Annotated in this window: 48 protein-coding genes and 1 pseudogene (1 of these 49 cut by a window edge); 26 read left to right on the plus strand and 23 right to left on the minus strand. The window is 73.9% G+C overall.

The genetic code is table 11. The features are described 5' to 3' along the window. Window positions 1–352: divalent metal cation transporter (locus ABTY56_RS26760; protein ID WP_502893194.1), on the minus strand; the 352-nt coding region annotated here is incomplete at its 3' end. A 729-nt stretch (window positions 353–1,081) separates the two neighbouring features. On the opposite strand from ABTY56_RS26760, the gene ABTY56_RS26765 reads away from it, so the two are divergent. Then, a complete protein-coding gene (locus tag ABTY56_RS26765) occupies window positions 1,082–2,383 on the plus strand; it encodes a YhgE/Pip domain-containing protein (protein WP_350631730.1) in 1,302 nt (433 codons plus the stop codon). 76 nt (window positions 2,384–2,459) lie between these two features. Here the strand turns inward: ABTY56_RS26765 and ABTY56_RS26770 are convergent, their stop codons facing one another. From ABTY56_RS26770 to ABTY56_RS26800, 7 genes and pseudogenes are all read right to left on the minus strand, one after another. Next, entirely contained in the window at window positions 2,460–4,784 is a 2,325-nt protein-coding gene (locus tag ABTY56_RS26770; protein WP_350631731.1) for an FdhF/YdeP family oxidoreductase, read from the minus strand. A 342-nt stretch (window positions 4,785–5,126) separates the two neighbouring features. Then, window positions 5,127–6,041: pseudogene (locus ABTY56_RS26775) on the minus strand (LysR family transcriptional regulator); the annotation flags it as partial. Window position 6,042: 1 nt separating this feature from the next. Then, window positions 6,043–6,945, minus strand: coding sequence for a formate dehydrogenase accessory sulfurtransferase FdhD (gene fdhD / locus ABTY56_RS26780; RefSeq protein WP_350631732.1), 903 nt, complete (start codon window positions 6,943–6,945; stop codon window positions 6,043–6,045). A gap of 103 nt (window positions 6,946–7,048) precedes the next feature. After that, window positions 7,049–8,458, minus strand: coding sequence for an MFS transporter (locus ABTY56_RS26785; protein WP_350631733.1), 1,410 nt, complete (start codon window positions 8,456–8,458; stop codon window positions 7,049–7,051). A gap of 226 nt (window positions 8,459–8,684) precedes the next feature. Next, window positions 8,685–9,158 carry a GreA/GreB family elongation factor gene (locus tag ABTY56_RS26790; protein ID WP_350631734.1) on the minus strand — a complete coding sequence of 158 codons (474 nt, stop codon included), beginning with the start codon at window positions 9,156–9,158 and terminating at the stop codon, window positions 8,685–8,687. 140 nt (window positions 9,159–9,298) lie between these two features. Next, the gene (locus tag ABTY56_RS26795) at window positions 9,299–11,473 is read right to left on the minus strand and encodes a UvrD-helicase domain-containing protein (protein WP_502893195.1); all 2,175 of its coding nucleotides are present in this window, start codon (window positions 11,471–11,473) and stop codon (window positions 9,299–9,301) included. 491 nt (window positions 11,474–11,964) lie between these two features. Then, the gene (locus tag ABTY56_RS26800) at window positions 11,965–12,165 is read right to left on the minus strand and encodes a hypothetical protein (RefSeq protein ID WP_350631790.1); all 201 of its coding nucleotides are present in this window, start codon (window positions 12,163–12,165) and stop codon (window positions 11,965–11,967) included. A gap of 264 nt (window positions 12,166–12,429) precedes the next feature. Between ABTY56_RS26800 and ABTY56_RS26805 the strand changes: the two genes are divergently transcribed. Both ABTY56_RS26805 and ABTY56_RS26810 read left to right on the plus strand, forming a co-directional pair. Beyond that, entirely contained in the window at window positions 12,430–13,872 is a 1,443-nt protein-coding gene (locus ABTY56_RS26805) for a glyceraldehyde-3-phosphate dehydrogenase (RefSeq protein WP_350631735.1), read from the plus strand. Window positions 13,873–13,982: 110 nt separating this feature from the next. After that, window positions 13,983–14,483, plus strand: a complete 501-nt coding sequence (locus tag ABTY56_RS26810; RefSeq protein WP_350631736.1) for a hypothetical protein — start codon at window positions 13,983–13,985, stop codon at window positions 14,481–14,483. Here ABTY56_RS26810 and ABTY56_RS26815 read toward each other — a convergent pair. Beyond that, window positions 14,457–15,416 carry an alpha/beta fold hydrolase gene (locus ABTY56_RS26815; RefSeq protein WP_350631737.1) on the minus strand — a complete coding sequence of 320 codons (960 nt, stop codon included), beginning with the start codon at window positions 15,414–15,416 and terminating at the stop codon, window positions 14,457–14,459. The two genes, ABTY56_RS26810 and ABTY56_RS26815, sit on opposite strands and share 27 nt — an antisense overlap. A gap of 120 nt (window positions 15,417–15,536) precedes the next feature. Then, window positions 15,537–16,085 carry an RNA polymerase sigma factor gene (locus tag ABTY56_RS26820; RefSeq protein WP_350631738.1) on the minus strand — a complete coding sequence of 183 codons (549 nt, stop codon included), beginning with the start codon at window positions 16,083–16,085 and terminating at the stop codon, window positions 15,537–15,539. Window positions 16,086–16,267: 182 nt separating this feature from the next. Here ABTY56_RS26820 and ABTY56_RS26825 point away from each other — a divergent pair, with 182 nt between their 5' ends. Continuing rightward, window positions 16,268–17,068: a hypothetical protein gene (locus tag ABTY56_RS26825; RefSeq protein ID WP_350631739.1), complete on the plus strand. Its 801-nt coding sequence runs from the start codon at window positions 16,268–16,270 to the stop codon at window positions 17,066–17,068. Between the two features lie 162 nt (window positions 17,069–17,230). Here the strand turns inward: ABTY56_RS26825 and ABTY56_RS26830 are convergent, their stop codons facing one another. Next, window positions 17,231–17,554, minus strand: coding sequence for a hypothetical protein (locus ABTY56_RS26830; protein ID WP_350631740.1), 324 nt, complete (start codon window positions 17,552–17,554; stop codon window positions 17,231–17,233). 327 nt (window positions 17,555–17,881) lie between these two features. Here ABTY56_RS26830 and ABTY56_RS26835 point away from each other — a divergent pair, with 327 nt between their 5' ends. The 3 genes from ABTY56_RS26835 to ABTY56_RS26845 all read left to right on the plus strand — a co-directional run bounded on the left by ABTY56_RS26835 (window position 17,882) and on the right by ABTY56_RS26845 (window position 24,074). After that, window positions 17,882–18,919 carry a hypothetical protein gene (locus ABTY56_RS26835; RefSeq protein ID WP_350631741.1) on the plus strand — a complete coding sequence of 346 codons (1,038 nt, stop codon included), beginning with the start codon at window positions 17,882–17,884 and terminating at the stop codon, window positions 18,917–18,919. A gap of 251 nt (window positions 18,920–19,170) precedes the next feature. Further along, complete coding sequence (locus ABTY56_RS26840) at window positions 19,171–21,063, plus strand: HSP90 family protein (protein ID WP_350631742.1); 1,893 nt, start codon at window positions 19,171–19,173, stop codon at window positions 21,061–21,063. Continuing rightward, window positions 21,063–24,074, plus strand: coding sequence for a hypothetical protein (locus ABTY56_RS26845; RefSeq protein WP_350631743.1), 3,012 nt, complete (start codon window positions 21,063–21,065; stop codon window positions 24,072–24,074). Before ABTY56_RS26840 ends, ABTY56_RS26845 begins: the two co-directional genes overlap by 1 nt. A gap of 189 nt (window positions 24,075–24,263) precedes the next feature. Here ABTY56_RS26845 and ABTY56_RS26850 read toward each other — a convergent pair whose 3' ends face one another. Next, window positions 24,264–25,640: a carbohydrate-binding protein gene (locus ABTY56_RS26850; protein ID WP_350631744.1), complete on the minus strand. Its 1,377-nt coding sequence runs from the start codon at window positions 25,638–25,640 to the stop codon at window positions 24,264–24,266. 333 nt (window positions 25,641–25,973) lie between these two features. Here ABTY56_RS26850 and ABTY56_RS26855 point away from each other — a divergent pair, with 333 nt between their 5' ends. The 5 genes from ABTY56_RS26855 (at window position 25,974) to ABTY56_RS26875 (ending at window position 30,169) form a co-directional block, all read left to right on the plus strand. Continuing rightward, window positions 25,974–26,174 carry a hypothetical protein gene (locus ABTY56_RS26855; RefSeq protein ID WP_350631745.1) on the plus strand — a complete coding sequence of 67 codons (201 nt, stop codon included), beginning with the start codon at window positions 25,974–25,976 and terminating at the stop codon, window positions 26,172–26,174. Window positions 26,175–26,267: 93 nt separating this feature from the next. After that, a complete protein-coding gene (locus tag ABTY56_RS26860; RefSeq protein ID WP_350631746.1) occupies window positions 26,268–26,792 on the plus strand; it encodes a MauE/DoxX family redox-associated membrane protein in 525 nt (174 codons plus the stop codon). 123 nt (window positions 26,793–26,915) lie between these two features. Continuing rightward, window positions 26,916–27,482 (plus strand): TlpA family protein disulfide reductase, encoded by a 567-nt coding sequence (locus ABTY56_RS26865; protein ID WP_350631747.1) that lies wholly within the window; start codon window positions 26,916–26,918, stop codon window positions 27,480–27,482. 245 nt (window positions 27,483–27,727) lie between these two features. Beyond that, entirely contained in the window at window positions 27,728–29,539 is a 1,812-nt protein-coding gene (locus ABTY56_RS26870) for an ABC transporter ATP-binding protein (RefSeq protein ID WP_350631788.1), read from the plus strand. Window positions 29,540–29,668: 129 nt separating this feature from the next. Beyond that, entirely contained in the window at window positions 29,669–30,169 is a 501-nt protein-coding gene (locus ABTY56_RS26875; protein ID WP_350631748.1) for a S26 family signal peptidase, read from the plus strand. 300 nt (window positions 30,170–30,469) lie between these two features. Here ABTY56_RS26875 and ABTY56_RS26880 read toward each other — a convergent pair whose 3' ends face one another. From ABTY56_RS26880 to ABTY56_RS26890, 3 genes are all read right to left on the minus strand, one after another. Next, window positions 30,470–31,444 carry an Lrp/AsnC family transcriptional regulator gene (locus ABTY56_RS26880; protein WP_350631749.1) on the minus strand — a complete coding sequence of 325 codons (975 nt, stop codon included), beginning with the start codon at window positions 31,442–31,444 and terminating at the stop codon, window positions 30,470–30,472. Next, the gene (locus ABTY56_RS26885; RefSeq protein WP_350631750.1) at window positions 31,434–32,951 is read right to left on the minus strand and encodes an MFS transporter; all 1,518 of its coding nucleotides are present in this window, start codon (window positions 32,949–32,951) and stop codon (window positions 31,434–31,436) included. Before ABTY56_RS26885 ends, ABTY56_RS26880 begins: the two co-directional genes overlap by 11 nt. 129 nt (window positions 32,952–33,080) lie before the next feature. Continuing rightward, window positions 33,081–33,983, minus strand: coding sequence for a LysR family transcriptional regulator (locus tag ABTY56_RS26890; protein ID WP_350631751.1), 903 nt, complete (start codon window positions 33,981–33,983; stop codon window positions 33,081–33,083). A 153-nt stretch (window positions 33,984–34,136) separates the two neighbouring features. Between ABTY56_RS26890 and ABTY56_RS26895 the strand changes: the two genes are divergently transcribed. The 6 genes from ABTY56_RS26895 to ABTY56_RS26920 all read left to right on the plus strand — a co-directional run bounded on the left by ABTY56_RS26895 (window position 34,137) and on the right by ABTY56_RS26920 (window position 41,042). Beyond that, complete coding sequence (locus ABTY56_RS26895; protein WP_350631752.1) at window positions 34,137–35,051, plus strand: DMT family transporter; 915 nt, start codon at window positions 34,137–34,139, stop codon at window positions 35,049–35,051. A gap of 184 nt (window positions 35,052–35,235) precedes the next feature. Then, window positions 35,236–36,252, plus strand: a complete 1,017-nt coding sequence (locus ABTY56_RS26900) for a GNAT family N-acetyltransferase (RefSeq protein ID WP_350631753.1) — start codon at window positions 35,236–35,238, stop codon at window positions 36,250–36,252. Between the two features lie 52 nt (window positions 36,253–36,304). Continuing rightward, window positions 36,305–37,090, plus strand: a complete 786-nt coding sequence (locus ABTY56_RS26905; protein WP_350631754.1) for an aminotransferase class IV — start codon at window positions 36,305–36,307, stop codon at window positions 37,088–37,090. Between the two features lie 384 nt (window positions 37,091–37,474). Next, complete coding sequence (locus ABTY56_RS26910) at window positions 37,475–37,948, plus strand: hypothetical protein (RefSeq protein ID WP_350631755.1); 474 nt, start codon at window positions 37,475–37,477, stop codon at window positions 37,946–37,948. Continuing rightward, a complete protein-coding gene (locus ABTY56_RS26915) occupies window positions 37,945–39,528 on the plus strand; it encodes a multicopper oxidase family protein (protein ID WP_350631756.1) in 1,584 nt (527 codons plus the stop codon). The genes ABTY56_RS26910 and ABTY56_RS26915 overlap by 4 nt, the downstream gene beginning before the upstream one ends. 155 nt (window positions 39,529–39,683) lie before the next feature. After that, a complete protein-coding gene (locus ABTY56_RS26920; protein WP_350631757.1) occupies window positions 39,684–41,042 on the plus strand; it encodes a DUF2252 domain-containing protein in 1,359 nt (452 codons plus the stop codon). On the opposite strand, the gene ABTY56_RS26925 is transcribed toward ABTY56_RS26920, so the two are convergent. Then, window positions 41,020–41,961, minus strand: coding sequence for an LLM class flavin-dependent oxidoreductase (locus ABTY56_RS26925; RefSeq protein ID WP_350631758.1), 942 nt, complete (start codon window positions 41,959–41,961; stop codon window positions 41,020–41,022). The genes ABTY56_RS26920 and ABTY56_RS26925 overlap by 23 nt on opposite strands. Before the next feature lie 85 nt (window positions 41,962–42,046). On the opposite strand from ABTY56_RS26925, the gene ABTY56_RS26930 reads away from it, so the two are divergent. Next, entirely contained in the window at window positions 42,047–42,802 is a 756-nt protein-coding gene (locus ABTY56_RS26930; RefSeq protein WP_350631789.1) for a helix-turn-helix domain-containing protein, read from the plus strand. Here ABTY56_RS26930 and ABTY56_RS26935 read toward each other — a convergent pair. Beyond that, on the minus strand, window positions 42,781–43,215 hold the full coding sequence (locus ABTY56_RS26935; protein ID WP_350631759.1) for a hypothetical protein: 435 nt from the start codon (window positions 43,213–43,215) through the stop codon (window positions 42,781–42,783). The two genes, ABTY56_RS26930 and ABTY56_RS26935, sit on opposite strands and share 22 nt — an antisense overlap. Before the next feature lie 222 nt (window positions 43,216–43,437). On the opposite strand from ABTY56_RS26935, the gene ABTY56_RS26940 reads away from it, so the two are divergent. Further along, on the plus strand, window positions 43,438–44,064 hold the full coding sequence (locus ABTY56_RS26940) for a GNAT family N-acetyltransferase (RefSeq protein ID WP_350631760.1): 627 nt from the start codon (window positions 43,438–43,440) through the stop codon (window positions 44,062–44,064). Between the two features lie 293 nt (window positions 44,065–44,357). After that, window positions 44,358–45,278 carry a DUF6891 domain-containing protein gene (locus tag ABTY56_RS26945; RefSeq protein ID WP_350631761.1) on the plus strand — a complete coding sequence of 307 codons (921 nt, stop codon included), beginning with the start codon at window positions 44,358–44,360 and terminating at the stop codon, window positions 45,276–45,278. A gap of 145 nt (window positions 45,279–45,423) precedes the next feature. Here the strand turns inward: ABTY56_RS26945 and ABTY56_RS26950 are convergent, their stop codons facing one another. Both ABTY56_RS26950 and ABTY56_RS26955 read right to left on the minus strand, forming a co-directional pair. Beyond that, complete coding sequence (locus tag ABTY56_RS26950; protein WP_350631762.1) at window positions 45,424–46,350, minus strand: diacylglycerol kinase; 927 nt, start codon at window positions 46,348–46,350, stop codon at window positions 45,424–45,426. Window positions 46,351–46,364: 14 nt separating this feature from the next. Then, entirely contained in the window at window positions 46,365–47,933 is a 1,569-nt protein-coding gene (locus ABTY56_RS26955; protein ID WP_350631763.1) for an FAD-binding oxidoreductase, read from the minus strand. 74 nt (window positions 47,934–48,007) lie between these two features. On the opposite strand from ABTY56_RS26955, the gene ABTY56_RS26960 reads away from it, so the two are divergent. Beyond that, window positions 48,008–48,706 carry a TetR/AcrR family transcriptional regulator gene (locus ABTY56_RS26960; protein ID WP_350631764.1) on the plus strand — a complete coding sequence of 233 codons (699 nt, stop codon included), beginning with the start codon at window positions 48,008–48,010 and terminating at the stop codon, window positions 48,704–48,706. Beyond that, window positions 48,703–50,259, plus strand: coding sequence for a glycerol-3-phosphate dehydrogenase/oxidase (locus tag ABTY56_RS26965; RefSeq protein WP_350631765.1), 1,557 nt, complete (start codon window positions 48,703–48,705; stop codon window positions 50,257–50,259). The genes ABTY56_RS26960 and ABTY56_RS26965 overlap by 4 nt, the downstream gene beginning before the upstream one ends. Here the strand turns inward: ABTY56_RS26965 and ABTY56_RS26970 are convergent. The 3 genes from ABTY56_RS26970 to ABTY56_RS26980 all read right to left on the minus strand — a co-directional run bounded on the left by ABTY56_RS26970 (window position 50,247) and on the right by ABTY56_RS26980 (window position 51,610). Next, entirely contained in the window at window positions 50,247–50,741 is a 495-nt protein-coding gene (locus ABTY56_RS26970; protein ID WP_350631766.1) for a hypothetical protein, read from the minus strand. The two genes, ABTY56_RS26965 and ABTY56_RS26970, sit on opposite strands and share 13 nt — an antisense overlap. Next, window positions 50,738–51,175, minus strand: a complete 438-nt coding sequence (locus tag ABTY56_RS26975) for a MarR family winged helix-turn-helix transcriptional regulator (RefSeq protein WP_350631767.1) — start codon at window positions 51,173–51,175, stop codon at window positions 50,738–50,740. Before ABTY56_RS26975 ends, ABTY56_RS26970 begins: the two co-directional genes overlap by 4 nt. A gap of 141 nt (window positions 51,176–51,316) precedes the next feature. Next, window positions 51,317–51,610, minus strand: coding sequence for a hypothetical protein (locus ABTY56_RS26980; RefSeq protein WP_350631768.1), 294 nt, complete (start codon window positions 51,608–51,610; stop codon window positions 51,317–51,319). A gap of 261 nt (window positions 51,611–51,871) precedes the next feature. Here ABTY56_RS26980 and ABTY56_RS26985 point away from each other — a divergent pair, with 261 nt between their 5' ends. Beyond that, window positions 51,872–52,267 (plus strand): hypothetical protein, encoded by a 396-nt coding sequence (locus ABTY56_RS26985; protein WP_350631769.1) that lies wholly within the window; start codon window positions 51,872–51,874, stop codon window positions 52,265–52,267. 154 nt (window positions 52,268–52,421) lie between these two features. Continuing rightward, window positions 52,422–52,997 (plus strand): TerD family protein, encoded by a 576-nt coding sequence (locus tag ABTY56_RS26990; RefSeq protein ID WP_350519172.1) that lies wholly within the window; start codon window positions 52,422–52,424, stop codon window positions 52,995–52,997. A gap of 117 nt (window positions 52,998–53,114) precedes the next feature. Here the strand turns inward: ABTY56_RS26990 and ABTY56_RS26995 are convergent, their stop codons facing one another. Further along, entirely contained in the window at window positions 53,115–54,350 is a 1,236-nt protein-coding gene (locus tag ABTY56_RS26995; RefSeq protein WP_350631770.1) for an FAD binding domain-containing protein, read from the minus strand. A 222-nt stretch (window positions 54,351–54,572) separates the two neighbouring features. Here ABTY56_RS26995 and ABTY56_RS27000 point away from each other — a divergent pair, with 222 nt between their 5' ends. Continuing rightward, window positions 54,573–56,521 carry the 5' portion of an oxidoreductase gene (locus ABTY56_RS27000; protein ID WP_350631771.1) on the plus strand. It continues 94 nt past the right edge of the window, so the window shows 1,949 of its 2,043 coding nt (coding positions 1–1,949); its start codon is at window positions 54,573–54,575; its stop codon lies off the right edge, out of view.

Here is a 56,521-nt window from a genome sequence, read left to right on the forward strand (position 1 = left end):
CCATCTCCTGGTTCACGTACAGCACCGGGACCAGCATCAGCAGCGTCCACAGCAGCTTGGTGCCGTAGTTCTGCCCCGCCTGGCCGTATGTCGAGAACGCGCCGGCGTCGTTGTCGCCGACCATGACGATCAGCCCTGGGCCGACGATCGCGAGCAGGGTCTTCAACCGGGCCGAGAGTCCCTGACGGGGGGCTGCGTCATCGAGGCGGATGGTGCCGAACGCGCCCTTGATGTCGCCGACGTGGGCGTCGTCCAGGACGGCCGAGCTCGGTGCGGGCACCGTGGCCGTGGCGCCGGGGTCGTCGTGGCCGAGGGTGTCGTGGCCGGTCGTGGTGTGGGTGGTCGTGGTCATTTGTTCCTCCTGTGGGCCCCGCGCGGGCGGGGCGGGCCGGAGGCGCGCGGCGGTGATTCCCTGCGGGCGGGCGCGGCACATCGGCGCGCGGCGGTGCGGGTCCATGAGGCAGGCTCATGGACAGGCGGGCCCATGAAGAAGGTTCATGAGCGGGCCCGTGAGGCGGTTCATGAGGCAGGCTCATGAGCTCGCCCATGAGCGCACCTCATGGGCGAACCCATGAGGAGGTCTCATGGGCCGCAGCCATGAGCGCGCCTCATGAGCCGGGCCATGAGGAGGTCTCATGGGCCGTCCCATGAGCGCACCTCATGGCGCATCCGGGCATGGCGAAGCCGCGTGCTGAGTGATGTGTCGTCAGAGCGACGGGCAGGGATGGTCGTTACCGCGTGCCGGAGGTGTACGAGGGCAAGCGAGGGCAGGGGCAACTGTGGCCCGGACTACTGCATTCCATGTCTCTCGCCTCCTCCCGGCCGGCGCACCCCGTGGTGCGAATCATCGACGCGGCAAGGAGTTCACCGGTCCGCGCGACGCGACCACCGGTTCACCCCAACTCGTCAGAGCTTATCCCCGGCGGAGGCCGATACTTGCGCACTTGGTAGAACCTTTACCTTCTCGGCTCGGTTGCGCCCATCCGGGTGGCCGGGGTTTGGCCGTCCGGTCGCCACGGAACGACTTCCCGCCGTACTGGCAGCGGCACCAGGTCGTGCCCGGAACCGAGGGGTGGCAGGCATGGCGACCGCAGGCTCCGAGGAGGCCCCCCGGCAGGCCCGGGCGCTGGCACTCGCCCGGCACCCGAAGCTGTGGCTCTTCCCCAGCGTCCTGTGCGGCCTGCTCGCCGTCGTCCTCTCGCTGCTCTACATGGGCGGCATCGTGAACCCGACCGGACACCTGCACCGCCTGCCCATCGCCCTGGTGAACGCGGACCGGGGCGCGCCGCCGCCCGGACAGCAGGAGAACCTCGGCACCCGGATGGCCAAGGCGATCGTGGCCGGCACGCCCGACAGCACCGTCGAATGGCGGCAGGTGGACGAGGCCGGGATGCGCGAGCAGCTCGCCTCCGGCAAGGTCTACGGCGCGCTGGTCGTCCCCGAGGACTTCACCGCCACCGTCACCGCGCTGGTCACCGGCGGCGCCACGAAGCGGCCGACGGTGACCGTGCTGACCAACCCCGGCATGGGCAGCCTCGGCTCCTCGATCGCCGCGCAGATCTCCCAGAACGCCGTCCACCAGGCCTCCCAGGTGGCCGGCCGGGACCTGCTCGCCGCCGTCCCGCCCGAGCCCGCCCCCGGCCCGGACACCGGCGCCACCGCGCGCCTGCTGCTCGCCGACCCGATCGCCGTCGCCACCCAGGTCGGCCACCCGATCGGCGGCCACAGCGGACTCGGCCTCAGCGCCTTCTACTACACCCTGCTGGCCGTCCTGACCGGTTTCATCGGCGGCAACATCATCCACAACGGCGTCGACGGCGCGCTCGGCTACAGCGACAGCGAGATCGGCCCCTGGCACACCCGCCGCCCGACCGTCCCGATCGACCGCACCCAGACCCTGCTGCTCAAGATGGTCATGACGGCCGGGATCATGCTGCTCACCACCTCGCTGGTGCTGCTCTGCACGGTCGGCATCCTCGGCATGGACGCCCCGCACCAGCCGATGCTCTGGCTCTTCGCCTACTGCGCCAGCCTCGCGGTCGGCCTCGGGGTGCAGGCGATCAACGCCGCGTTCGGCGGCATCGGGCAGCTGGTGTCGATGTTCGTCTTCATCGCGCTGGCCCTGCCCTCCTCCGGCGCGACCGTCCCGCTGCAGGCGGTGCCCGGCTTCTACCGCTTCCTGGGCGTCTTCGAGCCGATGCGCCAGCTGAGCGACGGCATCCGGGCGATCCTGTTCTTCGACGCCCGGGGCGACGCGGGCCTGACCCGCGGCTGGATCATGATCGCGGTCGGCGTGGTGCTGGCGCTGGCGTTCGGCTTCGGGATGACCCGCTACTACGACCGCAAGGGCCTGCACCGCTGGACGCCCCAGCCGACCGACTGAGCGGCCCCGACCCGGGGCCGCAGGCCCCGGGCCCCGGGGAGCTCGGGGCCCGGGGCCGGGCAACGGGAGCGCGCGGTCAGGACTTCGCCACCGTCACCCTGAGGTGCTTCATGATCGGCTGGTCGCTCTGCGTGCTGTGGTCGCCGATCGCGCAGAGCACGTTCATCTCCGGCATGTACCCGGCCGCGCAGCCGCGCGGGATGTCGTACGGGACGGCCAGGTAGCCGGTCACCGAACGGGTGCTGCCGTCCCGGGCGGTGCTGGTGACGTCCACCCGGTCGAACTCGGTGATGCCGCGCTCGCGCATGTCGTCCCTGTTGAGGAAGACCAGGGTGCGCAGGTTCCGGACGCCCCGGTAGCGGTCGTTGTCCGAGTAGATGGTGGTGTTCCACTGGTCGTGCGAGCGCATCGTGCCGAGCGCCAGGGTGCCGGGTTCGGGCACGACGTCGGGCAGCGGGGCGGTGGAGAACTCGGCCTTGCCGGAGGGGGTCAGGAAGACGAGTTCGCGGGCGGGCTGCTTGATCCGGAAGCCCAGCGGCAGCCGCACCCGGCGGTTGAAGTCCTCGAAGCCGTCCAGGACCTGCGCCATGGTGTCGCGGACCCGGTCGTAGTCCTCGATGTACCACTCCCACGGGGTGGGGCTGTCCGGCAGTGCCGCGCGGGCCATCCCGGCGATGATCGCGGGCTCGGACAGCAGGTGCGATGAGGCGGGTTTCTTCATGCCCACCGAGAGATGAACCATGCTCATGGAGTCCTCGACCGAGGTGGACTGCACCCCGCCGCGCTGGTGGTCCTTCTCGGTGCGGCCCAGGCAGGGCAGGATCAGCGCCGCCCGGCCGTGCACCAGGTGGCTGCGGTTCAGCTTGGTGCTCACCTGGACGGTCAGTTCGCACCTGCCCAGGGCCTCGTAGGTGTAGGGGGTGTCCGGTGCGGCGAGCGCGAAGTTCCCGCCCATGCCGACGAAGACCGTGACCGCGCCGCGCTGCATCGCCTCGATGGTGCCGACGGTGTCCAGGCCGTGCGCGCGCGGTGGCTCGATCCCGCACACCTCGGCGAGCCGGTCCAGGAACTCCCCGGCCGGCCGGTGGTCGATGCCGCAGGTGCGGTTGCCCTGGACGTTGCTGTGCCCGCGCACGGGGGAGGGGCCGGCGCCCTCGCGGCCCAGATTGCCGCGCAGCAGCAGCAGGTTGACGATCTCCCGGACGGTGTCCACGCCGTGCTCGTGCTGGGTGACGCCCAGGCACCAGCTGAAGATCGAGCGGTCGGCGTCGCGGTAGATCCGCGCGGCCTTGAGGATCTCGGCCCGGTCCAGCCCGCTCTGCCGCTCGATCTCCTCCCACGGCGTGGACTCGCAGACCTGCCGGTAGGCCTCGAAGCCGCTGGTGTGGCGGTCGATGAACAGCCGGTCCAGTGCCTTGTCGTCGGTCGCGGACTGCTCCAGGACGGCCTTCGCCATGCCGCGCAGCAGCGCCATGTCGCCGCCGATGCGCGGCTGGAGGTTCAGCGTGCTGGTGCGGGTGGACTTGTTCAGCGCCATGTCCGTGAAGTCGTGCGGGATGATCGTCCGGGTCGCCGCCGCCTCGACCAGCGGGTTGACGTGCACGATCTGCGCGCCGCGAGCGTACGCCTCGGCCAGCGCGGTGAGCATCCGGGGCGCGTTGGAGGCGGCGTTGACGCCCAGGATGAACAGCGCGTCGGTGACCTCCCAGTCCTTGAGGTCGACCGTGCCCTTCCCGGTGCCGAGCGCGGCCTGCATGGCCCGTCCGCTGGCCTCGTGGCACATGTTGGAGCAGTCGGGCAGGTTGTTGGTGCCCAGCTCGCGGGCCATCAGCTGGTAGAGGAAGGTCGCCTCGTTGCCGAGCCGGCCGGAGGTGTAGAACGCGGCCCGGTTCGGGTCGTCCAGCCCGCGCAGCGTCCGGCCGACGAGCTCGAAGGCGTCCTTCCAGCTGATCGGTACGTAGTGGTCGGTGGCGGCGTCGTAGACCATCGGCTCGGTGAGCCGGCCCTGGTCCTCCAGCGCGAAGTCGCTCCACCCGGACAGCTCGGTCACCGAGTGGGCGGCGAAGAAGTCGCGGCCGACCCGCTTGCGGGTCATCTCCCAGGTGACGTGCTTGATGCCGTTCTCGCAGATGTCCAGGTGCAGGCCCTTGGTGTCGTCGGGCCAGGCGCAGCCCGGACAGTCGAAGCCGCCGCTCTCGTGGTTCATCCGCATGACCGCCCGCGGCCCGTCCAGGTAGGCGCCCTCGCGCGCCAGGAAGCGGGTCACGCTCTTGGCCGCGCCCCAGCCCGCGGCGGGGTGGTGGTACGGCGCGAACCGCGGCGGCCCGGCGGGGGAGGGGCCGACGTCGGGTTCCCGCTCGGGCTCGCCGGTGGACGTCACGGCGTCGTCGGAGGTGGTCACGGCACTGGCCTTCCGTCGCTCGGGTCGGGGTTCGCGGCTCGGCGGACGCCCGGCGTTCGGGTCGGGGGCCGCGACGCGGGGGACGCCCGGCGCTCGGCTAGGGGCCCGCGGCTCGGCGGACGCCCGGCGTCGGGGGCTGGGCCGGAGCTCGGCGGACACCCGTCGCTCGGGTCGAGGCTACGCCGGGTGGTCGGGGCCGGCGAGCGGAGCGGGACCGGGGCCGCCCGTGCCGCCGCCTGTGCTTTCGCCCGTGCCGCCGGCCGCGTCGCCGCCCGTGCCGCCGCCTGTGCTTTCGCCCGTGCCGCCGGCCGCGTCGCCGCCCGTGCCGTCGGGTGGGCGCCACGCCGCCGGGAGGCTGCCCAGGACGGCTGCGATCCCGGTGCGCCGGGCGACCTCCACCAGCGCGCGGGCCATCACCGAACCGGGCTCCCGGGCGGCGATCACCAGGCCGATCGGGGCGCTGTGCACCGGCTCCACCAGCGGGACGGCCCGCATGCCGTACGGCACGCCGAACACGTGCAGCCAGGCGTACGGCACGATGCTCGCCCACTGGCCGGTCCGCACGTGAGCGAAGAGCGAGGCCACCGAGTCCGTCTCGATCCGCGGGGTCGGCGCCAGCCCGAGTACCGCGAAGACCTCGTCGAGCACCCGCCGGCCCTGCATGCCCGCGTGCAACAGGCACAGCGGCAACCCGGCGGCCTCCGCCCAGGTCGCCCTCGGGTGGCGGGCCAGCTCGTCGGCCGGGCCGGTCAGCAGGACGTACCGCTCCTCGTACAGGGGCAGCGCGCGCAGGCCGTCGGAGTCCGGCCCGGGCAGGTAGGTGATGCCCGCATCGATCTCGAAGTTCCGCACCTGGCGCAGGAGTTCCTCCGCCCGCAGGTCGGTGGAGAGCTGCACGGCGGCCAGCGGATGGGCGGCGCAGAACGGCCCGGTGAGCAGGGAGACGGCGCCCGAGGCGGTCGGCACCGAGCCGATCCGCAGCCGTCCGCTCAGCCCGGTGCGCAGCGCGTCCACCTCGTCCCGCAGGGCGGCCCGGTCGGCCAGGATCCGCTGCGCCCAGAGCACGATCCGCTCGCCCTCGGGGGTCAGGCCCTCGTAGGCGCGGCCGCGCCGGACCAGCAGCACCTTCAGCTCGTCCTCCAGCTTGCGGACGGCTTCGGAGAGCGCGGGCTGGGAGACGTGGCAGGCCTGGGCGGCGCGGGCGAAGTGGCGCTCCCGGGCGAGGGCGACGAGGTATTCGAGCTGGCGGAAGAGCATCCTAGTCGGCCTCCCGGGCGGAGCCGCGGTCGGTCTCCCGGGCCGACTCGTGGCCGGCCTCCCGGGCGGAGCCGACCGGTTCCGTGTCGATCCGGTCGGTGCGGGTGTAGACGTTCATCGAGTCGCCGCGCAGGAAGCCGACCAGGGTCAGGCCGGTCTCCTCGGCGAGGTCCACGGCCAGCGAGGACGGGGCGGAGACCGCCGCCAGCATCGGGATGCCCGCCATCACGGCCTTCTGGACCAGCTCGAAGGACGCCCGGCCGCTGACCATCAGCACCGTGCCGCGGGCCGGCAGCAGGCCCTCGCGCAGGGCGTGACCGACCACCTTGTCCACGGCGTTGTGCCGGCCGACGTCCTCGCGCAGGCACAGCAGCTGCCCGTCGGCGTCGAACAGGCCTGCCGCGTGCAGGCCGCCGGTGCTGTCGAAGACCTTCTGGGCGGCGCGCAGCCGGTCGGGCAGCGCGGACAGCAGCGCGGGGGTGACGCGCAGCGCGTCCTCGGCCACGCTCCAGGGCGCGGTGGTGCGCACCGCGTCCAGGCTGGCCTTGCCGCACAGGCCGCAGGAGGACGTGGTGTAGAAGTTGCGCTCCAACGAGGCGTCGGGGGCGGGCACGCCGGGGGCGAGGACGACGTCCACGACGTTGTAGGTGTTGCCGCCGTCGGCGGTGGCGCCGGCGCAGTAGCGGATGCCGGCCACCTGGTGGGCGGCGTGCAGCGCACCCTCGCTGACCAGGAAGCCGGCCGCCAGGTCGAAGTCGCTGCCGGGGGTGCGCATGGTCACCGTCAGCGGGCGCCCGCCGACCCGGATCTCCATCGGCTCCTCGGCGGCCAGGGTGTCGGGGCGGTGCGTGGGCGTGCCCTGGCGCAGGCGCAGCACTCTGCGCGGGACGGTCACTCGGCCCATGGTCGTCGGCTCCTCGGATCGGTCGGTGCGGGCTGCGCCGCGGACGGTGTCGCGGACCGGCCGTGGATCACGTCGTGAATCACGTCATGAATCACGTCGTGAATCACGTCGTGGGCCGGGTCGTGGACGCCGTCGTGGCGGACGCTACGGATGAATCCTCGCTCGTCCGGTGGCCGAGGTGCGCCGCGCGGTCCGGTTCGGGCAGGTGACGGCGGCTGTGCGCGGCCGTCACGGCCAGGCAGAGCAGGCCCACCGCGGCCATGGCGATCAGCAGGGCCGGGTAGGAGGCGTGGCCGACCGTTCCGGCGAGCAGCAGCGGCGTGAGGAAGCCGCTGGAGGTGGTGCTCTGGTAGAGCGAGGCGGCGCTTGGAGCGGCCGGGCCGGTCGGGCCGACGGGGTCGACGGGGTCGACGGGGTGGGTGGGCTTGGGCCGCTCGGCGGTCCTCGGCGTCAGCCGTTCCACCTCGTGCAGCCCCGCGCCGAGCGTCAGCCCGTACCCGGTGCCCAGCACGACGGCGGCCGCGACCACCAGCCCCACCGAGTCGTGCCCGGCGGCGAGGGCGCCGATCAGCAGCCCGGCGATGACGGTACCCATCGCGGCGAGGGTGGCCCGCGCGCTGCCGCGGTCGTCCAGCCGGGCCGCGAAGGGCTGGGCGAGCACGCCCATGGCGAGCGTCAGTGCCGCCACCAGGCCGCCGAACAGCGGCGCGTAGCCGGGGACGCGGTCGGCGACCAGCGGGGGCAGCACGACGTACGCCACGGTGGCGGAGCCGAGCACGGCCGGGCTGGCCGGGAGGACGACGTAGCGGAAGCGGGGGTGCCGGACGGCCGTGCGGTGCTGGTCGCCGCGGTCGCCGCGGTCGCCGTGTTCGGCGCCGGGTTCCGCCCGCGGCCCCGGGCAGCGGCCCGGTGCGGTCTCCGGCAGTCGGCGGGTCGCGCGCAGCACCAGCAGACAGCCGAGGGCGTGGGCGAGCGCGGGCAGCAGCATCGGGCCGGGCAGCCACTCGGCGAGCACCCCGGAGGCCAGTGCGCCCACCGAGAACCCGGCTCCGGTGGCGTACATCGCACGGCGGGCCGAGACGGCCGGCGGTACGGACGGACCGGAGAGCTCCCGGAGCCAGGCCGTCCCGGCAACGAAGACCAGCCCGGCGGCGAAGCCGGTGGCCGATCGGGCGGCGTACACGGCCGGTTCGTCCGCCGCGGCCAGGACGACGCTCGCGGCGGCGGACAGGACCAGCGCGCCGCGCACCACCCGCCGACGGCCGTACCGCCCGGCCGCGGCGCGGCCCAGCAGCAGGCCGGGGACCAGCCCGACCAGATAGACCGAGAACATCGCGGCCAGCGACAGCGCCGACCAGTCGGTGCGCTCCCGGTACACGGTGGCCAGGGCGGTGAACTGGTTCGCGCCCCAGGCCGCGACGGCCACGGCTGCCGCCGCCGGGACCCAACGGGCGGAAAGGCGTCCGGACGGACCGGCGGGGATTTCGTCGACCGGGTCGTCGATGGTCCTCATGTTCCGCCGTTTCGCCTTTTCCGGGTTTCCTGGAATTCTCGATCCCAGTGTGTTGTCCGAGGCGGGCAGGCGTCAAAGAGGCCATTCCTGTGGCGTGATAGGCGGCGCTTGTCGAGGTATTCCGCGGGGGCTCACGGATATCGCCGTCCGCGCGATCGGGAATCGATCCGCACTATTCGACCGCGGGATTTCCGCGGACGGGGGCGACGCCTCGGGTCCGCCCGGCTCAGTCCGCGTTGCGCCCCACCGACAGCACGACCGCGCTGGTCGCGCCGCCGCCCGGCGTCTCGTAGTGCACCGTGTCCCCGGCGTGGCGTCCGATCAGCGCCTTCCCGAGCGGGCTGTCGAAGGTCACCAGGGTTTGTTCCCGCTCCTCGGCGAGCTCCGAGACCTCGACGGTCTCCTCCGCCCCGTCGGCGAACCGCACGGTCACGGTGGACCCCACCCCGACCACTTCCGTCGACGGCGCCCCGGCGACGGACGCCTCGCGCAGCCGCTCCTCCAGCTCGGCGATCCGCCGGTCCAGCCGCGTCACCTCCGACGCCCGCTGCAATTCGTCCGCCGCATCCGCCCGGTCCCCGACCGGCTCCACCCCGCGCAGCGTCGCGGCCACCTCCCCCCGCTCCGCCCGCAGTTGCGCCAATTCCTCCTGCACCGCACGCAGGCCCTCGGCACTGATGGGTTCGGGACCACCGGTCATACCTGCTCCCGGGTCTCTCGCGAAACGCTCAAACACCGGCCGCCTCCCATTACCCCACCCCACCGGGCCCCGGGCAACTCCGCCCCCGGGGGCGCTACTCGGCGTCGTCGGAGCGGACCTGGCCGGATCCGACCTGACCGTCACCGGGTGAGGGCGTCCACCGGCCGGTCGCCCGTTCCCTGCCGCGGCACGACCGGCCGGAGGAACCCGCTCGGCGTCCCGTGCCAGGAGACGGAGAGTGCCTCCCGCGCCCGCGTGCACGCCACGAAGAGGAGGCTCAGTTCGCCGTTCAGATCCTCCCGGTGCTGCTGCGGGTCCGTGTCCTCCGGGGTGATCGCGCTGCGCATCGGCATGACGCCGTCGCTCACGCCCGCGACGGCGACGCAGCGGAACTCCAGTCCCTTCATCCGGTGCATGGTCCCGATCCGCACGCCGGGGGACGGCGCGTTGCCGAGCAGGTAGGCGGGTGTCCCGGCCTGCTCCAGTGCCTGGGCGATGTCGCGGCCGAGCTGGACGGTCCGGGTGGCGACACCGACGTCCTCCGGGCTCACACCGGAGGCGGTCCACTCCCCGATGCGGGCGACGAGTGCCCGGATCTCCTCGGCCTTGTCGACGTGACCGTGCGTCTCGGGGTGCGCGCCGTGCAGGGTCGAGTGGTAGCCGACGAGGGATTCCTCCCCGCCGTCCATGTCGTCCGGGCGTTCGCCGGTGAGCAGGGACGCGGACCAGCTGAGGATCTCGTGCGTGGTCCGGTAGTTGATCCGCAGCCGGGCGGACCGCCCGACCACCTGGATCCCGAGCGAGCGCAGCGAGACCTTGTTCCCGTAGATCCGCTGGTGCGGGTCACCGGCGAGGAACAGGTCGTCCGGCCCGGGTGCGACGAGTGCGCGCAGGAACCGCCACTGCGCGGGGTGCAGGTCCTGGGCCTCGTCGATCACCACGTGCCGGAACGGGCGGTCGCCCTGTTCGTCGAGCACCCGTGCGGCCTGCGCGCAGACCTGCAGGAAGGTCCACTCCCCGGCCTGCCGCAGCTCCTCCTCGAACGCGGCCACCGCGCGCCACAGTTGGGCCTTCTTCAGCGGTCCGAGGGCCGTGCCCCGGCCGGACCGCGATGCCCTCAGGTACTGCTCCGGGCCCTCGATCGCCTGGGCCAGGACGACCTGTCGCCACTCCTGGTCGAGGAAGACGTCGGTGAAGTCGAGTCCGAGCCGCTGGGCGATCCGTCCCCAGCGGGCGAGGACCGCGCGCTGGTTGAAGACGATCTTCAGCGGCGCGCCGCCCCGGGAACGGCGGAGGACCTCGTTGGCCAACGCGTCGACGGTGACCACCCGGACCTTCGCCCTGATCCGCTCGTCCGTGACGAGCAGGGCCAGGCAGCGTTCCAGCTCCGCGGCGAGGTCCTTGGTGTAGGTGGTGAGCAGCACCGATCCGTCGGGGGCGTCCGGGGGCAGCCGGCGCGCCAGGTGGTAGGTCCGGTGCAGGGCCACCACGGTCTTGCCGGTACCCGGGCCGCCGGTGACACGGGCGGGCCCGTTGTACGAGTCCCGGTAGGCGATCCGGTACTGGGCCGGGTGCAGGAAGATCCGCCACGCGTCGAACGGGCGCTCCAGGATCTCCAGCAGTTCTTCGGGGCAGGACACCAGGGCGACCCGGCCGCGTGCGTGCGCCATCGCCGAGACCAGCCCGTCCCCGGGCTGTGCGGTGCTCACCGGAGCCGCCGCCCGCGCGTACGCCTGGACGATCTCACGGTCGATGTCGGCGGGCTCCATGCCGCTGGCGAGGCCGATCAGTACGTCGAACTGCTGCTCCGGCAGGACCCGGTGGAGCGCTTCCAGGTGGGCTTCGTCGGGCAGCAGCCGGATGATCGGCAGGATCTCCTCGTCGATGCCCAGGCTGCGCAGGACCTTGTCGGAACGGTCGGCGAAGAGCCGCCGGGGTTCGTCGGTGGCCCGGGTCCGCAGTGACGCGGTGGCGTGTTCCAAGGCGACGTCGTTGCGGATCTCGACGCCCTGGGTGGCGGCGTTGACCGAGGCCCGGTGCTTGACCGCCCAGTCGTTGGCCTTGTCGTGCGGGAGGACCTTCAGCAGCAGGTAGCCGTCGCCCCGGTCGGCCTTGAGGACGACGCCGCGCCAGAAGTCGGTGATCCGTATGGTCCGGATCCTGGGGTCCCGCTGATGGGTGAGCTTCTCCAGGTGCGCGCCGGCGTGCGTCGCCCCGGTGAACTTCTCGAAGGTCTCGAAGACCCTCCGCTGCACCGACTTCTCCAAGCCCGCGAACTCCATCAGGAAGTCCCGGTGCATACCCAGCGTCGCCACGCAGGCCCCCTCACGCCTTGTCCGGTCGGGCAGTGCGATCACTGTACTGGCCCGATGATCACTCGGGGCGCGTACGGACGACCGCGGGGCGTGCCCACCGGGGAAGCGGCGCGCAGTCGGGCCGGGGAGCCGGCGCAGCAGCTCCCGCCGCGCCTCGGTGTCGTCGAACGGGCGCGGTCCTTGAGGTACTGGAACGCCAATTCCGCCGTCCCCGACACGGGGCAGGGCGCGAGCGGCCACAGCAGCTGCGGTTGCGGGTCCGTCCCGGTGTCGGGCATCGGGAAGCAGCTGGTCTCGTCGCAGCGGCCGTGGCCGACGTGGCCGCCCTGGAGCTCCCAGAAGCGCAGCGTCCCCAGCACTCCGCACCACCGACTCGCTCTGGTTCTCGGCCAGTTGAGTGCCGAACCGCTCTGCCGCCGCCGCGTTCTCGGCGTCGGGCAGCGGGTCGTGCAACGGGTGGTCGGAGCGCTTGGGGTTGTCGTCGGACAGCGTCAGGTCGCCGAGGGTGTGCACCAGCAGTGCGCGGCCGGCGAGCCGCCGCCGGTGTGCTGCTCCACGAGCTCGGACACGTCGTCCCAGAGCTGCTGCAGCTGCGCACGCTCCCGGCTGTAGGTCCGCTGGTACAGCGGAACCTGGAACTGCTTCTCCCCCCCCCGGACCAGCTTGAGGAACGTGATCTCCTGCGCCCGCATGGCCCCCCTTCATCCGGATCGTGCACGGAGCTTCGTGTCCGGCACCGGCCGACAGGCTACGGGTGCGGGCGCCGGGCGCGGGCGACGGCGGCGGGGTGCGCGGGCGGGTCCCGAGGGTGGCGGTGATCACCTTCTGGGGTGGGGTGGCGCGGGAAAGCGCAGGTCGGGGGCTCGGGGGAAACGGGGGGACGTGGGACCGGCCGCTGGGCCGCGGGCGGGCGAAGCTACCATGTGGGCAACACCCTCAGCTCGAAAGATGGACTTGTGACTGTCAACGACGACGTGTTCACGGACTGGAAGAACCGCGAGGAGATCGCGGAGTCGATGATCCCGATCATCGGGCGGCTGCACCGGGAGCGGGACGTCACCGTCCTGCTCCACAGCCGTTCCCTGGTGAACAAGTCGGTGGTCAGCATCCTCAAGACGCACCGTTTCGCCCGGCAGATCGCGGGCGAGGAGCTCTCGGTCACCGAGACGATGCCGTTCCTGAGCGCACTGACCGCCCTGGACCTCGGCCCCTCGCAGATCGACCTCGGGATGCTCGCCTCGACCTACCGGGCGGACGACCGCGGCCTGTCGGTGGAGGAGTTCACCGCCCAGGCCGTCGCCGGTGCCACCGGTGAGAACAAGCTGGAGCGCCGGTCCGCCCAGGACGTCGTGCTGTACGGGTTCGGCCGCATCGGCCGGCTGGTCGCCCGCCTGCTGATCGAGAAGGCCTCGGGCAACGGCCTGCGGCTGAAGGCCATCGTCGTGCGCAACGGCGGCGGCGACGACCTGGTCAAGCGCGCCTCGCTGCTGCGCCGGGACTCGATCCACGGCCAGTTCCAGGGCACCATCACCGTCGACGAGGCGAACAACAAGATCGTCGTCAACGGCAACGAGATCACGGTGATCTACTCCGACGACCCGACCAAGGTCGACTACACGGAGTACGGGATCAAGGACGCGATCCTGATCGACAACACCGGCAAGTGGCGTGACCGCGAGGGCCTGTCGAAGCACCTGCGCCCCGGTATCGCCAAGGTCGTGCTGACCGCCCCGGGCAAGGGCGACGTCCCGAACATCGTGCACGGCGTCAACCACGACATGATCAAGCCGGACGAGCAGATCATCTCCTGCGCCTCCTGCACCACCAACGCGATCGTCCCGCCGCTGAAGGCGATGGAGGACGAGTACGGCGTGGTCCGCGGACACGTGGAGACCGTCCACTCGTTCACCAATGACCAGAACCTGCTGGACAACTACCACAAGGCCGACCGTCGTGGCCGTTCGGCGCCGCTGAACATGGTGATCACCGAGACCGGTGCCGCCTCGGCCGTCGCCAAGGCCCTGCCGGACCTCAAGGCGAAGATCACCGGCAGCTCGATCCGCGTCCCGGTGCCGGACGTCTCCATCGCGATCCTCAACCTGCAGCTGAAGCGGGAGACCAACCGCGAGGACGTCCTGGAGTACCTGCGCAACGTCTCGCTGACCTCGCCGCTGAAGCGCCAGATCGACTTCACCGACTCGCCCGACGCGGTCTCCAGTGACTTCATCGGCTCGCGCCACGCCTCGATCGTGGACGCCGGCGCGACCAAGGTCGAGGGCGACAACGCGATCCTGTACCTGTGGTACGACAACGAGTTCGGCTACTCGTGCCAGGTCGTCCGGGTCGTGCAGTACATCTCGGGTGTCGAGTACCCGACGTACCCGGCTCCGGCGGTCTGACCGGGCTGCGGGGATTCCTCGGCGGGGCGGTGACCGGTTGGTCGCCGCCCCGCCGGCGTTTTCCGGGCGGTACCGTGCTCGGTGGGCCGCGGGCGGTGGGAGGGACGGGGATGGCGGACGGATGGCCGACGGTCGAGTTGGATCCGGTGCGACGGCTGCGGGTGCTGGCGGCGGCCGGAGCCGGGCGTCCGCTGTTCGCCGAGCGGCGGTTCGCGGCCGGCTTCGACGCGGTGTGGTCGGTCGCCGGTGACCTGTCCGGTGAACTGCCCGGGTTGATCAGCGGGTTGCGCTCCTTCGAGGTCGGTCCCGGAGCCGGCGGGCGGGGCGGGCGGCTGGAGGGGGTCGCGGTGAGCGTCGTCGGTCACCGTGAACGGTTCGAGATCGTGCTGCGCGACGGCTGGTGCCTGATGCAGAGCCGGGTGCTGCTCGGTGGGATGGCCGCCGTACCGGACGGCGACGGGACACGCTTCGCCCTGCTCGCGGCCCTGCGGGTGCCCGGTGCCGGGCCCGTGCAGCGGTTCTTCGGCGGGCTGGTGGACCGGCGGGGCGAGGTCCTGCTGGACCGGCTGGAACGAAGGGTCGGGTCACGGGCGGACTCCGGCGGCGAATAGCCGACGGGCGGCGCGGGCCACCTCCTCGGGGCGCTCGTGCGGCAGGAAGTGCCCGCAGCCGGGGAGCACTTCGGCCGTCAGGTCGTCCGCGGGCGCGCCGGTGGTGGAGAGCAGCGCGGGGCGGATCACCGGGTCCAGCACGCCGCCGAGCAGACGGGTGGGAACGGTCAGTCGGCGGTGCCGGTACCGGCCGAGGGCCAGGCGCGGGATGTCCCGGACGACGAAGCCCCAGTGCAGCCGTTCGGCGGCGTAGGCGGCGTCGGGCGTGCTGCCGGCGGTCACGTACTCGGCCGACTCGGCTTCGCTCCACGGGGTTGCGGCGGTCACGCCGCGCCGGAGGAGGTGGGCGAGCAGGCCCGGGTGGCGGCGGACCACCCGGCGGCCGACGCCCGGGTACTCCAGCAGCGCGGTGTACCAGAACCGCCAGGCCGTCCCGAGCAGGGCGCGCTGCCGCGGCCACGGGTGGGTCATGTTGAGTGCGAGCAGGCCGGTGAACCGCTCGGGTGCGCGCAGCGCCAACTCGAAGCCGGTCCAGGCGCCCCAGTCGTGGCCGACCAGGCCGACGCGCTCCAGGCCGAGCCGGTCGAGTGCGGAGAGGACGAGGCGGGCGCGGTCGTCGGTCGTGTAGCCGGTCCGGCGCGGGGCCTGCGACCAGCCGAAGCCGGGGAGGTCGAGGCAGAGCAGGCGGAACTCCCCGTCGAGGAGGGGCAGGAGGTGCCGCCAGGCGTACCAGTGCTGCGGGAAGCCGTGGAGGAGCAGGAGGGGTATGCCGGCCCCGGCCCCGGTCGCGGGCCCGGCTTCGGCGAGGTGCAGTCGGACGCCGTCCGCGCCCTCGATGAAGTGGTGCCGCACGCCAAGGAGTTCGGGGAGCGGGCGGGGGTCGGTGTGGCGGGTCGTCGCGGTCGTAACGGTGGTCTCGGTGGTCTCGGCCATCTCGGTCCCTCGTTCCGGCTGCCGGGTGGTGTTCCCGGGAGGGGACGGGTGGTCCCCTCGGGAGAAGAGAGGGCGGAAAGCGACCGGACAATCCCCGCGGGTGGCGGAATTCTCGTCGGACTACCGGTCCTCGACGGTCCAGGCCGTGCGAAAGCCCCGGCGGGCGCGGAAGAGTCGTGAACGGACCGTTCCCAGCGGGAGATCGAGGATCTCGGCCACCGACTGTTCGTCCAGGCCCTCGACATGACGGAGCGTCAGAACAGCCCGGTGGTCGGGCGGCAGGCGTTCCAGGACGTCGCGGATGTCGGCGGCCAACTCGCCGTCGCGCACCTCGGGTTGCTCGTCGGCGGCGGCGCCGGGCGCCGCTCGGGAAGGACGGCTCAACTCCCCCGAGGCGCGGCTCGCGAACCGGACCGCCTCGCGGGCGGCGATGGCCCGGGCCCAGCCGAACAGCGCCTCGGGGGAGTTGAGTCGGCGCAGGTTCCGGACGATCGCGATCATCGCCTCCTGGGCGGCGTCGGGAGCGTCCTGCAGGGCGATCGGCGCGCAGACCCGGCCGACGTACGGCATGAGCAGGCTCACCACCTCGTCCAGCGCGAGCGCGTCGCCCTGCTGGGCGGCCCGGACCAGCGGGGCCAGGTCCGGTCGTCGGCCGTCCGCGTCCGTCATGTCGTCCCCCCGTCGATGGTCATCGTCCCGTCGATCGTCGCCGCCCCGGGTGGACGGTACTGGACGGGGCCGGGAGCCGGAGCGGCGGGCGGGGTGGCGGGCGGCGCGGGGGCGACGGTGGACGGGGGTGGAGCTGCGGCTATGTTGAGGGGTCACGGACAGACAGCCGGAGGGAGCGGGCAATGGGGATGGGTGGTCGGCGGGTGGCCGCAGGGGTGGCGGCCGGGGTGCTGGCGGCGGTGCTGGCCGGATGCTCGTCCGGAGGGTCGAAGGGCGCCGCCGGGACGGCGTCGGGAGCGCCGGGTGCGGCGGCGAGCACGGCCGCCGGTACGGCAGCGGCATCCGCGCCCGCGGACCCGGGCGCACCCTCGGCGGCGCCGACGGCGGCCGCGTCCGGGGCGGCTCCGGCCCCGGGGAGCGCACCGGCGGCCGCGCCCACGTCGGCCGCCGCGGCGGCGCCCGCCGCAGACCTGGAGACGACCCTGCTGGACGACAAGCTGGTCGGTCAGGTGCTGCCGGACGCCAAGGTGATGGCCGGGTGGGAGGAGGAGAAGCGCCAGGTCGACACCGCCGACCACACCGTCACCTGCACCGCCGCCAAGCCCTGCACGGGCAAGCCGCTGAGCGCGTCGGTCCGGTTCTCCTCGGGCGACGTGGTCACCCGCTTCATCGTGGAGACCCTGCCCGGCCGCGACGCGGCGAAGAACCGGCTGAACGAGACGTACGCCTCGTACGCGGCCGGGCCGTTCAAGAAGATCGACACCCCGGCGCTGGGCAGCGAGAGCCAGGCCTTCCAGGGGCCGCTGGCCCAGGGCGAGGGCGTCGGCATCGTGGTGCGCTCGGGCACCGTGGTGGCCAGCGTGACCACCGAGGGCGGTCCGGTCGACGTGGCCGCGACGCGGCGGTTCGCGGTGATGCTGGTCAAGCGGATCGAGCAGGCGCAGTCGGGCAAGACGCCGGACGCCGGGCCCGGACTGGCCTGACAGGGCGGACGCGGCGGAGCGGGGGGCGGACGCGGGGAAGCGGGTGCGGCGGGGCGGACGCGGGGGCCGCGTGCGGTGAGCCGGACGCGCGGATCGGGGCCGCTGCTTGCTCGGCCGCTCGGCCCTCGGTCGGCCGGTGGTAGGCCGTGTGGTGCCCGTCCGTCAGTGATGGCTGGGTTCGTGCAGGCCGAGCGTGACCCAGCTGTCCAGCGCGCAGTGCGCCATCCGCCACCCGCGCAGCGGGCCGTCCGCGCCGGTCAGCTCCGCGCAGGCGACGACCAGGGCGGCCTCGGCGGTGAGCGGGTGGTCGGCGAGGGTGAAGACCACCGCGTCCACGGTGCCCGGTCCGGCCAGGATCCGGGCGTGTTCGATCCGGACCGGACCGAGCAGCCCGCGCTCCAGCCCCTCCCGTACGGCCTCGGGGGTCGGCTGGTCCGAGCTGCGGGGGCCGCCGGGAGCGCGCAGGTGGAAGCGGATGACGTGCACGGTCCAAGACTGACGGATCGTCGACTCGTGCGGCGGCGGTGGGCCGTGGCAGATCTCTGTCAGGCAGATAGATGTCACCCCTGATGCCCGTTCGTGCCGCTTCGGTGCGGTTCCCGGGTCACTCCCGTGCCGTTTCCGGGCCACTCCCGGGTCACTGCCGGGGCACTCGCTGGTCGCTCCCGTGCCACGCCCCGGCCCGTCGCGGAGTCGGCAGGGCGCTGGGCTGGGGAAACGGATGTCAGTCGCGCGTGATATGTACTCATCTCGGGTGGCCGCCGTGCGGCCGGCCGTGCGATAGATGCCGATGACGTTCGAGGGGGCCAACACATGCCGCTGTTCCGACGCCGCTCCGGCGAGGAGGGCGCGCAGGACCGGACCGGGCGGCGAGGGTTCGGGTTCGGCCGGCGCGCCGCCGGGGCGAAGGCGGCCGCCCGCGCGGGCGAGCCACGGCTCGACCCGACCTTCGGGGACGAGTCCGTGCGCCTGGTGCTCGCGCAGGCCGCGGCCGGGGACTGGGCCGCGCTGCGCCCCGCGCTCGCGGCCGTCGAGGACGACACCGAGCTGACTCACCTCGCCGGGGCGATCGCCGACGTGCCCGGGGTCGAGGAGTGGACGGGCCGGGTCCTCGCCGACACCCCGGACGACACGGTGGCGCTGCTGCTCTCCGGCGCCCGGCAGGTCACCTGGGCGTGGGAGGCGCGGACCCGCGCCCGGGCCAAGCACGTCACCGAGGACCAGTGGAAGCTGTTCCACCAGCGGCTGGACACCGCCGAGGAACAGCTGCTGGAGGCGGCCGAGCGCGAGCCCGGCTGGCTCGCCCCCTGGTACTTCCTGCAGATCAGCGCCCGCGGCGCCTCGCTCGGTCCGGAGATCGCCACCTGCCGCTTCGAGGCCGCCGTGCGCCGCGCACCCGGACACGCGGGCTCGCACCGGCAGCGGCTGCAGCAGCTGTGCGCCAAGTGGGGCGGCTCGCACGAGGAGATGCACGCGTTCGCCCGTTCGGCGATGCTGGCCGCGCCCGAGGGCAGCCACCTCGGCGAGCTGGTGGTGCTCGCGCATCTGGAGCACTGGCTGGACCTCCCGGACGGTGAAGACCACGCCTACCTCACCAGCCCGACGGTGCTGGCCGAGCTGCAGGAGGCCGCCTTCCGGTCCGTCCTGCACCCGGACTTCAAGCCGGTGCACGGCTGGCAGGGCACCTTCAACACCTTCGCGATGGCCTTCTCGCTCGCCGACCAGCGCAAGACCGCCCGGCTGCTGTTCGACGCGCTGGACGGGGCCGTCACCGAGTCGCCCTGGCACTACCTCTCGGGGAACCCGGTCAAGGCCTTCCGCGCCCACCGCGACCGCTGCGCCGCGTACTGAGGCCGGCCGTGCACCCACCACGGCCGACCGTGTCCGACACCGCCGGTGTCCTGATGCAGAGCCGCATCGCGACGCCGTAGCGCGTGCCGGCGCCGGACGCCGACCGTCTGCCGGTGCCGACGACCGCCGGCACCGACCGTCTGCCGACACCGACAGCCCGCCGATGCCGGCCGCCCGACGACGCCGACCGTGTCCCGGCGGCCAGTCGCGCCCCCTGAAACGTCACCCACCCGCGATCGAAAGAGCCTCCGGTGTCCCCAACCGACAACCCGACGAGTGCGCAGCACACCTTCCAGGTTGACCTGCGCGGCCTGGTGGACCTGCTCTCCCACCACCTCTACTCCAGCCCGCGCGTCTACCTGCGCGAGCTGCTGCAGAACGCGGTGGACGCGATCTCCGCCCGCCGCGCCCTCGACCCCGAGGCGCCGGCCCGGATCACCGTCCGCGCCGACGACGAGCTGTCCGTCACCGACACCGGCGTCGGCCTGACCGAGAAGGACGTCCACACCTTCCTCGCCACCATCGGCCGCAGCTCCAAGCGCGACGCCGACGGCCGCCTCGACGGCGCCGGACTGGCCAAGGCCCGGGGCGACTTCATCGGCCAGTTCGGCATCGGCCTGCTCGCCTGCTTCGTGGTCGCCGACGAGATCACCGTGGTCACCCGCTCCGCCGCCGCCCCGGACGCCCCGGTGATCGAGTGGCGCGGCAGCTCCGACGGCAGCTACACCATCCGCACCCTGCCCGCCGAGGCCAAGCCCGAGCCGGGCACCACCGTCACCCTGGCCCCGCGCGCCGACGCCGCCGAGTGGACCCGCCCCGCCCGGGTGCTCACCCTCGCCCGGGACTTCGGCAGCCTGCTGCGCCACGACGTCACCGTGATCGACGCGGGCGGCACCGAGCACCGGGTGAACCGCACCCCGCCGTGGGCCGAGCGGTACGCCTCGCCGCTGGCCAAGCGCGACGCGCTCGGCGAGTACTGCCGCGCCACCTTCGACTTCACCCCGCTCGACACCATCGAGCTGGACCTGCCGCTGGTCGGCCTGCGCGGCGTCGCGTACGTGCTGCCGGACGCCGCCCCGCCCTCGCGCCGCAACGGACACCGGGTGCACCTCAAGGGCATGCTGCTCTCCGATCAGGCCGACGAGCTGCTGCCGGACTGGGCGTTCTTCGTCCGCTGCGTCGTCGACACCGACGGCCTGCGCCCGACCGCCTCCCGCGAGGGCCTGTACGCCGACGAGACGCTGGCCGCCGTCCGCGACGCGCTCGGCGCCAGGATCCGCGACTGGCTGACCGGCCTGTCCGCGAGCGACCCGGCGCTGCTGCACCGCTTCCTGTCCGTGCACCACCTGGCGGTCAAGGAACTCGCGCGCTACGACGACGAGTTGCTGCGGATGATGCTGCCCTGGCTGCCGTTCGAGACCACCGACGGCAACGTCACCCTGGACGAGTTCGCCCGCAGCCACCCGGTGGTGCTGGTGACCCGCACGGTCGAGGAGTTCCGCCAGGTCGCCCCGATCGCCGGCGCGGCCGGCCTCGGCGTGGTCAACGGCGGCTACACCTACGACCGCGACCTGGTGCACCGGCTGCCGGAGATCCGCCCCGGCGTCTCGGTCTCCGACCTCGACCCGGGCACCGTCACCGCGCACCTGGACACCGTCGACCCGGCCGCCGAACTGGCCGCGAACGCGTTCCTGGCGATCGCCCGCGAGGTGGTCGGTCGGTTCGACTGCGACGTCGCCCTGCGCAGCTTCCACCCGACCAACGCGCCCGCCCTGCTGCTCGACAACCGGGAGGCCCGGCACGAGCGCACCCGCGCCCAACTCGCCGACGAGGCCGACGGGTTGTGGGCGGACATCCTCGGCTCGCTGCGCGCCGAGGTGCCCCGCGCCCAGCTGGTGCTCAACCACCTCAACCCGCTGGTGCGCCGCGCCGCGACGGTGACCAACCGCGAGCTGGCCGTCACCGCCGTCGAGGCGCTGTACGGGCAGGCCGTGCTGATGACCCGCCGCCCGCTCAAGGCCAGCGAGTCCGCCCTGCTCAACCGCTCGTTCATCAGCCTGCTCGACCACGCCATGCTCGGCCACGAGGCCGGCGGGCCGGGCGAGGCCGGCGGCCGCAACCGCGACGACGAGAAGGAGGCGTGATGCTGGACACCCCCGACGCGGTGATGGCCGCGCTGCACGAGAACGACGCCCGCCCGTACGGTCGCACCCGGACCGTCACCGCCGAGGAACTCGTCGACGCCGCCGAGCAGTTCGACGACACCAAGGTCCGCTCGATGGCCCTGCTTGAGCTGATGGAGGCCTACGAGTACGACGGCGAGCGCAACAAGACCCCGGTCGTCTTCGCCCGCGTGCTCAAGCTGTGGGACACGGACCCGGACGGCTTCGGCGAGTGGGCCCGCCACCAGGTGTTCTGGCGCTTCAAGTGGGTGGCCGGTGCGCTGCGGGACAACCCGGACGTGCCGCTGGCAGCCGTCGAACGCTGGCTCACCGAACTGCGCGACCGCTACCGCGCGGCCGGCTTCGGCCTCCAGCCCTACTACGCCGAGCGCTACCACCTGGCCGACGTCACCGGTGTCGGCGTCCAGGAGGCCTACGAGCTGTGGGCGGCCCGCCCGCGCTCCGAGATGAGCGACTGCCCGGCCTGCGAGACCCGGTCCCGCGCCCGGCACTTCCTCGACCTCGGCGACGACGCGCGGGCACTGGAGGTGCTGGCCCCGGTGCTGAGCGGCCGCAGCACCTGCGAGCTGGAGCCCTACCTCAGCCAGTCCGTCGCCCTGCTGCCGCTGCTGCGCCGCGACCGGCTGGACGAGGCCCGCTCCGCACACCTCACCGGCTACCGCTTCGCGCGCGGCAAGTCCTCGATGCTGGGCTCCGTCGCCCGGCACATCGAGTTCTGCGCGCTGTCCGGCAACGAGCCGCGCGGCCTCGAACTGCTCGCCGAGAACCGCGACCTGTTCGCCGTCACCGGCGAGGCCGCCTCCCGGCTGGACTTCCTGACCGGCGTGGAGGTCCTGATCGCCGCCCTGGCCCGGGCCGGCCACGGCGACCTCACGGTCAGCGGCCCGGCCGGCACCGCGTGGACGGTGGACACCCTGCTCGCCCACCTGCGCGCCGAGGCGGACGCGCTGGCGGCCCGCTTCGACGCGCGCAACGGTACCGATGCGGTCGGCGCCGCGCGGCGGGCCCGGCTGGCCGTCGAACCGCTGCTGGCCGAGCCGCTGGCCCTGGGCGTGCGCGCCGCCGCCGCGCCCGGGCTGTCCGCGGCCGCCCCGGCCGTCGCGCCCACGCCGCGCCGGGCCGTCGAGGCGGAGCCGGAGGACTTCGTCGCCCTGGTGGTGCGGGCCCGGGAGCTGGACGTGCTCGGGCACCCGGACTCCGACCGGCTCTGGAAGCGGATCGCCGAGCGTGTCGCCGCCGCGGACTTCGTCCACCCCGAGGGCACGGAGGTGGGCAGCCCCGAGCGGCTGCGCGCCGAACTCGCCGAACAGCACGCCCACGAAGCGCTGCAGCGCGACGAGCACGCCGAGGGCAGGGTCGGACTGCTTGCCGCCGCCGAGTTGTTCGAGCAGGCGGGGATGCCCGGAGCGGCGCTGATGGTCCGCACCCGCTCGCTGATCGTCGAGCTCGACGAGCCGTCCGACGGTGACTCGTCCGGCGGTGACGCGTCCGGCGGTGACGCGTCCGACGGTGACTCGTCCGGCGAGGGCGTCGACTCCGGCTCCGGTGGTGGCACGGGCAAGGCGGCCGACTGGGCGGCGCTCGATGCGGCGCTGGCCCGGGCCGAGGAGTTGCGGGCGACGGGCGGGCTGACCGACGACGACTACCTGATCGTGCTGCAGACCCGCGCCTACGCCGCCCACCACGACCTGGTCGAGTCGCTGTCCGAACCCTCCGCCGAGACCGCCGCGCGCTTCGAGGCGGCGGTCGGCGGCTACCACCGGACCGCCGTCGAGCTGGGCTCGGCCCGGCGGGCCGCCACTTCCCGGCAGTACACCGCCGACGCCGCCGCCCGGCAGGGCCGGTTCGCCGAGGCGGCCGCCGAACTACGCGAGGTGCTGGCCCAGTTGGACGGCGCCGACCTGCCGTGGCACACCCCGCGGGTGCTCGGCCTGCTGGGCCAGGTGCTGCTGCAGAGCCGCGAGCCGGCCCAGGCCGTGGAGGTGTTCCACCGGGCCCTGGCCGAGGCCGCCCGCTGGGGTGACGACTCCTACCCGTACGCGCCGACGTACATGATGCTCGGCCACTCCTGCATGCAGGTGGGGGACCTCGGCGGCGCGGTCCGCGCGCTGTCGGAGGCCGCCGCGCGCTACGACCGCAAGGGTGCGGAGGCCGCCGAGGAGGCCGCCCAGGTGCGGCTGCAACTGGCCGACGTGCTGCGCGACACCGGTCGGGCGGCGGACGCGGTCGCCGTCCTGGAGTCGGTGCTGCTCGACGCGTCGGCGGCGCGGCTGGACGTCAGGATGCTCGCCCAGACCCGGCTGGACCTCGCCCGGGGCCTGGCCGAACTGGAGGAGTACCGGGACGCCGCCGAGGAGTACCTCCGGCTGGCCGATCTGGTGGCCGACTGGGAGGACCAGGAGACCCACACCATGGTCGCCTGCGAGGCCACCCTGGCACTTGCCCAGGCGGACCGCTGGGACGCCGCCGAAGCGGCGCTCGGGCGGGCCCGCGAGGCCCACGGCAAAGCCCCGCAGGTCGACCAATTTGCCGCCACGCTGCGCGAGTTGGCGCGGATCACGATGCGCGCGCAGGGCGCCGACGGGCTGGACCGCGGGCTGGCGCTGCTGACCGAGGCGGACGCGGCCGGCGCCACCGCCGAGGAGCGCGGCCTGGAGTACAACGCCTGGTACCTGCGCGGCGGTTCGCACTACGAGCGGGCGCGCTGCCTGGCCGTCGCCGAGCGGTACGAGGAGGCGCTGGCGGAGGTCGAGCGCGCCGTCGCGGTGTACGAGCACGGCGGCGAGCGGGCCGAGGCACCGCGGGCGGAGTCCGTCCGGCTGGCCGCGCTGATCGAGGGCAGCGACCTCGGCCGCACCACGGCGGCGGTGGCCCGGCTGACCGCCGGCATCGCGCGCTGCGAGGCGGCCGGGCTGCCGGAGGCGGCGGAGGTGCTGGCGGAGCTGCGGGAGCGGTTCGCGGCGTCGGACTGACGCAGGCGTCGACGTAGCGCAGGCGCCGAGGCAGCGGCGGGCGCCGAGGTGGCGCGGGTGCCCGGGTGGTGCAGGCGTCGGGCCGGCGAGGGGCGTCGGGCCTGCGCGGGCGTCGAAGTGACGTGAGGGGCCCCGGGGTTGTGGATCCCGGGGCCCTTTGCGTGTGCGGTTCCGCGTTCCGCCGTTCGGTCAGCAGGGGCCGTCGTCGGCCCAGACGCCCCACTGGCCGCTGGCGCTCGGCACCTCGTTCAGTGTCCACCACTTGGCGTGGTAGTTGTGCCCGTTGTAGGAGACCTTGGCGCCGCCGGTGTACGTGGTGCTCGCGCTCCAGGCGGGGGCGGTGCAGGTGCCGGGGCCGGTCGGCGGTGTGGTCGGGGGAGTGGTGGGCGGGGTGGTGGGTGGGGTCGCGCCGGCGAACTTCACCGTGTACTTGGTGAAGTCCCAGTCGTTCTGCGCCACGCTGGAGCAGGAGCCGGACAGCCCCGGGTCCACCGGGCCCTGACACTGCCGGTCCCGGTTGACCGACCAGTAGGTGTACCGGGCCAGGCCGTGCGCGGTGGCGAAGTCCAGCACGGTCTGGAAGTCGGCCTGGCGGAAGTACTCGGCGGCATCGGTGCGGCCGTTCATCATCGACACGCCCTCGTGGGCGTACGCGGTGGCCTCGCTCCAGCCGAACGTGGTCTGCAGGATTTGGTTGAACTTCACCAGTGCGTCGGTCTGCGCCGCCGCGCCGTTGAAGCCGCCGTCGAACGGCATGATGGAGTAGTTGTTCGGCGTGAAGCCCTGGGACTTGGCCTCGTTGAGCATCTGGGTGCCGAACCAACCGGTGCCCGCATTGGTGCCAGCGGTGGTGATCGAGACGTACAGGCCCGGGTTGTTCTGCTGGAGGATCCTCGCCGCGCCGATCTCGTTGTGGATGGCCGCGGTGTTCTCGTACTCCGGCTCCTCCAGGTCGAAGTCGATGGCCTTGAGCTGGTACTTGGTGATCACCTTCTGGTACCCGGCGGCGGTTGCTTCCGGCGTGCCGCAGACCTGGCCCAGCTTGGTGCCGCCGTACCCGCCGACGGACACCGAGACGTCCCCGCCCTTGTTGCGGACGGCCTGGATGACGTTCGGCATGGTGGTGTCGGTGTCGATCGAGGAGGTGCCGCCCCAGGCGGGGGAGCAACTGTTGCCCTGGGCCAGGATGAACGCCAGTTGGAAGGCCTTCTGGCCGGTGGCGTCCATGACGGCGGCGGCGTCCGGCGGGTTGTTGTCCTCGGGCATCAGGTACGGGGCCGAGGCGTACCAGTTGCTGCCCAGGCCGGTCGCGGCGGTCGCGACGGTGGTGTCCGCGGAGGCGGAACCGGTGCCGGCCAGGGCGGCGAGGCCCCCGGCGACCAGGCCGAGCACGGCGGTCGCGGCGAGGGCGGCCCGCCCGGAGTGGCGCCGGTGTCCGGGGGTGGCCGGTGCGTTTCCCGGCCCGGAGGGAGCCTTCCGGGCGGTCGGGTGGTGCGGGACGGCAGGGTGCTGGGGACCGGTGGGGTGCTGCGGGCTGGTGGGGCGTGGGGGAAGAGCGCGTTCCATCGGATGCCTTCCAGGAAACGGCGGTGGGGGAAGCGCCCGTTCGCGCCGGAGGTGGGGGTGGCGCGGCGGCAGGCCGAACGGCCCAGGGGCGTGGGGTGGTTGCCGCGGGCTCTCACTGGTATAGACCTGTCTTGGAGGGTGGGTCAAGACCCGGTGGAGAGGGAGTCCGAATGTCAGGGAAGGGGAGCCCATCATTCCGGATGCCTGTGCGTTGACGGCCTTCGAACTTGGTCTAGACAAGCTCTCGAACGGTCGGTTAGCTTTTCGACCCGCGAGATCTCGTGAGTAAGTGCACAGCCTCTCCAATCCACCTTCCCGAGCGGAGGAACACAAATGGTTCAGGCGGTTCTCAACCTGGTCGACCGCGTGGTTTCCGGCGGCCGCAGCACGAATGTCGCGGACGCTTACTGCGCCTGCCCGGCCGGCACCACCACCCACTGCAGCGGCGAAAACCTGTACGTCACGGAGTGCTGCTCCTGGAACTGTGCGGTGAAGCCGTCCTGTGTCACCTACGTCATCGTCGGCGGCTGCTGACCCGTCCCGGTTCGCCGACTGAACCGGCCGGCTGACACACGGCCGTCGGTGCCCCCGCCCTGCGTCGGCGGGGGCACCGACGGAGGGGGAGTCATGACCGCATACCTGTTGCTCGGCTGCCGCGCCGTGATCGCGGTGGTGTTCGCCACGTCTGCGATCGCCAAGCTCCGCGCGCGCCGCGACTTCGCCTCCGCGCTGCGTGTGATGGCGGTCGTGCCGCCCCGGCTGACCGGCGTGGCGGCGGTCGGCGTGCCGGTCGCCGAAGCCGTCCTCGCCCTCCTGGTGTGGGCACCCGCACCCATCGCGACCTGGGCCTTCGCCGCGACCGGCGGGCTGATCGCGCTGTTCGCCGCCGTCCTCGTCCGGCTGCTGCGGCAGGGCGCCGACGTCTCCTGCCCCTGCTTCGGTGCCTCCGGAGTGCCCGTGAGCAAGGCTCATGTGGCGCGCAACCTGGTGCTGTTCGCCGTCGCCGCGGCCGGCCTGGTGGCGAGCGCCGCTCCCGGCCCCGGCGGCCTCGGCCCGGCCGGGGTGGCGGTGGTGCTGCTCGCGGCCGGCTTCGCGAGCGCGTTGATCATCGCCACCGACACGCTGGTCGAGCTCTTCTCGGCGCCGCGCTGAGCCGTACCCGCTCCCGCCCGTCCGGGCTCCCCCGCGCCGCCGGCGCGGGCCGCCCCCGCCCGGTTCGCACCGGGAATTCCTCCCTGTACCCCGCCTGATCCCGGAACGAGGCCAGGAATCATTATGACCATGCTTTTCGTCGTCATCATCGGCTGTCTCTCGCTGTTCAATCTGATGTTGACGCTCGCACTCGCGCGGAAATTCAACACGCACGGCTCCGCGCACGGCTCGCCGACCGCTTTCGGAAACGTCACCATGGGCGTTTCGGTGCCCGACAACCGAATTCCGGACGGTGCCCCGATGCCGGAATTCAGGGCGCAGACCGCGTCGGAGAGCACGGTCACCCGGGCGGACCTGGTCGGAGCCCCGGCGGTGGTCGGCTTCTTCTCCGGTACCTGCGGGCCGTGTCTGGAGCAGGCGCCCGACTTCGTCAAGGCCGTCACCGGCTACCCCGGCGGACGCGAGCGGGTCCTCGCGGTCGTCAAGGGCAGCGGCCCGGTGGTCGCAGAACTGCGCACGCTGCTCGAACCGGTGGCCCGGGTGTCGGTGGAGGCCTCCGGCGCCGACAGCGAGTCCACGGCCGAGGCGTTCGGGATCGTGCGCTGGCCCAGCTACGTCTCCGTCTCCGCCGACGGCCGGATCACCAACCACCTGGTCCCGGGCGAGCTCGTCATCCCGACCGCCGCGTGATGAGCGCTGCTGATGACGCCGCCACGGCGGCCGCCAGTGCCGCCGTCGCTGCCGTGGAGGTCGTCGGCGCCGGCCCCGCGTCGGAGCGGACGTCCGGTCACGGGCCGGGCGGTGAGCCGGGTAGCGGGCTGGGAGGTGGGCCGGGGCGTGCGCCTGGCCATGGGCCCGGTCATGGGCCCGGTCACGGACCGGGAGGTGGGCCGGATCGTGGGGCCGGGCCTGGGCCGGTCGGGGTCGGGCGGGCGCTGCGTTCGGCGGGCGCCGCCTGCGCGCTCGCCTGGCGGGCCGGCCGGACCGTACTCCTGCTCTCGCTGCTCTGCGGGCTGGTCGCCGGTCTGCTGCCCGCCGCCACCGCGCTGCTGGTGAGCCGTCTGTTCGACGCGCTCACCGGCGCCGCAACCGGCCCCACCACCGGCACCTGCGTCCTGCTGGTCGCGGCGAGCCTCGCCCTGGCCCTGGCCCCCGCGCTCGGCGAGTACACCCGGGCCCGCTCCAGCCGGGCGATCCGGCAGCGGGTGCAGGAGGAGCTGTTCGACGCGGTCAACCGCCTACCCGGCCTTCGGCCCTTCGAGGACCCCCGGTTCCAGGACCGGCTCCGCCTCGCCCAGCAGGCCGGCGGCGTCGCCCCGGACATCCTGGTCGGCGCGGCCTTCGGCAGCCTGCAGGCACTGTTCACCGTGGTCGGTTTCCTCGGCACGATCTTCGTCGTCAACCCGCTGCTCGGCGCTCTCACCCTGCTGCTGACGCTCCCCCTGGTCCGGGCGCAGCTGACCGCGGGCCGCCGCCGGGCCGCCGTCCTGAGCGAGACCATGTCCCGCAACCGGCGCCAGTCCTTCTACAGCAGCCTGGTCTCCGACGTCGACGCGGTGAAGGAGATCCGGCTCTTCGGCCTGCAGGACTTCCTGCGCGGACGCGCCCGGCACGAACTGCAGGCGGTCTGCGGGGCGGAGGAACGGACCGACCGGCAGAACCTCGCCCGCCGACTGCCCGCCTCGCTGCTCGGCGTCGCCGTCTACGCGCTCGGCCTGGTGTGGGCGATCCGGGCCGCCCGGCACGGCGACCTCTCCCTCGGCCAGGTCTCGGTCTGCCTGGCCGCGGTGGCCGGCATCCAGAGCGGCGTGGGCCAGCTCGCGGCCGGCGGCGCCTCCGCCTACCAGGCCGCACTCACCTTCGACCACTACCGCGCCCTCGGCGGGGCCCCGCCCGACCTCGCCCCGGCCACCGACCCGCGCCGGGCCACCGCGCTGCGCGGCACCATCGAGTTCCAGGACGTCTGGTTCCGCTACCACCCCGACGCGCCGTGGATCCTGCGCGGCGTCGACCTCACCCTGCGGGCCGACTCCGTCACCGCCCTGGTCGGCCTCAACGGCGCGGGCAAGAGCACCCTGGTCAAGCTGCTCTGCCGGCTCTACGACCCGGACCGCGGCCGGGTGCTCTGGGACGGCGTCGACATCCGGGAGTTCCCGCCCGACGAGTATCGGCAGCGGATCGGCGTGGTCTTCCAGGACTACTGCCGCTACGACCTGACCGCCGGGGAGAACATCGGCCTCGGCCGCCTCGCCCACCTCGACGACCCGGCCCGCATCGTCGACGCGGCCCGCGCGGCCGGCATCCACGAGCGGGTCCGGCGGCTGGACGGCGGATACGGGGCCCTGCTCAGCCGGATCTTCCTGCCGGAGGGCGTGACGGAGACGGGGTGGGGCCACTCGCTGTCCGGCGGCGAGTGGCAACGCCTCGCCGTGGCGCGGGCGTTCATGCGCGGCGACGCCGACCTGATGATCCTGGACGAACCCAGTTCGGGTCTCGACGCCGAGGCCGAACACGAACTCCACGAGCGGGTACGGGAGTTGCGCCGGGGAGCCACCAGCCTGGTCATCTCGCACCGGCTCAGCGCGGTCCGGGACGCCGACCGGATCGTCGTCCTCGGCGCCGGCCGGGTCGTCGAAGAGGGCACCCACGACGCACTGATGGCCCTCGGCGGGCGCTACGCCGAACTGTTCACCCTGCAGGCCTCCGGCTACCAGGACGCGGTGGTGTCGGGCCGGGCGGGCCGGTGACCGGGGCGTGCGGGACGTGCGGGAGGCGGGTACGGCGGGGCGGCCGGCTGTTGCTCTCCCCGGTGGTCGGGGTGTCGTTGTGGGTCGGGTGTCGGGCCGGTCGGTCCGCTGATCGGTGGAGGTGTGGGGATGGGGCTGTTGCCGGTGGTCGGTGGTGCGGCGCTGGTGGCTCTCGTGGCCCTCGCCGTCCTGCTACGGGCGGTGTTGTCGGTGGTCGTGGTCTCGGGGCCGAGCATGAGCCCCGCCCTGCGGCCAGGCCAGCGCGTCCTGGTGCTGCGCCGAGGCCCGGCCCGGCTGCGTGCGGGCCGGATCGTGGTGGTCGCCCCGGACGGCCTCGGGGCGCCCGGCTTCGGCACGCCCCGCCTCGGGACGCCCGGCCTTGCTGCGCCCGGCGGCGGGCGGGCCCGGCGGCAGCCGGACCGCCTGCTGGTGAAGCGCCTGGTAGCGCTGCCCGGTGACCCGGTCCCGCAGCCCGTCCGCCCGGTCGTGCCCGGCGGGACGGTGCCGGGCGGGCACGTGGTGCTGCTCGGCGACAACCCGGGGTTCAGCACGGACTCCCGGATGTGGGGCGCCATCCCGGCGCGGAGCGTGGTGGGCGTGGTGCTCGACGGCGTCCGGCTGTGGAGCTGAGCGGGAGGCGGGCCACGGCGAGGGGCGACGGTGCCGGCCGATGGCCCGGGGGCGCGCCCTCGTCGTGTGTCGGGCCGGGATGATGCCCCGGCCTCATCGTGGCCTGGTCGTGGGCTCGGTTGGCGTCGGGGCGGTGACCTCGGTGGGCGGGACGGTCCGCCCCCAGTCGGCAGGGCGGGGCCGCCACTCTCGGTTGGGCCACCGGATCTGCCGGACCCGCCGGGCATTGTGTCGTTGACGCTCCGGGCGGGGCCCCGCTCCGGGGCCTCCGCCACCTCCTGAACCTTCCGGACGGCCAGGTCAGGCCCGGCCGTGTCCCGGTGGCGCCGGGATCGGCCCGGCGGCCTTGAGGGTGCGCAGGACGGGGGAGGACTCCAGGGCGGTGATCTCCTTGACCGCGCCCAACTGCCGTGTCACGTAGCGGTGGAGGTCGGCGGGGTCGGTGCACAGGGCGAGGGCGACGAGGTTGCTGGGGCCGGTGGTGGCGGCGACGAAGGCGAGCTCGCGATGGGCGGCGAGAGTGTGGCCGACCCCGTCGAGGTGGGTGGGGGCGATGCTCAGCCAGAGCAGTGCCTGCATGTTCGCGCCCAGCAGCCGGGGGTCGAGTTCCACGTCGAGGAAGACCGTGCCGTCCGCCCGGAGTTCGGCGAGCCGGCGGGCGACGGTGGCCGGCGTGCGGCCGGTGGCAGCGGCGAGGTCGCCGAGGGGTGTGCGGCCGTCCTGGTGGAGCGCGCCGAGCAGGGCGTGGTCGGCCTCGTCCAGGCGGCCGACCGGCAGGCTCACGGCGGCCGGGCGCAGACGGGCCTGCTGTTCCTCGTCGAGCGCCTCGGTGCTGACCGGCCAGGCGGACGGGCCGCCCCGGTAGGTGTGCAGCAGGCAGTGGGCGGAGACGTCGGTGACGGCGGCGGTGCGGGGGATGTCGCGCAGCAGCAGGCCGTGTCCGTCGGGGCCGGGACCGGTGTTGACGATGGCGGTGATCTCGGTGCCGCCGGAGGCGAGTTTCACCCAGGCGGTGTCGTTGCGGCGGACCAGCGCCCGGGCGAGGTTCTGGGCGGTGTGCGGTCCGGCGGTGAGGCGCAGCAGCCACTGGGCCCGTCCGGCCCGGTGCGGGTCGCCGAGCCCGACCACCCGCAGTCCGGCCTCGGCGCGCAGCCGCCGGTAGCGGCGGGCGACGGTCTGCGGGGAGACGTCGAGCACGGCGGCGATCCGGTTGAACGGGGCGCGCCCGTCGACGCGCAGGGCGTGGACGAGCGCGCGGTCGAGGTCATCGAGCATGCGTGGGTTCCCGGTGGTCGGACACACCGTCCGATTCTGCCGCGCGAATGGCGGCGCGGGTGCCATGAGAGTCGCTCATCAGCCGCCCCGCCACGCCGGCGGCGGCCAGCACTCCCACCGCCACCCAGCAGGCGCGCTGCGCCCCGGCCGCGTCCGGGGCGGCGAGGTAGATCCGTCCGAGCACGGCGACGCCGAGCGTGGAACCGAGTTGCTGCACGGCGTTGAGCAGTCCGGCCGCCGAGCCGGTCTCCTGCGGTCGCAGCGGCTTCAGTGCGGTGGCGAAGAAGGCGGGTGTGAACAGTCCCTGCCCGAGCCCGACCACGGCGAGTGCGTACGGTAGCGCCTCCGGCTGTTGGCCGGTGCGGTAGGTGCCGACGGCGGCCAGTACCCCGAGCGCCAGCACGGCCAGGCCGGCCGGCATGACCCGCGCCCCGTACCGCCGGACCAGCGAGGCGCCCGCCCACAGGGAACCGGCCGCCAACCCGGCCGACATCGGCAGCAGGGTCAGCCCGGCGGCCAAGGGGTCGGCGCTGCTGCCGAATTGGAGCTGCAGGACGACGACCAGGCTGAGCCCCGTGGTGGCGGCGAAGGCAAGCGAGAGGGCGACCAGCGCGGCCGGGAACCGTACGGAGGTGAACAGGCTCGGCTCGACCAGGGTGTCGGTGCCGTGCCGGGCCCCGCGCCGCTGGTGCACGACGAAGGCCACGGCGGCGGCCGCCCCGACCGTCGTCCACGGCAGCGGTGCGGGCCCGGTGACCAGCAGCGGCAGCACGACCAGTCCGGTGGCGAGTGCCGCCAGTGCGCTGCCGGCCGGGTCGAGGCCGGGGCGGCGAGGGGCGCGGTCCTCGGTGAGCAGCGGGGCGAGGGCGAGGACGGCGAGTGCGAGCGGCAGGTTGACCAGGAAGACCGCACGCCAGGAGGAGCCGAGGAGGTCGGCGTGGGTGAGCACGCCGCCGAGCACCGGGCCGGTGACTGCCGCGAGGCCCATCACCGGGCCGATCGTGCCGAGCGCCCGGGCCGTCTCCGGACCCCGGAACATGGCCTTGATCAGGCCGATGGTCTGCGGCACGATCACGGCCGCCGCTGCGCCCTGGACGGCTCGGAAGGCGAGCAGCGCGCCGAGTGTGGGCGCGCACGCGCAGGCCAGCGAGGCGAGCAGGAAGCCCGCGACGCCGATCCGGAACACCCGCCGCCGCCCGGCCCGGTCGCCGAGCCGTCCGCCGGTGAGCAGCAGGACGGCGAACGGGAGCGTGTACGCGGCGGTGAGCCAGGGCACGGCGGCGGCCGGCCCGCCGAGGTCGGCGCGCATGCGAGGCGCGGCGACCTGGACGATCGTCGCGTCCAGCAGGTTCATCGCCTCGGCGGTGAGCAGCGCGCAGAGCGCCCACCAGCGGCGCGGGTGCGAGGCCGACGACTGCCCGGCCACCGCGTGCCGGGTGGTGGGGTGCGTGGACGGCGTGGACGGCGTGGACGGCGTGGATGGCGGGGGCAGCGGGTGTGCGGACAACGGGTCTCCCTCGGGGATGCGGCCGGAATGACGTCAACACTCCGGCCGCATGCCCGCGCCGACCAGCCACTGCCGCCCGGATTGACGGGAAGTTCCACCGGCCCCGCCCCCGGGGCCGAAAAACTCCACTCAGGCCGGTGCCCCGGCCAGGGCCCGGCCCTTGGTCATCGCCCCCACTCCCGCGAGCAAACCGCTGACCACCGGGGACCACGGCCGGCCCGCCGGGCCGGTGAGCGTCAGCGTCCGGTGGACGGCCGGCCGGATCGGCACCAGCACGCAGTCGGCCGGGAGCATGGTCAGCGCCAGTGCGGGCATCACCGAGACCCCGACGCCCGCGTGCACCATGCCGATCAGCGTGTTGAGGTCACGGATCCGGTGGCGGGGTGCGAAGCGGGCGCCGGCCCGCCGGTAGGCCTCGCGGATGTGGCGCTCGCAGCCGCCTTCGGAGAGCAGGAAGTCGTCGTCCTCCAACTCGCCGACGTGGATGGTCTCCTGACCGGCGAGCGGGTGGTCGCGGCGCAGCAGCGCGTGCATCGAGTCGGCGCCGAGCGCGACCGCCCCGGGTTGTAGCGGCCCGGCGTCCACCAGGACGGCGGCGTCCACCGTGCCGGCCTCCAGCCAGGCGGGCAGCTCGGCGTCCTCGCCCTCGAAGACCCGGACGGTGACCTCCGGGTACGCCGCCTTCCAGTCCCGCAGCAGCCCGGGCAGCAGCGCCTGGCACACGGTGGTCGGCGCGGCGAGCCGGACGGTGCCGGTCAGGCCGCCGGTGAGTTGGGCGGCGACGGTGCGTACGGCGGCGGCGGACGCGACGGCCGTTCGGGCGTGCGGCAGGACCTGCTCGCCCAGCGGCGTCGGCCGGCAGGGGGTGCCGCGCATCACGACGGGTGCGCCGAGGGCCCGCTCCAGCGCGCCCACCGCGTGGGAGACCGCGGACTGGCTGATGCCCAGTTCGTCGGCGGCCGCGCCGAAGCCGCCGGTGTCGGCGACCGCGACCAGCGCCCTGAGCTGGGCCAGGTTGATCTCGGTCGTCATCGGCCGTCCCGGGGCGTGTGACCTGGGGCCATGAGACTTCCTCATCCATGTAGGACTGCCACTTGTTGGACTCATGGTCGGTCGCCCGGCCACCCTCTGTCCAGGTGAAGGGAACAACGGAGGAATACGGGGGTGTTTGCGGTGCGGCGCTGGTTGCCGGGTTTTGTGGCACTGTCGGCGATCTGGGGTGCGAGCTTCGCCCTGATCAAGGTGGCGGTCGACGCGGGGGTGCCTCCGGTCTGGGTGGCGCTGTGGCGGTGCCTGCTGGGTGCGGTCACGCTGGGCGTCGTCCTGGTGCTGCGCGGTGAGCGGATCCCGCGCGACCGTGCGCTGTGGGGGCACTCGGCGTTGGTCGCGGTGCTGCTCAACACGGTGCCGTTCATCCTCTTCCCGTTCGGCGAGACCAGGGTCAGCTCGGTGCTCGCCGGGGTGATGAACGCGACCACTCCGCTGTTCACCCTGCTGTTCGCGGTGCTCACCCTGCCCGAGGAGCGCCGCCCGGGCGCCCGTCGGCTCACCGGTCTCGCCCTGGGATTCCTCGGCGTGCTCACCGTGCTCGGGGTCTGGCACGGCATCGGCTCCGGCGAGGCCGCGGGGGGCCTCGCCTGCCTGGCCGCAGCCTGCTGCTACGGCGCGGGCTTCGTCTACCTGCGGCGCTTCCTGTCCGGGCGGCCGGAGTCCGTCACCACCCTGTCCGTGCTCCAGATCGGCTGCGCCGCCGCCGAGCTGGCCGTCATCGCGCCGCTCGCCGCGGGCGCCCCGCACTGGCCCGGTGTCGGCCCGGCCGTCGCCCTGCTGGTGTTCGGCATGGTCGGCACCGGCTTCGCGTACCTGCTCAACCTCGGCGTCATCCGGACCGCGGGCACCACCGTGGCCTCGGCCGTCACCTACGTGATGCCGCTGTGGTCCACCGCGATCGGCGCACTGTTCCTCGCGGAGCCGGTCGGTTGGAACGCCCTGGCCGGCGGTGCCCTGGTGATCGCGGCCGTGGCGCTGACCCGGCCCCGCTCCGGGGCCGCGACCGGCTCGGCGGACCAGGCCCCGAAGGCGCGCCAGTCCGTCGGTTAGGGCGCGTGCGGCCCCGGCGACGGCGCGTACGAAGATGCCACGCATGGGGATCTCCTTCCCGAACGGCCCCTCCTGGGACAAGCCGGGGGGAACCGGGCTGATCGGACACCCGCATTCGTATCCGACCTGACGTTCGGTGTCCACTGAATTACGGAATGTCTGCGGGCCCCGCTAGGGTGGCGGCGTGGTGAGGTCGTGGGATGCGGCGGTGGAGCGGGCGCAGGACCGGCTGGCGGCGGGGCCGCGGCTGCGGGCGGTCGCCGAGGGGGACGAACAGCGGTTCGCGCTGTGGGACTTGGCGTCCCTGGTGGAGGGCGAGCTGGGCGAGCGGGTGGACCCGGACGGGCTGGCGCCGCCGGCGGAGCGCGGGTGGCGGGAGCGGCTGGGCGAGAGCGGCCGGGAGTGGCCCGGCGGGGAGCTCTACCGCCGTCGGTACTGGATCCGGGGCGGCGACGGCGCCGTCGTGGGCACCGTCGCGGTGGACAACTGGACCAAGGGCCCGGGCCAACTCGCCGTCTCCTCCCTCTACGTGAGCCCGGCCGCGCGCGGGAGCGGGCTGGCCGCCGCCGCGCTGGACGAGGTGTACGCGGCGGCCGCCGCCGAGGGCCTGCCCGGGTTCCGGCTGGAGGCGCACTGGACCTGGCAGCCGGCCGTCCGCTACTACCTGCGCAGGGGGCTGTGGGTGGTCGGCTGGAAGCGTTCGCTCTCCCTCGCGCGGATGCCCCAACTCCCCGCCTACCGGGTGCGCGAGCAGGACGGGCGGCTGCTCCTGCTGGTCGCCGACCGGCTGCGCGGCTGGGTGCCGATACTGACCGCCGGCCGCGAGGGCCGCTGGCTGCGGTTGGACGAGACGGCCGACTACCGGGGCGCCGACGGCTGGGTGCACGACTACGCGCGCTCGACGCTGGCCCTGCACCTGGCGCTGGCGGGCTTCCCGATGGTGCGCGGTCCGCAGTGGTGGGCGGAGGCGTGGCGGTGGTGCGACGTGGGGGAGCCGGAGGGGTTGGCGTACCGGATCGAGGAGTTCGAGCGGGCCGCGCGTCGCCCGGTCTCCACCCCGTACCGCCCGGTGTCCGGGCCGGTGCCCGCTCCGCAGACACGGAACCAGGACCCGGCTCGGGACGGGGATCGGGATCCGGTGCGGGACCCGGCGCAGGGCCGGGCGCATCGCCCCGCGCAGGGTTCGGCGCAGACCCCGTAGCAGGCCGGCGGGCAGGCCCCGGTGCCGTCGCCGCAGCTGGCAGACTCGGGGGATGGCTGAGATCGAGATCGACGGCGCCCCCGCGGACCCGGCGCGGGTGGCTGCGTTGGGGCTGCTCAACTACGGGCACTTCACCACGATGCGGGTCGAGGCGGGCCGGGTCCGCGGCCTGACGCTGCACCTGGACCGCCTGGTCCGGGACTGCCGCACGCTCTTCGCCGTGGAGCTGGACCGGACGGTGGTGCGGGAGCGGATCCGCGCGGTACTGCCCGCCGACGGCGCACCGGTGATCGTCCGGGTCACCGTGTACGACCCGGCGCTCGGCCTGGAACGCCCCGCCGCCCCGGCGGCCCCCGCCCTGCTGGTCACCACCCGCCCGGCGGCGGCCGCGCCCGCCCCGCTGCGGGTGCGCACCGTGGTGCACCGGCGCGAGCTGCCGGAGGTGAAGCACGTCGGGCTGTTCGGCCTGGTCCACCAGCGGCGGCAGGCCCAACTCGCGGGCTACGACGACGCGCTGCTGGTCGACCCGGAGGGCCGGGTGACCGAGGGTGCGACCTGGAACGTCGGCTTCCTGGACGAGGACAAGCTGCTCTGGCCGCAGGGCCCGAGCCTGCCCGGCACCACCGAGGCCCTGCTGTCCGGGGCGTACCGCGGCCCGCAGTCCCGTGAGCCGCTGCCCGCCGCCGAACTGGGCCGCTTCGGCGCCGCGTTCGCGGTGAACGCGGGCGTCGGCGTCCGGCCGCTGGCGGCCGTCGACGGCACCGTCCTCGACCCCTTCCACCCGGTGCTCGCCGAACTGAGCGCGGCCTACCTCGGGATCGCCGCCGAAGCGGTGTAGGGGCCACCCCGGCCCTATGGCCCACCCTCATGACCCGCCCCATGAGGCCGCCGCATGGCGCACCTCCATGAGACCGCCGCATGGCGCACTTCCATGAGGCCGCCTCATGACCCACCCCCCATGAGGCCGCCTCATGATCCGCCGCATGAGACCGTCTCATGACCCGCCCCGACGGCAGCCCATCAGACGCACTGGAACGAAGCTCATGACTGGGCCCTTGAGGACCACTCAAGAGCATCGCTCATCCGGGTGACAAACACGGGCCGAGCAGGCGCAATGGGGTAACGGGCTAACCCAAAAGGCTCTATTGGAGCTGATCGTGATGTCGGATCAGTTACGCTCTCGCCCGCCCCGCCCGACCGCCGAAGCAGAGAGTAGCCCGACATGAGCAGTCCCCCTGCCGCGCCCGCGTCCCGCTGGCCGCTGATCCTGCTGCGCACCACCGCCACCGCGCTGGCCCTGCTGGCCCTGCTCCAGGTGATGCTGGCCGGCAGCTTCCTCAACGGCACGTACGACTCCCTGAAGGACCACGAGGGCAACGCGATGATGCTGGGTACCGTGGTGGTGCTCCAACTGGCGGTCGCCGCCGCGGTGCGGTGGCCCGGCCGGGGCCCGCTCTGGCCGTTGTGGACCACCCTCCTGCTCACCGTCGCGGTCATCGGCCAGATCAGCGCCGGCTACGCCCGGGCCCTCGGCCTGCACGTCACCCTCGGTGTGCTGCTGGTCAGCGGCATCCTGTTCGGCCTCGTGGGCGCCTGGCGGCTGCCGCTGCCGGCCCGGGCCGGACTGCCCGGGCCGAACGTGGACGGCAGCGGACGGCTGCCGCGCCCCGGCGGGCCGGTGGAGGTGTCCAAGTGAACCGTCGCCGGTTCCTGGGCATCGGCGCCTCCGTCCTCGGCGCCGGAGCGCTGGCCGCCGTCGCCGTCCCCTCGGCCGCCCTGCTGTTCACCGCGGGCCGCCCCGGGCGGCTGCTGGGCAGCGAACTCGACCTGCCCGAGGCGTTCCGGGTCCCGCTGCCGGTGCCGCCCGTGCTGAAGCCGGTGCGCACCGACGGGACGACCGACTACTACGAGATCACCCAGCAGGTCGCCAAGCTGGAGATCGTCCCCGGTGTGCGGACCGAGGCCTGGACGTACGGCGGCAGCTTCCCCGGGCCGACCCTGGTCACCCGCTCCGGGCGGGCGGCGGTGGTCAAGCACCGCAACGAGCTGCCGGTTCCGACCGTCACCCACCTGCACGGCGGCCACACCCCGGCGGACAGCGACGGCTACCCGACGGACCTGCTGCTGCCCGTCGGGACGTCGGCCGACGCCGCCCAGGGCGCCGGGATGCCCGGGATGCAGGGCATGCCGGGGATGCGCCACGCGGCGGGCCGCAGCGTCGTCGGCGAGCGCACCCACACCTATCCGGGCCGGCAACGCGCCGCCACCCTCTGGTACCACGACCACCGGATGGGCTTCACCGGTCCCGGCGTCTGGCGCGGCCTGGCCGGCTTCCACCTCGTCCAGGACGACGAGGAGGGCGCCCTGCCGCTGCCCCGCGGCGAGCGCGACCTGCCGCTGATGATCGCCGACCGGTCCTTCGCCGCCGACGGGTCCTTCCGGTACCCCTCCGTCGACCCCTCGCTCGGCGAGCCCGGTGTCACCGCCGCCTACGCCAACGGCGTGCTCGGCGACGTCATCCTGGTGAACGGCGTCCCCTGGCCCCGGCTGGACGTCGACCGCGTCCGCTACCGGCTGCGCCTGCTCAACGCCTCCAATGCCCGCCCCTACCGGCTCGAACTCGACCCGCAGCCCTCCGGCGGCGACGCCCTGGTCCAGATCGGCTCCGACGGCGGCCTGCTCGCCGCCCCGGTCGCCCACGACGGCATCGAGCTCGCCCCAGCCGAACGCTTCGACGTGGTGGTCGACTTCTCCCGCTACGAGCCCGGCACCCAGGTACGCCTGGTCAACCGGTTCGGCAGCGGCCGGACGGCCGAGGTGATGCGCTTCGACGTGTCCTCCAAGCAGGTGAACGACGACACGACGGTGCCCGACAAGCTCGCCGCCGTCGAGGCCCTGGACCCCTCCGCGGCCGTCACCACCCGCGACTTCACCTTCCGCCGCAGCCGCGGCGACGGCTGGACCATCAACGGCGAGCCCTACCAGCCCGGTCAGATCATCGCCACGCCCGCCCTCGGGGCCGTCGAGCGCTGGCGCTTCTCGACCGACCTGCACCACCCGGTGCACGTCCACCTGGACCACTTCCAGGTGATCGGCCGCAACGGCGCGGACCCGGGCCCGTACGACGCGGGCTGGAAGGACACCGTCGACCTGCGTCCGGCCGAGGCGGTGGAGGTGCTGGTGCGCTTCACCGACTACGCGGGGACGTACATGCTGCACTGCCACAACCTGGAGCACGAGGACATGGCGATGATGGCGGACTTCGCGGTGCAGTGATCCGCCCCCCGGGCGAACCAGCGGTCTCACCCGGACGGCCGACTGCCGGAGGGCGTGCGCTGCGCCCTCCGGCACTCGTGTCCTAGCGTCGCCAAGAGGGCACCCGCGTCCTTCCGGCGCCGCGGGGAGGACCCGCCGACGGACGGAGCCGCCGCATGACCACCCCCGCCGAACGCCGCCGCCGCGGCCGGGCCGCCCGCGAACGCGTCTCCCGCTCCGAGCACGGCCGGTGGATCCCCGCCGCCGACCGGCCCGACCCGCTCGGCGTGCTGGAACGGCAGGCCGAGGACCGGGTCGCCCGGCTGCTGCCGATCCGCTACGGGCGGATGGCCGACAGCGCGTTCGCCTTCCTGCGCGGCGCCGCCGCCGTGATGGCCGCCGACCTCGCCGCCGTGCCCGGCACCGGTCTCACCGTCCAACTCTGCGGCGACGCCCACCTGCTGAACTTCGGCGTGTACGCCTCGCCGGAACGCGCCCTGCTCTTCGACGTCAACGACTTCGACGAGACCTACCCCGGCCCCTTCGAATGGGACGTCAAACGCCTCGCCGCCAGCGTCGCCGTCGCCGGCCGCTCCATCGGGCTGGACGAGGAGCGCGTGCGCCTCGGCGCCCGCCTCGCCGTCACGGGCTACGCGGCCGCGATGCGGCGGCTGGCGGGCATGGGCGAACTCGACGTCTGGTACGCCCGGGTGGACACCGCCGACCTGCTGCCGCTGCTCCAGAAGCGCGGACAGCGCAAGCGCTTCGCGGCCGGGCTCGCCCACGCCCGGCGCCGCACCAGCCTGCAGGCGTTCGGAAAGCTCACCGAGGAACGGGACGGGCAGCGGCGGATCATCAGCTCGCCGCCCCTGATCGAGCCGCTGAAGGAGACCGAACTGCGCGGCGTCGGGAAGGTGTTCAGCGACTACCGGGCCACCCTCGCCGAGGACCGCCGGGTGCTGCTGGACCGCTACCGCTTCGTGGACGCGGCCACCAAGGTGGTCGGCGTCGGCAGTGTCGGCACCCGCTGCTTCATCGTCCTGCTGGAGGGCCGGGACGGCAGCGACCCGCTCTTCCTGCAGATCAAGGAGGCCGGTCGGTCGGTCCTGGAGGACCACCTGCCGCCCGCCCGGGTGGACGCCGAGGTCGCCGCCCACCACGGCGGCCGCCGGGTGGTCACCGGCCAGCACCTGATGCAGGCCTCCAGCGACATCTTCCTCGGCTGGACCACCGGCCGCGCCGGGCGGCACTTCTACGGCCGCCAACTGCGCGACATGAAGGGCTCGGTGGAGGTCGCCGAGATGAGGCCCTCCGGCCTGCGCGCCTACGCCGACCTCTGCGGCCGCACCCTCGCCCGTGCCCACGCCCGCACCGGCGACCGCCTCGCCATCGCCGGCTACCTCGGCAGCGCGGACACCTTCGCGGAGGCGGTGGCCGAGTTCGCGGTGCGGTACGCGGACCGGACGGAGGAGGACCACCGGGAGCTGACCGCGGCGATCGAGGACGGGCGGATCAAGGCGACCCCGGGAGTGTGAGGGCGGCCAACTGCTCCAACTGCTCCCGCTGATCCGACAGTTCGAGCGCCCCGAGGCGGGCCACCACGTGCCGGGCGCCGGCGGAGGTGTACCGGGCGAGCTTGGCGGCGACCTCGTCCGGGCTGCCGGCGGCGAAGGCCTGGATCTGCTCCGTCTCGGCCAGCGGCAGGCCGTAGTTGGAGCGGGTGTAGGCGTCCATGGCCCGGCGGGCCTCCTCCGCGTCGCGGTCGATCCGGACGTTGACGAACAGGGCGGGGGCGACGGCCTCCGGCGAGCGTCCGGCCTCGCGGGCCGCCGACCGGACGGCGTCGAGCCCGGTGGCGTAGTCGGCCGGATCCGGCGGGTAGGGCAGCCAGCCGTCGTAGTGGCGCCCGACGCGGGCCAGCGCCGCCGGGGTCCCGCCGCCGAGCCAGACCGGCGGGCCATCCTGGTGGAACGGCCGGGTGGCGGGCGGGAGTTCGTCGAAGGAGTGGAACTCGCCGTGGAACTCCTTCGCGCCGGACCAGAGCGCCCGCCACAGGGCGACCGTCTCGTCCAGCCGGGCGAAACGGCGCTCCCACGGCACCTGGGAGAGCTCGTGCAGCGGACGGCCGAAGCGCCCCGGGAAGCCGGCCCCGACCGCGACCGTCAGCCGGCCGCCGGAGAGCTGGTCCACCGAGGCCAGGGTCTGCGCGGCCAGTACCGGGCGGCGCAGCACCGGCAGCAGGGCGCCGGTGCCGAGCCGGATGCGCTCCGTCACCGGGGCGATCGCCGCCAGCATGGTGAGCGGTTCGATCCTCGGGCTCAGCAGCGAGTCGTTGACGAACAGCGAGGAGAAGCCCAACTCCTCGCTGCGGCGGGCGAATCCGATCAGGTCGCGGGGGTCGTGCGCGGCCCACTGGTCCTGGCCGGTGGGGAGGAAGACGCCGATGTTGTCCATGACGTCGATGGTGGCGGCGCAGGCGAACGGGCTCAATTCCCCCGGGGGAATGGCGGACCGCGCCCGCCCGGGGTTGGCTGATGGCGTGGACTTCTCCCAGGCGCTGCGTGAGCGCCGTACCAGCCGCCGTCTGAGCCAGCTCGACCTCGCCACACGGGCGGGCACGACCCAGCGGCACCTCAGCTTCATCGAATCCGGCCGCTCCGCGCCCGGCCGGGGCATGGTCGTCCGGCTCGCCGAGTCACTGGACCTGCCCCTGCGGGAACGCAACGAGCTTCTGCTGGCTGCCGGTTACGCGCCCGTATACCCCGAGACACCGCTGGACGGGCCGGCCCTGACCCCGGTGCGGGAGGCGATCGGCCACATCCTGGCCGGCCACCTCCCGTACCCGGCGGTGGTGGTGAACCGCCGGGGCGACGTGGTCGCCGCCAACACCGCCCTCGACGTGATCACCGAGGGCGCCGACCCGCGGCTCGTCGGCCCCGGCACCAACGCCTACCGGCTCGCCCTGCACCCGGACGGCCTCGCCCCGCGCATCCTCAACTTCGCCGCCTGGGCCCGCCACATCGTCGAGCGCACCCGGCACCTCGGCGACCTGCACGAGGAGTTGAGCTCGTACGTACCCGAAGCGGAGCTGGGGGAGCAGCACTTGGGCTTCGCCGTCCCGCTGGAGCTGCGCACCTCCCTCGGTGAGCTGCACCTGATGACGACGGTCACCACCTTCGCCACGGCCGTGGACGTCACCCTCGCCGAACTGAAACTGGAGGCCTTCCTGCCGGCCGACACGGCGACCGCCGAGGCGTTGCGGGCAGCCGCCGCTCAGAACCCGGGGAACTGGTAGTCGGCGGTGATCCGGCCGTCGGCGTCCAGGACGACGAACTCCGTGCCGCCGCCGACCGGTTCGCCGCCGCCGACGGGCACCATCTCCCAGCTGAAGCGGACGACGTCCCGCAGCCGCACGGCGTCCGGCCGGGCACGGAAGGTGAACTCGCCGGGCGCCACGAACTCCTCGTGGGCGCGGGCGACGCGGAACTCCAACTCCTCGTAGCCGCGCGCTTCGAGGACGGGCTCGGCGAACCCGACCCGCGCGGCCGCCTCCCGGGCCTCGACGGGCGGGTGCAGCAGGTGAACGCCGTCCTCGGCCCACAGCCGCTCGATCGCGCCGCGGCGGGCGACCGCGTCGGACTCGGTCCACAACGCGGCGTAGCGGTCGGCGAGTCGCTGGGCGCTGGTGGTGGGCGTGCCGGTGGTCATGACGGACTCCTCCGTGGGGTCGCTCGGTGTCGGTGGACCCATCCTCGGAGCGGACCAGCCGCCGGACAATTCCCGCCCGGGAATGGCCCGCGGGGGAACGGCCCGCGGGGGAATGGCCTGCCCGGGCATGACCTGCGGGGGAACGGCCCGCCCGGTGACGGCGCGCCGCCGCGGGGCCATATCCGCTTGCCCGAGCGGCCGGGGTGCCGTTGGGTTGGCCGAATGAACAACCCGCTGAACGAACCGCCCGCCCGACCGCTGAACGAGCAGTCGAACAAGCCGCTGGCAGGAGCGCTGGACGGTCCGCCGGATGACCTGCGCACCGAACGCCTGCTGATCCGACGCTGGCGGGAGTCCGACCTCGCCCCGTGGGCCGCGATGAACGCCGACCCGGCGGTCCGCGAGCACCTGGGCGCTCCGCTCACCCGCGAGCAGAGCGACGCCTCGGTGGCACGCTTCGAGGCCGCGATCGAACGGCGTGGGTACGGCTGGCTGGCCGTCGAGGTCCGGGAGAGCGGCGAGTTCGTCGGCTTCGTGGGCCTGGACGACATCGAGGAGACGGACCCGGTCGACGGCGTCGAGATCGGCTGGCGGCTGGCCCGCTCCGCCTGGGGACACGGCTACGCCACGGAGGCGGCCCGCGCCGTCCTCGGTCACGCCTTCGACAACCTCGGCCTCCCCGAGGTCCTCGCCATCACCACGGCCGCCAACCACCGCTCCCAGTCGGTGATGTGCCGCCTCGGCATGACCCACGACCCCGCCGAGGACTTCGACGACCCCGCCGCTCCGGAGGGACTGCTGCGCCGCAACGTGGTCTTCCGACTGCGCCGGGAGGACCGTTCGTCCTAGGGTGCCGGAACGGGCGGTGGGGGCCACCGGGAGTGGGGGAGCTCGATGAGGCATCGCGAGCGGATCGGCGGCGTCCTGGCCGGCAGCGCCCTGCTGCCGCTGGTCGTGTGTGCCGTGGGGGGCGGAGGGAGTCCCGCGGTGGCGGGCGGACGGCGGTGGCCGACGCCCTGAACCGGCCGGTGCTGCTGCTCGGCGCGGCCGCCGTGCACCCGGCCGGCCGGGTACGCCGGTACCGGGGCTGAGCTGCGGTATCGGGCGGCGTGGTTGTCAGTGGGGTGTGGCAGGGTGGCCCCATGCTGGCGATCACGGTGCAGACGAACGACGGGAAGCGACGCTCCCGGCTGAGCGCGGACGAGTTGGCGGGGCTGGTCCGGCGCATCGGCGCGGAGGACGACCGCTTCCTCGTCGTGGAGCGGATACCGGACCTGCCGGACGTGTACATCCAGGTGTGGCACGCCGACGGTGAGGACTACACGCTGGAGCACCGCGACGGCTCCGCCGGGCGGCACTTCGAGGTGCGGCTGGCCGGGCCCGAGCCGGTGGCCGAGGCGATGACGGCGTGGGCGCGCGGCGAGGCGGGCTGGGGTGACGCGTTGGACTGGCAGTCGCTGGACATGGGGCCGGCGCCGGAGCCCGTGCCGCCGCTGGAGCTGGCCGCGGGCGAGCGGCAGGAGTTGGAGGACCGGCTGCGGCTGAGCCTCGCCTGCGGTTACACCGACCGGGCCGGGTTGGCCGAGGAGGCGGAGGAGTACCTGGTGTCGGGTGACCGCCGTCCGCTCTCGCGCGCCCAGGCGGAGCAACTCGCCGACCGGCTCTGGCTGGAGCGGGTCGGCGAGCAGACCGGCTGGATCGGCGAGGCCGACCCGGATCGCCTCACCCGCGCCTTCGCCGCCCTGGAGGAGGACGGCATCACGGCCCGGGAGAACTTCACCTGCTGTCGCTCCTGCGGAGAGGCCGAGATCGGTGCGGCCGGTGCTTCGGACGCCCGCGGCTTCGTCTACTTCCACTCCCAGTGCACCGAGTCCGCCGCCTCGGGCCACGGCCTGTCCCTGCTCTACGGCGGCTTCGACGGTTCTCCGTCGACCTCCACCGCCGTCGGCCACGAGGTGGTCGCCGCCCTCACCGCGGCCGGCCTGCCCACGGTCTGGAACGGCGACCCGTCGCACGCGATCGAGATCCGCCCGCTGCTCTGGCGGCGCCGCCTGGGCGGGTGAGCGCCTGAACTGCCCTGCCCTCCGGGGCCGTCGGCGGCATCCGGCAGGGGAGGAGGAGCCGCCCCGCTCGCGGACGGCGACGGCCCGGTCCGGAGGCCGGTGCCGCGGCCCGGCCGGTGGCCGGTCGGGCCGCGGACTCAGCGTGTCACGGCACCAGCAGGTGCAGGGCGTTCTTCTCCACCGTGACCTCGACCGGCAGCGGCGCGATGAACTCGCCGTCGGCGTAGGCGGTGATGCCCGGGGAGTCGATGCGCAGGGACTCGGTGCGCAGGGTGGTGACTTCCGAACGGGTGGTGTGGGTGCCCTTGAAGAGGGTGGGGAAGAAGCGGGCGATGCGCAGGCGGGGCATGGCGTCGACGAGGGTGACGTCGAACAGGCCGTCGTCCGGGAGGGCGTCCGGGCACATGAGCATGCCGCCGCCGTAGCTGCGGGTGTTGCCGACGGCCGCGAGGGTGAGGTCGCGTTCGATGACGGTGCCGTTGGCGAGGGTGATCCGGAACGGGAGGGGACGCAGGTTGGCGAACTCGATGAGGATGGCCAGGTTGTAGCGCATCCGGCCGCGCGGCCAGCGCAGCCGGTTGGTGCGGTCGCTGACCAGCGAGTCGAAGCCGGTGGCGAGGATGGAGCCGAACCGGCGGACGGCGCCGTCCGCGGCGGTGATCCGGCCGAGGTCGACGGTCCGGAACCGACCGGCGGCGATGACGTCGGCGGCGGCCTCGGGGTCGCCGAGCGGCAGGCCGTACGCGCGGGCGTGGTCGTTGCCGGTGCCGGCCGGGATCACGCCGAGCGGCACTGCGGTTCCCGCGAGCGCCTGCAGAGCGAGGTTGATCATGCCGTCGCCGCCGACCACGGCGACCGCGTCCACGCCGCCGGCCGCCGCCTCGCGGGCGAGGCGGACGGCGTCCTCGGCGGAGCTCCCGGTGTGCGGTTCGACGTCGATGCCGAGGGAGCGCAGGCGGGCGACGGCCCGCTCCGCGGCGGGGCCGGCGTGGCCGGCGCCCGCCGCCGGGTTGCTGAGGACGGCAACCCGGCGGACGGTTCTCGGACCGGTCTCCCCATGAGGTTCGCTCATCCCATGAGGTCCGCTCATGGGATCAGCTTGCCGGGGTTGAGGATGCCCGCCGGGTCGAGCTCGGCCTTCACGGCGCGCAGGATGCGTACGCCCAGGTCGCCGACCTCGTCGGTCATCCAGGGCCGGTGGTCGATGCCCACGGCGTGGTGGTGGGTGATGGTGCCGCCCGCGCCGACGATGGCGTCCCCGGCGGCGCGCTTGGCGGCGCCCCAGCGGGTGAGCGGGTCCTCGCCGAGGGCGGCGACGACGGTGAAGTAGAGCGAGGCGCCGGTCGGGTAGACGTGCGAGATGTGGCAGAGCACGAGCGCGCCGGGCAGGGCGGTGGTCAGCGCCTCGGTGACGGCGGCCCGCAGGGCGGGCAGTCGGCTCCATTCGGCGGCCGTCTCCAGCGTCTCGCACAGCGCGCCGGCGGTGAGCAGCGAGTCGCGCAGGTAGGGCGCGTTGAACCGGCCGTGCTCCCAGGAGCGGGCCGCGGTCTCGCCGAGCGAGGTGGCGCCGGCGGCGAGCAGCGCCTCGCGGGTGGCGTGGTGCCGGGCGGAGACCTGCTCCGCGTCGCCCTCGAAGACGGTGACGGCCAGGCAGCCGGTGACCGCCGGGGCGCCGCCGATCTGCTCGGTCGTGGCGAGGTTGACCATGGTCTCGGCCTCGTCGGAGAGGCGGATCACGGTCGGGCCGGTGCCCTGCTGCTCGACGGCGCGCAGCGCCGCCGTGCCGGTGGCGAAGTCGGGGAAGCTCCACGCCTCGTACGCCTTGACGGCGGGCAGCGGGTGGACGCGCAGGCGCACGGCGGTGATCACGCCGAGGGTGCCCTCGGAGCCGAGGAAGAGCTGGCGCAGGTCGGGGCCGGCGGCGGAGGCGGGGGCGCGGCCGAGGTCGAGCTGCCCGACGGGGGTGACCACCCGCAGGCCGCGCACCATGTCGTCGAAGCGCCCGTACCCGGCGGAGTCCTGACCGGAGGAGCGGGTGGCCGCGAAGCCGCCGATGGTGGCGTAGCGGAAGCTCTGCGGGTAGTGGCCGAGTTCCCAGCCGCGCTCGGCGAGCAGGGCCTCGGCGGCGGGGCCGGTGAGGCCGGCGCCGAGGACGGCCTCGCCGGAGGTCTCGTCCAGGTCGAGCAGCTGGTCGAAACGGCGCAGGTCGAGGGAGACGACGGCCTGGAGGCCGCCGCACTCGGGGTCGAGGCCGCCGACGACACTGGTGCCGCCGCCGAACGGGACGACGGCGATGCGTCGTTCGGCGCACACGGCGAGGACGGCGGCGAGTTCCTGCTCGGTGCCGGGCAGCACGACGGCGTCGGGCGCGTCCTGCTGCCCGCGGCTGCGGCGGCGCAGCAGGTCGGGGGTGGACTTGCCGCCGGCGCGCGGCAGGCGGTCGGCGTCGGCGTCGCTGACGTGGTCGTCGCCGACGGCGGCGGCGAGCGCCTTGAGGTCGTCGGCGGAGATCCGGGACGGGCGGAGCACGACCTCGTCGGCGCTCGGCCCGGGATCGGCGTCGCCGGTGACGCCGAGGGCGGCGGCGAGCAGTCCCTTGATGTCGGCCGACAGCTCCTTGGCCAGGGCCGGGTCGCCCCAGGCGTTCCACTTCATCGGGGGGAGCGGAAGCGCGGCGCCCGCCGGTTCCGCTTGCGTCTCAGGTGCCATGCGTTACAGTTTCACACATCATGTCAAGTAGTAACGCCGAGCCGGCGACACCAGGCGAGCAGCCCCGCAACGCGGAAACCGTGCAGCCCCGCCACGCGGAGACCGCGCGGCCGACCAACGCGGAGACCGTGCAGCCGCGCGGCGCGGAGGCCGAGCAGCCCCGCAGCACCGACGACGTGATCCTGGACGCCGCCGCCGACCTGCTGGTCCACCTCGGCATGCGCCGCACGCAGCTGGCCGAGATCGCCCGCCGCGCCGGGGTCAGCCGGCCGACGGTCTACCGGCGCTGGCCGGACGTCCGGGCGGTGATCGGCGCGCTGCTCACCCGGGAGATCCTGGCCACCCTGGAGGACACCACGCTGGACGTGGCGGACCGGGAGACCTTCGTGGACCGGGTCGTCGAGGTGTCCGTCCGGTTGCGCGACCACCGGGTGCTCGGCGCACTGCTCCGCTCCGACGACTCCGACCTCCTGCTCGAATACGTCGTCGAGCGGCTCGGCGCCAGCCAGCGAGGACTGCTGGAGGCGCTGCGCAACGGCATCGAGCGCGGCCAGGCGCACGGCTCGGTCAGGGCCGGGGAGCCGCTCGAACTCGCGGCCATGGTCCTGCTGATCGCCCAGTCCACCGTCCAGTCGCACCGCATGGTCGCCTCCCTGCTCCCCGAGGCGGCCTGGCGGCGCGAGCTGGCCAGAGCGTTGAACGGATACCTCGCACCATGACGACGCCCGCCGGCCCCTTCGCGGGGACGAGCCGACTCAACGCCGTACGCCGCAAGCTGGAGTTCGAGGCGCTCGGCGACGACCCGCGCATCGACCTGCTGGTGATCGGCGGCGGTGTCACCGGCGCCGGGGTGGCCCTGGACGCCGCCTCGCGCGGCCTGCGCACCGTGCTGGTCGAGTCCCGCGACCTGGCCTTCGGCACCAGCCGCTGGAGCTCCAAGCTGGTGCACGGCGGACTGCGCTACCTCGCCTCCGGCCGGATCAAGGTGGCCAGGGAGAGCGCGGTCGAGCGCGGTGTGCTGATGACCAGCACCGCCCCGCACCTGATCCGCGCACTGCCCCAACTGGTGCCGCTGCTCCCGGACCTGCTGCGCCCCGGGCAGGGTGCGCTGATCCGCGCGGGCTTCCACGCCGGTGACGCGCTGCGGGTGAGCGCCGGCACGCCGGGCACGCTGCTGCCCCGGGTGCGCCGGATCGACGCCGCCCGCACCCGGCAGCTGGTGCCGGGCGTGCGCACCGCCGGCCTGCGCGGCGCGCTCGTCGCGCACGACGGCCAACTCGTGGACGACGCCCGGCTGGTGGTCGCCCTGGCGCGCACCGCCGCGCAGTACGGTGCGACCGTGCTGACCAGGGTGCGGGCCGAGGCGGTGACCGGCACCTCCGCCCGGCTGGTCGACACGCTGACCGGGCAGGCGCTGGACGTCCGGGCCGGTGCGGTGGTCAACGCCACCGGCGTCTGGGCGGGTGAGGTGGACACCTCGATCACGCTGCGCCCCAGCCGCGGCACCCATGTCCTGGTGGACGCAGCGGCGTTGGGCAACCCGACCGCGGCCCTGACCGTGCCGGTGCCCGGCTCGACCAGCCGCTTCGTCTTCGCCCTGCCGCAGCAGCTCGGCCGGGTCGCGATCGGCCTGACCGACGAGGACGCCCCGGGCCCGATCCCGGACGAGCCGCAGCCCACCGAGGCCGAGCTGACCTTCCTCCTCGACACCGTCAACGCCGCCCTCGCCACCGCCCTGACCAGGGCGGACGTGCGCGGCGCCTACGCCGGGCTGCGCCCGCTGATCGACACCGGGGGCGGCAGCACCGCCGACATCTCGCGCGAGCACGCGGTGCTGGAGTCCCCGTCCGGGATGGTCACCGTGGTCGGCGGCAAGCTCACCACCTACCGCCGGATGGCGGAGGACGCGGTGGACGCCGCCGCCCGGCTGCGCGGCCTGCCCGCCCGCACCTGCTGGACCACCCGGCTGCCGCTGGTCGGCGCCCCCGGGCACCGGGACAGCCGTCCGCTGCCCCCGCGGGGGGCGCCCGCCTCGCTGCTGGCGCGCCACGGCGGTGCCGCCCACGAGGTGCTGGCCGCGGGCGGGTCGGCGCCGGTGGCCGAGGGCCTGGACGTGACGCGCGCCGAGATCGCGTACGCGGTGACCCACGAGGGCGCGCTGGACGTCGCCGACGTGCTCGACCGCCGCACCCGGATCGGGCTGGTCGCCCAGGACGCCGAGCGGGCGCGGAAGACGGTCGAGCAGATCCTGGCGGAGTGTCAGGAGGGCTGAGCGGTCGGTGGGATGGGCCTCAGGTCCGGTTCCACCCAGGTGGTCCGGGCCTGCGCGCCCGCGAGCGTCTCGGGCCGGTAGTGGCGGGCGAGCAGCGCCTTGTCGAGCAGCTCCGGGTGGCGGGTGGCGAACTCCTCGAAGTCCGCTGCGTCATCGGCGTGGTGGGCCACCAGCTCGACCCAGGCCCGGGTCATGGTGACGTGGAACTTCTGCGGGGCCCCGGCCTTGGTGGCGGTGCGCCGGATGCCGTCGGCGATCAGGTCGAGGGCGGCGGTGGCGCCGTGCCGGCGTACGGCGAGCCAGGTGAGGCGGACGTGCTGGCGGTGGCCGAAGCGCTCGGCGCCGGTCATCGCCTCGCGCAGCAACTCGCCGAACGGGTCGGCGGGTTCGGGTGTGCCGGGCGTGCCGGGCGAACCTTGCGTACCGGGAGTGTCAGGAGTACCGGGCGTGCCGGGAGCGGTGCCGGGGGTGGGGGAGGTCATGCGGATGCCTTCGTCAGGGCCTGGAGCACGGCGTGGAAGCCGTCCAGCTGGGCGGGGGAGAGGTCGCCGAGCGCTCGGCGTTCGAGGTCGGTCACGGTCCGCCGGATGGTGTCGGCGGTGAGCCGGCCGGTGGCGGTGAGTTCGATCAGCACCGAGCGGCGGTCCCCGGCGCGGGCGCCGCGGGTGATGTGGCCGCGGCGCTCCAGCCGGTCCAGGATGCCGGTCAGCGTGGTCGGCCGGGTGCCGACGGCGGCGCCGAGTTCGGAGACCGTCCGGCCGCGTCCGTCGGCGAGGTTGGCCAGCGCGTTGATCTCGGAGGCGGTCAGGTCGAGGTCGACCAGCTCGGCGGCGAGCAGCTGCAGCGTGGCGTGCGTCGCGCGCTGGAGTGCCAGCAGGGCGGACCGGTCGGGGGCGGCTGCGTTCTCGGGCGTCACGTATTCGGATAATACGGTTTCGTAGGATCCGTGGGCAAACCAGTGGCCGTGGGCAGGCCGCGGCGCGAGGCGGCGGTGCCGGTGGGACGTGGGACGTGGGCAGCGGGCGGTGTGTAGTGGGCGGTGCCGGCCGGCCGGGTTTCAGCGGCCCGTGCGCTCCGGCATAGGGAGTTCGGTGCCCGCGAGTTCCAGGACGCAGGAGAGCGGGTGCTCGGCCTTGCCGGTGCGGTCCAGGGTGACCGCGAGCGGCCGGGGCGGTTCCTCGGCGAGCTGGGAGGCGAGGGTCAGCGGGTAGCTGCCGTGCCCGTGGACGCGGTGGAAGCCGCACTCCTTGCCGTCCACCAGCAACTCGGTCTCGGTGATCCAGCCGGAGCGGACGTTGACGGTGACGGAGTGCCCGCCCTGGTCGACGTGGAAGCTGTACCGCTGGCGCATGGGTACCTCCCGCGGGGCGCCGCAACCGGGGCTGGGAATCGGGGCCGTGGCCGGTGCCGGCGAACCGGAACCGGCGGTCCACCGCCAGTCTAGGTCGACGGCGCCACCCGGGCGCCCCGGCCGGTGCCGGCCGCGCTCGACCTGGCCCGTCCTGGCCCGACCCGACCCGTCCTGGCCCGGCTCGACCCGTCCTGGCCCGGCTCGGCCCGTCCGGCCTGGCCGCCCGGTACGGTCGTCGGTGTGCCGAGGGAGGGGTGCGGAATGCGTCCGTACGAGTACGGGGACGATCTGGCGGACGAGGAGTACGTCCTGGCGCTGCACCGGGTGGCGGCGAGGGTCCGGACCGGCCGATCCGCAGGCCCGGCGGCGGCGCTCGGGACGCTGGAGCGGTACGCGGACGGCGGCGCGATGCGTGCTGTCCTGCGGCGTCTGGGCGCGCGCAGTCTGCCGACCCTGGCCCGGTACGAGCCGGACATCGACGACACCACGCGGATCAAGGGTTCGGCGCTGGCCGCGCTGGCCCGGGAGGTCGAGCAGGTGGACCTCGCGCGGCTTCCGGAGGGCGAGCGCGCGCTCCTGCGGGTGCTGCTGGACTGGGGCCGTCGCGCCTGCGCTGAGGGCGGCGCCCTGCGGATCTCGATCGACGGGCCGGAGTGAAACCCGCGAGCCCGGGGGAGGGGGAGGATCGGTTCCCGCCAGGGCCCTGACGCGGCCCCTGATGAATTCCGGGGTGGAGCCCGACTTCAGACGGATTCTCGTGATCTCTACAGTGTTGTAGATTCGTCCGCAGGGAGAGATCGAGGAGGGCATTGTGGGAGTTTCGCTGGCCAAGGGCGGCAACGTCTCGCTGAGCAAGGAGGCGCCCGGTCTGAGCGCCGTGATCGTGGGCCTCGGCTGGGACGTTCGCACGACCACCGGGGCCGACTACGACCTGGACGCCAGTGCACTGCTGTGCAACGCGCTCGGCAAGGTGATCTCGGACCAGCACTTCGTGTTCTTCAACAACCTTCGCAGCCCGGAGGGTTCGGTCGAGCACAGCGGTGACAACCTGACCGGTGGCGGCGACGGCGACGACGAGCAGATCAAGGTCGACCTGGACCGGGTGCCGGCCGACGTGGCCAAGGTGGTCTTCCCGGTGTCGATCTACGACGCCGATGCCCGGCTGCAGAACTTCGGCCAGGTCCGCAACGCGTTCATCCGGATCGTCAACCAGGCCAACGGCCAGGAGGTCGCGCGCTACGACCTGACCGAGGACGCCTCGACCGAGACCGCGATGGTCTTCGGCGAGCTGTACCGCAACGGTGCCGAGTGGAAGTTCCGTGCCATCGGCCAGGGCTACGCCTCCGGCCTGCGCGGCATCGCGACCGACTACGGCGTCAACGTCTGATCCTCGCGTCGGCGGCGGCGTCGGCGGCGTCGGCGGGTCGGTCGGATCGGGCGGTTCTGACGGTTCCGACGGTTCTGACGGTTCCCGCAGGCCCGGTGGTTTCGGCGGTTTCGGTGGTCACGGGGAAGGCTCGGTCCGACCGAGCGCGTGGCCGCCGAAACCGCCGCTGCCGGTGAGTTGGTCCTGCCACCAGGCGGCCATCGCGGGCTCGTCCATCGTCGACCAGTCCGGCGCCGCCGTGACCTGCGCCCGGCCGAGCGTCCGGCCCAGGTCCACCAACTCCCGGCCGGCCGCGCTCCGTTCGCGGTCGTACGCGGCCAGCAGGGACGACCAGGAGCCGGACTCCCGGCCGGCCTGCTCGAAGGCGTGCGCGTCCTGCAGGGCCTTCACCGCGCCGCTGGTGTTGTGCGGGCGGACCACGGTGGCCGCGTCCCCGCCGATCAGCAGCCGCCCGGCCGTGCGGCGCGGGGTCGCCAGGTCGTAGACGGGCTGCAGGAAGGTCCGTTCGCGCGGGGTGAGGGTGACCAGCCCGGCCCAGTACGGAGGCAGGTGACGCTCGGCGAGCTGCCGCAGCTCGTCCAGCCGCCCGTCGGTGAGCGCGCCCGCCGGGATGCTGGTCGGGCCGTCCAGGCGCAGCCAGTCCGGGGTCGGCGCGTAGAAGACCCAGTTGACCTGGGTGCGGCCGGGCTCCAGCCCGGGGATGCGGTAGATCACGACCTGTCCGCCGCGGTAGCAGACGGTGATGCACTCCTCCTCCGGCCAGACCGCGGCCCCGCCGGGCAGCTCGTCCAGCAGCGCGGTGTCGTAGCTGCCGCGCCAGCACACGTACCCGGCGTACTCGGGTGCGGCCTGCGGGCAGACGGCCTCGCGGACCACCGAGCGGTAGCCGTCCGCGCCGATCACCAGGTCGTGGGCCTGGCGGCTGCCGTCGGCGTCCTCGGTCCAGGCGGCCCGCTCGTCGCCGCCGACCGCGGTGACGGTGGTACCCAGCCGGTACTCGACCCGTTCGGGGGCCCGCTCGCGCAGGGCCTGCCACAGGACGGCCCAGTGGTGGGAGTGGAAGGGGAACGGCTGGTCCCAGAGCACCCGTCCGCGCCCGTCCGGGCCGTCGCCCCCGCCGGCCGGCCCCCGGGTGGTCCAGCGGCGGACGGTCAGGCGGTGGCGGCGGGTGTCGGCGGCGAGGTGTCCGGCGCGGACCAGCTCGTCGAAGCGGTCATTGTGGGTGCAGATGCCCACGCCGCGGTCCTCCAGCCGGCCCGGGCTGCGCTCCAGCACCACGACCCGTTCCGCGCCCAGCCGGGCGGCGGCCCCGGCGAACGCGCTCCCGGCGATGCTGCCCCCGACCACGGCCACCGAGCCACCTCGCACGGCTGCCCCCTCTCCCGAGCCCGCGACATCCGGGAGGTCCAGGACGTCCGGGACACGACGATACGCGGGCGCCCCGCCGTCCGCCCGGTGTTCGGCCGCTTCGGGACGCGGGCGCCGCCCCGCATTATGCAACTAGTTGCATAATGCTCGACGCGTCCCCTACCCTGCGGTAACCACGACACCCAGCCCGCGCCCCAGGAGACGTCGATGAGCGCCACCCCCGGCAGCAGCCGCTACCCGCACCTGCTCAGCCCGCTCGACCTCGGCTTCACCACCCTGCCCAACCGCGTGATCATGGGCTCGATGCACGTCGGCCTCGAAGAAGCCCCCGACGGCTACCAGCGGATGGCCGCCTTCTACGCCGAGCGCGCCCGCGGCGGCGTCGGCCTCATCGTCACCGGCGGCATCGCCCCCAACGAGGCCGGGCGTCCCTGGGAGGGCGGCGCGATGCTCACCACCGAGGAGGAGGCCGACAAACACCGCGCGGTCACCGACGCGGTGCACGCCGCCGGAGGGAAGATCGCCCTGCAGATCCTGCACTTCGGCCGCTACGCCTACCACCGCGACCTGGTCGCCCCCAGTGCGATCCAGGCCCCGATCAGCCCCTTCGTCCCCAACGAGCTCACCGCCGAGCAGGTCGAGCAGACCGTCGAGGACTTCGCCCGCTGCGCCGAACTCGCCCGCCGCGCCGGCTACGACGGCGTCGAGATCATGGGCTCCGAGGGCTACCTGATCAACGAGTTCATCGTCGCCGCGACCAACCACCGCGAGGACGAGTGGGGCGGCCCGTACGAGCGGCGGATGCGCTTCCCGGTGGAGATCGTCCGCCGGGTCCGCGAGCGGGTCGGCGAGGACTTCATCATCGTCTACCGCCTCTCCATGCTCGACCTGGTGCCGGGCGGCTCCACCCTGGACGAGGTCGTCCGGCTCGCCCAGGCCGTCGAGGCCGCCGGGGCGACCATCATCAACACCGGCATCGGCTGGCACGAGGCCCGCATCCCGACCATCGCCACCTCGGTGCCGCGCGGAGCCTTCGCCTGGGTGACGAAGAAGGTCATGGGCAAGGTCGGCATCCCGCTGGTCACCACCAACCGCATCAACACCCCGGAGATCGCCGAGCGCCTGCTCGCCGAAGGCAACGCCGACCTGGTCTCGATGGCCCGCCCGCTGCTCGCCGACGCCGACTTCGTCGCCAAGGCGCGCGACGACCGCGCCGACGCCATCAACACCTGCATCGGCTGCAACCAGGCCTGCCTGGACCACACCTTCAACCTCCAGATCACCTCCTGCCTGGTCAACCCGCGCGCCTGCCACGAGACCGAACTCGTCCTCGCGCCCACCAGGGTGCGCAAGCGCGTCGGCGTCGTCGGCGCCGGCCCGGCCGGGCTCGCCTTCGCCGTCTCCGCCGCCGAGCGCGGCCACGACGTCACGCTGTACGACGCCGCCGAGGCGGTCGGCGGACAGCTCGACGTGGCCCGGCGCATCCCCGGCAAGGAGGAGTTCGAGGAGACACTGCGCTACTACCGCACCCGGCTCGCCGAACTGGACGTCACGCTGCGCCTGGGGACCACCGCCACCGCCGAGCAGCTGGCCGGGGAAGGCTACGACGACCTCGTCATCGCCACCGGCGTCACCCCGCGGATCCCCGCCGACATCCCCGGGATCGACCACCCGAGCGTGGTCGGCTACCTCGACGTGCTGCGCGACGGCGCGCCCGTCGGCGAGCGGGTCGCCATCCTCGGCGCGGGCGGGATCGGCTTCGACGTGGCCGAATTCCTCACCGACCAGGGCGACCAGGCCAGCCTCAACCCGCCGGTGTTCGCGGCCAAGTGGGGCATCGACGCGGAGTACCGCGAGCGCGGCGGCCTGCGTGCCCCCGAGCGCCCCAAGCCCCCGCGCAGCGTCCACCTGCTGCAGCGCAAGACCACCAAGGTCGGCGCCGGGCTCGGCAAGACCACCGGCTGGATCCACCGGACCGAGCTCAAGCACCGCGGCGTGGTGATGGTCCCAGGCGTGACGTACGACCTGATCGACGACGCCGGCCTGCACATCACCGTGGACGGCGAGCGCCAGGTGCTGCCCGTCGACACCGTGGTGCTCTGCACCGGGCAGGAGCCGCGGCGCGACCTGTACGAGGCGCTGCGCGAGCGCGGCCT

Source organism: Kitasatospora sp. NPDC097691, from assembly GCF_040302665.1.
GTDB lineage: Bacteria > Actinomycetota > Actinomycetes > Streptomycetales > Streptomycetaceae > Kitasatospora.

Bases quoted from the DNA above. Each gene is read 5' to 3' on its own strand.
- ABTY56_RS26765 (WP_350631730.1), top strand. From the start codon at position 1,082: ATGGCGACCGCAGGCTCCGAGGAGGCCCCCCGGCAGGCCCGGGCGCTG.
- fdhD (WP_350631732.1), bottom strand. From the start codon at position 6,945: ATGGGCCGAGTGACCGTCCCGCGCAGAGTGCTGCGCCTGCGCCAGGGC.
- ABTY56_RS26785 (WP_350631733.1), bottom strand. From the start codon at position 8,458: ATGAGGACCATCGACGACCCGGTCGACGAAATCCCCGCCGGTCCGTCC.
- ABTY56_RS26790 (WP_350631734.1), bottom strand. From the start codon at position 9,158: ATGACCGGTGGTCCCGAACCCATCAGTGCCGAGGGCCTGCGTGCGGTG.
- ABTY56_RS26800 (WP_350631790.1), bottom strand. From the start codon at position 12,165: ATGCGGGCGCAGGAGATCACGTTCCTCAAGCTGGTCCGGGGGGGGGAG.
- ABTY56_RS26810 (WP_350631736.1), top strand. From the start codon at position 13,983: ATGGCGGACGGATGGCCGACGGTCGAGTTGGATCCGGTGCGACGGCTG.
- ABTY56_RS26815 (WP_350631737.1), bottom strand. From the start codon at position 15,416: ATGGCCGAGACCACCGAGACCACCGTTACGACCGCGACGACCCGCCAC.
- ABTY56_RS26820 (WP_350631738.1), bottom strand. From the start codon at position 16,085: ATGACGGACGCGGACGGCCGACGACCGGACCTGGCCCCGCTGGTCCGG.
- ABTY56_RS26825 (WP_350631739.1), top strand. From the start codon at position 16,268: ATGGGGATGGGTGGTCGGCGGGTGGCCGCAGGGGTGGCGGCCGGGGTG.
- ABTY56_RS26835 (WP_350631741.1), top strand. From the start codon at position 17,882: ATGCCGCTGTTCCGACGCCGCTCCGGCGAGGAGGGCGCGCAGGACCGG.
- ABTY56_RS26845 (WP_350631743.1), top strand. From the start codon at position 21,063: ATGCTGGACACCCCCGACGCGGTGATGGCCGCGCTGCACGAGAACGAC.
- ABTY56_RS26850 (WP_350631744.1), bottom strand. From the start codon at position 25,640: ATGGAACGCGCTCTTCCCCCACGCCCCACCAGCCCGCAGCACCCCACC.
- ABTY56_RS26855 (WP_350631745.1), top strand. From the start codon at position 25,974: ATGGTTCAGGCGGTTCTCAACCTGGTCGACCGCGTGGTTTCCGGCGGC.
- ABTY56_RS26860 (WP_350631746.1), top strand. From the start codon at position 26,268: ATGACCGCATACCTGTTGCTCGGCTGCCGCGCCGTGATCGCGGTGGTG.
- ABTY56_RS26865 (WP_350631747.1), top strand. From the start codon at position 26,916: ATGACCATGCTTTTCGTCGTCATCATCGGCTGTCTCTCGCTGTTCAAT.
- ABTY56_RS26875 (WP_350631748.1), top strand. From the start codon at position 29,669: ATGGGGCTGTTGCCGGTGGTCGGTGGTGCGGCGCTGGTGGCTCTCGTG.
- ABTY56_RS26880 (WP_350631749.1), bottom strand. From the start codon at position 31,444: ATGCTCGATGACCTCGACCGCGCGCTCGTCCACGCCCTGCGCGTCGAC.
- ABTY56_RS26890 (WP_350631751.1), bottom strand. From the start codon at position 33,983: ATGACGACCGAGATCAACCTGGCCCAGCTCAGGGCGCTGGTCGCGGTC.
- ABTY56_RS26905 (WP_350631754.1), top strand. From the start codon at position 36,305: ATGGCTGAGATCGAGATCGACGGCGCCCCCGCGGACCCGGCGCGGGTG.
- ABTY56_RS26910 (WP_350631755.1), top strand. From the start codon at position 37,475: ATGAGCAGTCCCCCTGCCGCGCCCGCGTCCCGCTGGCCGCTGATCCTG.
- ABTY56_RS26920 (WP_350631757.1), top strand. From the start codon at position 39,684: ATGACCACCCCCGCCGAACGCCGCCGCCGCGGCCGGGCCGCCCGCGAA.
- ABTY56_RS26925 (WP_350631758.1), bottom strand. From the start codon at position 41,961: ATGGACAACATCGGCGTCTTCCTCCCCACCGGCCAGGACCAGTGGGCC.
- ABTY56_RS26935 (WP_350631759.1), bottom strand. From the start codon at position 43,215: ATGACCACCGGCACGCCCACCACCAGCGCCCAGCGACTCGCCGACCGC.
- ABTY56_RS26940 (WP_350631760.1), top strand. From the start codon at position 43,438: ATGAACAACCCGCTGAACGAACCGCCCGCCCGACCGCTGAACGAGCAG.
- ABTY56_RS26945 (WP_350631761.1), top strand. From the start codon at position 44,358: ATGCTGGCGATCACGGTGCAGACGAACGACGGGAAGCGACGCTCCCGG.
- ABTY56_RS26950 (WP_350631762.1), bottom strand. From the start codon at position 46,350: ATGAGCGAACCTCATGGGGAGACCGGTCCGAGAACCGTCCGCCGGGTT.
- ABTY56_RS26955 (WP_350631763.1), bottom strand. From the start codon at position 47,933: ATGAAGTGGAACGCCTGGGGCGACCCGGCCCTGGCCAAGGAGCTGTCG.
- ABTY56_RS26960 (WP_350631764.1), top strand. From the start codon at position 48,008: ATGTCAAGTAGTAACGCCGAGCCGGCGACACCAGGCGAGCAGCCCCGC.
- ABTY56_RS26965 (WP_350631765.1), top strand. From the start codon at position 48,703: ATGACGACGCCCGCCGGCCCCTTCGCGGGGACGAGCCGACTCAACGCC.
- ABTY56_RS26970 (WP_350631766.1), bottom strand. From the start codon at position 50,741: ATGACCTCCCCCACCCCCGGCACCGCTCCCGGCACGCCCGGTACTCCT.
- ABTY56_RS26980 (WP_350631768.1), bottom strand. From the start codon at position 51,610: ATGCGCCAGCGGTACAGCTTCCACGTCGACCAGGGCGGGCACTCCGTC.
- ABTY56_RS26985 (WP_350631769.1), top strand. From the start codon at position 51,872: ATGCGTCCGTACGAGTACGGGGACGATCTGGCGGACGAGGAGTACGTC.